The 57,671-nt window shown below is 52.0% G+C and carries 53 protein-coding genes (2 of these 53 only partly in view); 43 read left to right on the forward strand and 10 right to left on the reverse strand.

The genetic code is table 11. The features are described 5' to 3' along the window. The 8 genes in view from GCU45_RS33280 to GCU45_RS33315 are tightly spaced (at most 43 nt apart) and all read left to right on the forward strand, a layout consistent with a single transcriptional unit that may run on beyond the window. Positions 1-853: the 3' portion of a proline racemase family protein gene (locus GCU45_RS33280; protein WP_152404495.1), read on the forward strand. 149 nt of this gene lie to the left of the window's left edge; only the last 853 of its 1,002 coding nucleotides appear in the window; the start codon falls outside the window, past its left edge; its stop codon occupies positions 851-853. 27 nt (positions 854-880) lie between these two features. Beyond that, the gene (locus tag GCU45_RS33285) at positions 881-1,879 is read left to right on the forward strand and encodes a proline racemase family protein (protein WP_152404497.1); all 999 of its coding nucleotides are present in this window, start codon (positions 881-883) and stop codon (positions 1,877-1,879) included. 43 nt (positions 1,880-1,922) lie between these two features. Continuing rightward, the gene (locus tag GCU45_RS33290; RefSeq protein WP_152404498.1) at positions 1,923-2,822 is read left to right on the forward strand and encodes a dihydrodipicolinate synthase family protein; all 900 of its coding nucleotides are present in this window, start codon (positions 1,923-1,925) and stop codon (positions 2,820-2,822) included. Between the two features lie 28 nt (positions 2,823-2,850). Beyond that, on the forward strand, positions 2,851-4,290 hold the full coding sequence (locus GCU45_RS33295) for an aldehyde dehydrogenase family protein (RefSeq protein WP_152404500.1): 1,440 nt from the start codon (positions 2,851-2,853) through the stop codon (positions 4,288-4,290). 10 nt (positions 4,291-4,300) lie between these two features. Continuing rightward, positions 4,301-4,573, forward strand: coding sequence for a (2Fe-2S)-binding protein (locus GCU45_RS33300; RefSeq protein ID WP_152404502.1), 273 nt, complete (start codon positions 4,301-4,303; stop codon positions 4,571-4,573). Next, positions 4,573-4,905, forward strand: a complete 333-nt coding sequence (locus GCU45_RS33305; protein WP_152404504.1) for a (2Fe-2S)-binding protein — start codon at positions 4,573-4,575, stop codon at positions 4,903-4,905. The genes GCU45_RS33300 and GCU45_RS33305 overlap by 1 nt, the downstream gene beginning before the upstream one ends. Continuing rightward, a complete protein-coding gene (locus GCU45_RS33310) occupies positions 4,902-6,149 on the forward strand; it encodes an NAD(P)/FAD-dependent oxidoreductase (protein ID WP_152404506.1) in 1,248 nt (415 codons plus the stop codon). Before GCU45_RS33305 ends, GCU45_RS33310 begins: the two co-directional genes overlap by 4 nt. Before the next feature lies 1 nt (position 6,150). Further along, positions 6,151-8,448 carry a beta-L-arabinofuranosidase domain-containing protein gene (locus GCU45_RS33315; protein WP_152404508.1) on the forward strand — a complete coding sequence of 766 codons (2,298 nt, stop codon included), beginning with the start codon at positions 6,151-6,153 and terminating at the stop codon, positions 8,446-8,448. A gap of 122 nt (positions 8,449-8,570) precedes the next feature. On the opposite strand, the gene GCU45_RS33320 is transcribed toward GCU45_RS33315, so the two are convergent. Then, on the reverse strand, positions 8,571-9,800 hold the full coding sequence (locus GCU45_RS33320) for an MFS transporter (protein WP_152404509.1): 1,230 nt from the start codon (positions 9,798-9,800) through the stop codon (positions 8,571-8,573). A gap of 447 nt (positions 9,801-10,247) precedes the next feature. After that, positions 10,248-11,123 (reverse strand): NAD(P)-dependent oxidoreductase, encoded by an 876-nt coding sequence (locus GCU45_RS33325; protein ID WP_152404511.1) that lies wholly within the window; start codon positions 11,121-11,123, stop codon positions 10,248-10,250. Between the two features lie 154 nt (positions 11,124-11,277). On the opposite strand from GCU45_RS33325, the gene GCU45_RS33330 reads away from it, so the two are divergent. Next, on the forward strand, positions 11,278-12,135 hold the full coding sequence (locus tag GCU45_RS33330; protein WP_152404513.1) for a LysR family transcriptional regulator: 858 nt from the start codon (positions 11,278-11,280) through the stop codon (positions 12,133-12,135). A 102-nt stretch (positions 12,136-12,237) separates the two neighbouring features. On the opposite strand, the gene GCU45_RS33335 is transcribed toward GCU45_RS33330, so the two are convergent. Continuing rightward, positions 12,238-12,792 carry a TetR/AcrR family transcriptional regulator gene (locus GCU45_RS33335; protein ID WP_152404515.1) on the reverse strand — a complete coding sequence of 185 codons (555 nt, stop codon included), beginning with the start codon at positions 12,790-12,792 and terminating at the stop codon, positions 12,238-12,240. A 160-nt stretch (positions 12,793-12,952) separates the two neighbouring features. Here GCU45_RS33335 and GCU45_RS33340 point away from each other — a divergent pair, with 160 nt between their 5' ends. The 6 genes from GCU45_RS33340 (at position 12,953) to GCU45_RS33365 (ending at position 19,229) form a co-directional block, all read left to right on the forward strand. Then, complete coding sequence (locus tag GCU45_RS33340) at positions 12,953-13,891, forward strand: ketopantoate reductase family protein (RefSeq protein WP_152404517.1); 939 nt, start codon at positions 12,953-12,955, stop codon at positions 13,889-13,891. Positions 13,892-14,030: 139 nt separating this feature from the next. Beyond that, positions 14,031-14,612, forward strand: a complete 582-nt coding sequence (locus GCU45_RS33345) for a dihydrofolate reductase family protein (RefSeq protein ID WP_152404518.1) — start codon at positions 14,031-14,033, stop codon at positions 14,610-14,612. Positions 14,613-14,689: 77 nt separating this feature from the next. Then, positions 14,690-15,373, forward strand: coding sequence for a response regulator transcription factor (locus GCU45_RS33350; protein WP_152404520.1), 684 nt, complete (start codon positions 14,690-14,692; stop codon positions 15,371-15,373). Next, positions 15,370-17,229 (forward strand): sensor histidine kinase, encoded by a 1,860-nt coding sequence (locus GCU45_RS33355; RefSeq protein WP_152404523.1) that lies wholly within the window; start codon positions 15,370-15,372, stop codon positions 17,227-17,229. Before GCU45_RS33350 ends, GCU45_RS33355 begins: the two co-directional genes overlap by 4 nt. 192 nt (positions 17,230-17,421) lie before the next feature. Beyond that, complete coding sequence (locus GCU45_RS33360; protein WP_152404524.1) at positions 17,422-18,099, forward strand: GDSL-type esterase/lipase family protein; 678 nt, start codon at positions 17,422-17,424, stop codon at positions 18,097-18,099. Further along, positions 18,096-19,229 (forward strand): acyltransferase family protein, encoded by a 1,134-nt coding sequence (locus GCU45_RS33365; protein WP_152404526.1) that lies wholly within the window; start codon positions 18,096-18,098, stop codon positions 19,227-19,229. Before GCU45_RS33360 ends, GCU45_RS33365 begins: the two co-directional genes overlap by 4 nt. A 77-nt stretch (positions 19,230-19,306) precedes the next feature. On the opposite strand, the gene GCU45_RS33370 is transcribed toward GCU45_RS33365, so the two are convergent. Further along, positions 19,307-20,383: a GntR family transcriptional regulator gene (locus tag GCU45_RS33370; RefSeq protein WP_152404528.1), complete on the reverse strand. Its 1,077-nt coding sequence runs from the start codon at positions 20,381-20,383 to the stop codon at positions 19,307-19,309. A 203-nt stretch (positions 20,384-20,586) separates the two neighbouring features. Here GCU45_RS33370 and GCU45_RS33375 point away from each other — a divergent pair, with 203 nt between their 5' ends. From GCU45_RS33375 to GCU45_RS33465, 19 genes are all read left to right on the forward strand, one after another. Continuing rightward, positions 20,587-21,303 (forward strand): MerR family DNA-binding transcriptional regulator, encoded by a 717-nt coding sequence (locus GCU45_RS33375; RefSeq protein WP_152404530.1) that lies wholly within the window; start codon positions 20,587-20,589, stop codon positions 21,301-21,303. A gap of 118 nt (positions 21,304-21,421) precedes the next feature. Then, the gene (locus tag GCU45_RS33380) at positions 21,422-22,159 is read left to right on the forward strand and encodes an SDR family oxidoreductase (RefSeq protein WP_152404533.1); all 738 of its coding nucleotides are present in this window, start codon (positions 21,422-21,424) and stop codon (positions 22,157-22,159) included. 209 nt (positions 22,160-22,368) lie between these two features. Further along, the gene (locus tag GCU45_RS33385; protein ID WP_152404535.1) at positions 22,369-23,283 is read left to right on the forward strand and encodes a tetratricopeptide repeat protein; all 915 of its coding nucleotides are present in this window, start codon (positions 22,369-22,371) and stop codon (positions 23,281-23,283) included. Positions 23,284-23,342: 59 nt separating this feature from the next. Next, a complete protein-coding gene (locus GCU45_RS33390; RefSeq protein WP_152404537.1) occupies positions 23,343-23,774 on the forward strand; it encodes an SRPBCC family protein in 432 nt (143 codons plus the stop codon). 94 nt (positions 23,775-23,868) lie between these two features. Then, entirely contained in the window at positions 23,869-24,336 is a 468-nt protein-coding gene (locus GCU45_RS33395; protein WP_152404539.1) for a MarR family transcriptional regulator, read from the forward strand. A 156-nt stretch (positions 24,337-24,492) separates the two neighbouring features. Next, positions 24,493-25,905, forward strand: a complete 1,413-nt coding sequence (locus tag GCU45_RS33400) for an MDR family MFS transporter (RefSeq protein WP_152404541.1) — start codon at positions 24,493-24,495, stop codon at positions 25,903-25,905. 304 nt (positions 25,906-26,209) lie between these two features. Then, positions 26,210-28,036 (forward strand): sensor histidine kinase, encoded by a 1,827-nt coding sequence (locus GCU45_RS33405; RefSeq protein WP_152404543.1) that lies wholly within the window; start codon positions 26,210-26,212, stop codon positions 28,034-28,036. After that, a complete protein-coding gene (locus GCU45_RS33410; RefSeq protein WP_167527316.1) occupies positions 28,011-29,525 on the forward strand; it encodes a response regulator transcription factor in 1,515 nt (504 codons plus the stop codon). Before GCU45_RS33405 ends, GCU45_RS33410 begins: the two co-directional genes overlap by 26 nt. 167 nt (positions 29,526-29,692) lie before the next feature. Beyond that, a complete protein-coding gene (locus GCU45_RS33415; RefSeq protein WP_152404547.1) occupies positions 29,693-31,024 on the forward strand; it encodes an ABC transporter substrate-binding protein in 1,332 nt (443 codons plus the stop codon). Positions 31,025-31,045: 21 nt separating this feature from the next. Continuing rightward, a complete protein-coding gene (locus tag GCU45_RS33420) occupies positions 31,046-31,912 on the forward strand; it encodes a carbohydrate ABC transporter permease (protein ID WP_076165466.1) in 867 nt (288 codons plus the stop codon). Between the two features lie 98 nt (positions 31,913-32,010). Next, the gene (locus GCU45_RS33425; RefSeq protein ID WP_152404754.1) at positions 32,011-32,817 is read left to right on the forward strand and encodes a carbohydrate ABC transporter permease; all 807 of its coding nucleotides are present in this window, start codon (positions 32,011-32,013) and stop codon (positions 32,815-32,817) included. Between the two features lie 168 nt (positions 32,818-32,985). Beyond that, positions 32,986-34,092, forward strand: a complete 1,107-nt coding sequence (locus tag GCU45_RS33430; protein WP_152404549.1) for a Gfo/Idh/MocA family protein — start codon at positions 32,986-32,988, stop codon at positions 34,090-34,092. 57 nt (positions 34,093-34,149) lie between these two features. Beyond that, positions 34,150-34,953, forward strand: a complete 804-nt coding sequence (locus GCU45_RS33435; protein ID WP_152404551.1) for a sugar phosphate isomerase/epimerase family protein — start codon at positions 34,150-34,152, stop codon at positions 34,951-34,953. A 33-nt stretch (positions 34,954-34,986) separates the two neighbouring features. Further along, entirely contained in the window at positions 34,987-36,405 is a 1,419-nt protein-coding gene (locus GCU45_RS33440) for a sulfatase family protein (protein WP_152404553.1), read from the forward strand. Continuing rightward, entirely contained in the window at positions 36,402-37,406 is a 1,005-nt protein-coding gene (locus GCU45_RS33445; protein ID WP_152404555.1) for a Gfo/Idh/MocA family protein, read from the forward strand. Before GCU45_RS33440 ends, GCU45_RS33445 begins: the two co-directional genes overlap by 4 nt. A 17-nt stretch (positions 37,407-37,423) precedes the next feature. Next, entirely contained in the window at positions 37,424-37,978 is a 555-nt protein-coding gene (gene cysC, locus GCU45_RS33450; protein WP_152404557.1) for an adenylyl-sulfate kinase, read from the forward strand. Positions 37,979-37,992: 14 nt separating this feature from the next. Then, complete coding sequence (locus GCU45_RS33455) at positions 37,993-39,411, forward strand: sulfatase family protein (RefSeq protein ID WP_152404559.1); 1,419 nt, start codon at positions 37,993-37,995, stop codon at positions 39,409-39,411. Positions 39,412-39,441: 30 nt separating this feature from the next. Continuing rightward, complete coding sequence (locus GCU45_RS33460) at positions 39,442-40,329, forward strand: AraC family transcriptional regulator (protein ID WP_152404561.1); 888 nt, start codon at positions 39,442-39,444, stop codon at positions 40,327-40,329. Further along, positions 40,322-41,761 carry a sulfatase family protein gene (locus GCU45_RS33465; protein WP_167527317.1) on the forward strand — a complete coding sequence of 480 codons (1,440 nt, stop codon included), beginning with the start codon at positions 40,322-40,324 and terminating at the stop codon, positions 41,759-41,761. Before GCU45_RS33460 ends, GCU45_RS33465 begins: the two co-directional genes overlap by 8 nt. A gap of 93 nt (positions 41,762-41,854) precedes the next feature. Here GCU45_RS33465 and GCU45_RS33470 read toward each other — a convergent pair whose 3' ends face one another. Next, entirely contained in the window at positions 41,855-42,793 is a 939-nt protein-coding gene (locus GCU45_RS33470) for a tyrosine-type recombinase/integrase (RefSeq protein ID WP_152404565.1), read from the reverse strand. A 422-nt stretch (positions 42,794-43,215) separates the two neighbouring features. Here GCU45_RS33470 and GCU45_RS33475 point away from each other — a divergent pair, with 422 nt between their 5' ends. Continuing rightward, complete coding sequence (locus GCU45_RS33475) at positions 43,216-44,049, forward strand: discoidin domain-containing protein (RefSeq protein ID WP_244364719.1); 834 nt, start codon at positions 43,216-43,218, stop codon at positions 44,047-44,049. Positions 44,050-44,179: 130 nt separating this feature from the next. Then, the gene (locus tag GCU45_RS33480) at positions 44,180-44,539 is read left to right on the forward strand and encodes a winged helix-turn-helix transcriptional regulator (protein WP_152404567.1); all 360 of its coding nucleotides are present in this window, start codon (positions 44,180-44,182) and stop codon (positions 44,537-44,539) included. Between the two features lie 84 nt (positions 44,540-44,623). On the opposite strand, the gene GCU45_RS33485 is transcribed toward GCU45_RS33480, so the two are convergent. Then, positions 44,624-45,187: an NAD(P)H-dependent oxidoreductase gene (locus tag GCU45_RS33485; protein ID WP_152404569.1), complete on the reverse strand. Its 564-nt coding sequence runs from the start codon at positions 45,185-45,187 to the stop codon at positions 44,624-44,626. Between the two features lie 559 nt (positions 45,188-45,746). On the opposite strand from GCU45_RS33485, the gene GCU45_RS33490 reads away from it, so the two are divergent. Next, on the forward strand, positions 45,747-46,322 hold the full coding sequence (locus GCU45_RS33490; RefSeq protein WP_152404571.1) for a nitroreductase family protein: 576 nt from the start codon (positions 45,747-45,749) through the stop codon (positions 46,320-46,322). Positions 46,323-46,334: 12 nt separating this feature from the next. Then, positions 46,335-46,817 carry a nitroreductase family protein gene (locus GCU45_RS33495; protein WP_152404573.1) on the forward strand — a complete coding sequence of 161 codons (483 nt, stop codon included), beginning with the start codon at positions 46,335-46,337 and terminating at the stop codon, positions 46,815-46,817. Positions 46,818-46,964: 147 nt separating this feature from the next. On the opposite strand, the gene GCU45_RS33500 is transcribed toward GCU45_RS33495, so the two are convergent. Next, entirely contained in the window at positions 46,965-47,393 is a 429-nt protein-coding gene (locus GCU45_RS33500) for an Lrp/AsnC family transcriptional regulator (protein WP_152404575.1), read from the reverse strand. Positions 47,394-47,529: 136 nt separating this feature from the next. Between GCU45_RS33500 and GCU45_RS33505 the strand changes: the two genes are divergently transcribed. Together GCU45_RS33505 and GCU45_RS33510 are read left to right on the forward strand one after the other, a co-directional pair. After that, on the forward strand, positions 47,530-48,282 hold the full coding sequence (locus GCU45_RS33505) for an MBL fold metallo-hydrolase (protein WP_152404577.1): 753 nt from the start codon (positions 47,530-47,532) through the stop codon (positions 48,280-48,282). A gap of 94 nt (positions 48,283-48,376) precedes the next feature. Beyond that, the gene (locus tag GCU45_RS33510; RefSeq protein WP_152404579.1) at positions 48,377-50,050 is read left to right on the forward strand and encodes a DUF4091 domain-containing protein; all 1,674 of its coding nucleotides are present in this window, start codon (positions 48,377-48,379) and stop codon (positions 50,048-50,050) included. Positions 50,051-50,202: 152 nt separating this feature from the next. On the opposite strand, the gene GCU45_RS33515 is transcribed toward GCU45_RS33510, so the two are convergent. The 3 genes from GCU45_RS33515 to GCU45_RS33525 are packed head-to-tail and all read right to left on the reverse strand — an operon-like array spanning position 50,203 to position 52,580. Next, positions 50,203-51,177, reverse strand: coding sequence for an electron transfer flavoprotein subunit alpha/FixB family protein (locus GCU45_RS33515; protein WP_152404581.1), 975 nt, complete (start codon positions 51,175-51,177; stop codon positions 50,203-50,205). A gap of 27 nt (positions 51,178-51,204) precedes the next feature. Beyond that, positions 51,205-51,972, reverse strand: a complete 768-nt coding sequence (locus GCU45_RS33520) for an electron transfer flavoprotein subunit beta/FixA family protein (RefSeq protein WP_152404582.1) — start codon at positions 51,970-51,972, stop codon at positions 51,205-51,207. Between the two features lie 26 nt (positions 51,973-51,998). Next, positions 51,999-52,580 carry a fatty acid metabolism transcriptional regulator FadR gene (locus GCU45_RS33525; RefSeq protein ID WP_152404584.1) on the reverse strand — a complete coding sequence of 194 codons (582 nt, stop codon included), beginning with the start codon at positions 52,578-52,580 and terminating at the stop codon, positions 51,999-52,001. A gap of 190 nt (positions 52,581-52,770) precedes the next feature. Here GCU45_RS33525 and GCU45_RS33530 point away from each other — a divergent pair, with 190 nt between their 5' ends. The 3 genes in view from GCU45_RS33530 to GCU45_RS33540 are tightly spaced (at most 22 nt apart) and all read left to right on the forward strand, a layout consistent with a single transcriptional unit that may run on beyond the window. Further along, on the forward strand, positions 52,771-54,957 hold the full coding sequence (locus GCU45_RS33530) for a (Fe-S)-binding protein (RefSeq protein ID WP_208837174.1): 2,187 nt from the start codon (positions 52,771-52,773) through the stop codon (positions 54,955-54,957). Next, a complete protein-coding gene (locus tag GCU45_RS33535; RefSeq protein WP_152404586.1) occupies positions 54,954-57,356 on the forward strand; it encodes a 3-hydroxyacyl-CoA dehydrogenase/enoyl-CoA hydratase family protein in 2,403 nt (800 codons plus the stop codon). The genes GCU45_RS33530 and GCU45_RS33535 overlap by 4 nt, the downstream gene beginning before the upstream one ends. A gap of 22 nt (positions 57,357-57,378) precedes the next feature. Continuing rightward, a protein-coding gene (locus GCU45_RS33540; protein ID WP_152404588.1) for an acetyl-CoA C-acetyltransferase crosses the window boundary here: on the forward strand, positions 57,379-57,671 show its beginning. Its footprint extends 889 nt past the window's final position; 293 of the gene's 1,182 nt are visible here — the first part of the coding sequence; its start codon is at positions 57,379-57,381; its stop codon lies beyond the right edge, outside the window.

Consider the following 57,671-nt stretch of genomic DNA (forward strand, 5'->3'; position numbering starts at 1 on the left):
AGCGCTGATGTTCGAACCCCGCGGGCACGAGGTCATGTCCGGCTGCATCTTGACTTCGCCATGCGATGAGAAGGCCGACATTGGGGTCGTGTTTATCGAAACCGGCGGGTATTTGCCGATGTGCGGTCACGATACGATTGGGCTGTGCACGGCGCTGATCGAGGCGGGGTATTATCCGGCAAGCAAGGACGTCATCAGGCTCGACACGCCGGCCGGCCTTGTGGAAGCCAGGCTCGAGATCGAGAGAGGAAAGGTCCGTCAGGTCACCTTTACGAATATTCCTTCTTTTCTCTACAAGCATGATGTCCGGGTGCAGGTCGGCGATCTCGGTGAGGTCTCCTTGGATCTTGCTTACGGCGGCAATTTTTACGGGCTCGTCGATGCCCGATCACTGCATTTGCCTCTGGTTCCCCAGCGGGCTTCCGAGATCGTCCGCACCGCCGTCCGGATCCGCGACGCGGTGAATGACAGCTTTGAAATTGTACATCCCGAAATTCCCGTCATTCGCGGACTGACCCATATTGAGTTCTACAGCGATCCGGTATCGCCAGTGGCCCACTGCCGGAATACGGTCGTCGTCCCTCCCGGGGGGATTGACCGCTCCCCCTGCGGAACGGGCACATCCGCCAAAGTAGCCGTGCTGCGTGCCAAGGGCGAACTGGGAATCGGTGAAGAATTCGTCCACGAGAGCATCGTGGGTTCGATGTTCCGCGCCCGTGTCCTGGAAGATACGTCTGTCGGCCATCTGCCGGCCGTGATTCCGCAGATTTCCGGCTCGGCTTGGGTGATGGGCTTTCACCAATTCATTCTTCAGGAACGGGATGAACTGAAGTCTGGTTTCTTTCTGCTCTAAACATCACTACGACGGGGGGCCAGCAGTATGGAAACGAAAAAATGGTATGCGGCGATCGATGTGCATTCCTGCGGACAGCCGCTGCGGATCATTACGGGCGGCCTGCCGCTATTGGCCGGTTCGACGATGCGCGACAAGGCTGTATTTTTCCAGCGGCATGAGGATGACGCAAGAAAGCTGCTGATGTCGGAGCCGCGCGGCCACTATGCAATGACCGGTGCTATCGTTACAGCGCCGGTGACGCCGGAAGGGCGATTCGGTTTGCTGTTCCTGAACCAGCAAGGACTTGCATCCGTCAGCGGGCATGGAATCATCGCTGCGGTCACGGCTTGGATCGAGACGGGGCAAATCGCTCCGTCCGATGCAGCGGCGGGTATACTGATCGATTGCCCGTCGGGAACCGTCCAGGTGGTCGCTGATGTGGAGGGAGACGAGGTTCGGGAGGTGTCGTTCCGAAATGTGCCCAGTTATGTGCACTCGGAGCGACTTCCTGTGACGATCCAAGGAAGGGAAATCAGGGTGGACGTCGCTTTCAGCGGTGAATTTTTTGCCGTGGTGGATATAGGCGAGTTCGGAGCGACTTCCTTGGAGCCCCATCAGCTTAGGGATTGGGCAGGTATGATCCGTAATGAAGCCGAAAGCCGGCTTGAACTTCAGCATCCGCAGCTGGATTGGATATCCGGTATTCACGGCGTGTTCTTTTATCAGCGGGATGAGCGTGATCGTCTGTCCTTCCGCAGCGCTTGCGTCTTTGCCGGGGAGCAGCTTGACCGGTCGCCGGGCGGAGCCGGAGTATGCGCTCATTTGGCGGTCCTTAGCTCCCGCGGACGGCTCGAACCCGGACAGCAGGCTGTGTATCAGGGGATCAGCGGGGTGCAGGTCATAGGAAGCATCGCCGGGGACAGCATTCTGGCTGGCAATAAAACCATCATTCCACAGCTAACGGGAACCGCCCATGTACTTGGTTTCATGAATTTCGTATTGGATCCGGACGATCCGCTACCGGATGGGTTCGTACTGAATTAGCCTTACAAATATCAACTTGAATCATGAGAGGAGACATCTTGATATGCCAAAATTTGAAGGGGTTTATGTGGCGATCGTTACACCGTTTACAGCCACATTTGAAGTGGACTACAAGCGTCTAGCTGAGCTGTGTGACTGGCTCATCTCGCAGGGCGTCAACGGCTTGGTTCCGACAGGATCGCTAGGGGAATATGCCACGTTGACAAATGAGGAGCGGGCTAAGGTTGTAAATACCGTCATTGAAGCCGCAGCGGGACGCGTACCGGTTGTCGTCGGATCAGCCGCTCCATCCACGAGGCAAGCCGCCGAGTGGGTCCGGCATGCCAAGGATTCAGGCGCTGCAGGCGTAATGGCCCTTCCGCCGATCCAGTACCGTCCGCTGGAGCATGAGGTCATTGCCCATTACGAAGCGCTGAATGAAGTCGGGCTGCCGATGATCGCCTACAATAATCCCCATGATTATAAGGTCGATTTGACGCCGCAGCTGCTCGCCAGACTTTCGAGACTGGAGCATCTCGTGGCGGTGAAGGAGTTTTCGGGCGATATCCGCAGAGTGCACGACATCCTGGAATATACCGATTTGGATGTGCTGATTGGCGTCGACGACTTAGCTATGGAAGGTCCGCTGATGGGGGCTGTGGGCTGGATTTCCGGGGTGCCGAACGCGCTGCCTAAGGAAGGCGTGGAGCTTTTCAATCTGGCTAGACAAGGGAAGGTGCAGGAAGCGACCAAGCTATACCGCCGCTTGCTACCATTGTTTCATTATGATGCAAGTCCCCAGTTAGTGCAGTCGATCAAGTACATGATGGAGCTTGCCGGATTCCCGGTTGGTCCAACCAGACCTCCGCGCCTTCCGCTTCCGGAAGTTGAGTATGAAGCGATTCAAAGGGCATTTGAACATGCCGTTAACCGTCATCCTGCCGGTGAAGCGAAGAGCTCTTAAGAAGAGAATGAAAAAGGAGGGTTAGCGTATGGTACACAGCCGAAATTGGATTGGCGGAGAGTGGATCACCCCCGCGTCGGATGAGCTGGCCGTGAAGAACCCGTCCAACATTCATGAGGAGATCGGGGTGCTTCATCTGTCGGATGCATCGCATGTCGCTCAGGCAGAGCAGGCGGCCCGAGCCGCATATCGTTCCTGGTCCCGTTTGACCGGTGCCGCCCGAGGTGAGCATTTGTATCGCATGGCGGCTGCGCTCGAGTCCGCCTTTGCTGATGTCGCCCGCCTCGCCAGCATGGAAATGGGGAAGCCGATCACCGAAATGCAAGGTGAAGTCATCCGGGGAGTCAACCTGCTTCGGTATTACGCGGCGGAAGGCGTCCGCTCTAACGGAGTGGTCATCCCCGCAAGCGAGCCGAACGTGCTTCAGCATACGAAGAAGGTTCCCTTGGGCGTGGTAGGTGTCATTACGCCATGGAATTTCCCGGTGGCGATCCCGTTATGGAAAATCGCACCTGCGCTCATTTGCGGCAATACGGTGGTCTGGAAGCCAGCGGAGAACGCCTCATTGACCGCCACCCTGCTGTGCGAAGTTTTTGCGGCAGCAGCTCTCCCGCCAGGCGTCCTGAACCTGGTGGTCGGCAAAGGTAGCAGGATCGGCGACGCCCTTCTGGAGCAGATTTCCCTTGACGCCGTAAGCTTTACTGGCTCAACGGCGACAGGAACCCGCATCGCCCAAATTTGTGCGAAACGAAACATCAAGTATCAGACCGAAATGGGCGGGAAAAATGCGGCCGTGATCCTGAATGACGTCGACCTGGAGAAGACGGTCCCGATGATTGTGAGCGGCGCATATCGTTCGGCCGGCCAGAAATGTACGGCAACCAGCCGAATCATCATTGAATCCGGAATTTATGACGCTTTTATTAAAGCGATGAAGAAGGCGATCGACGGAATCAAGCTGGCTCCATCGCTGGATCCGTCGGCTTATCTTGGACCTGTCGCTTCCGCAAGCCAGTATGAAACGGTAATGTCCTATGTGAAGCTTGCGCGGGACCAAGCTGAAATCGTAGCCGAAGGCCGCTCTGCCGAGGCGGACGAAGAAGGGTATTATATTCCGCCGATCGCAGCAGCCGGCGTGGATCCAGGCCATCCATTGATTCAGGAAGAAATTTTCGGACCGGTTACCGCGATGTTGAAGGCAGCCGATTTCGACGAAGCGATCGCCTTATGCAATAAATCCCTGTACGGACTCAGCGCTTCATTGTTTACCCGGGATTTGTCTTATGCGCATCGTTTCCTGGATGAAGCTCAGGCCGGGATGGTCCGCGTCAACCAGGAAACTGCGGGCGTGGAATATCAATCCCCGTTCGGCGGCTTGAAGCTGTCGAGCTCACATTCGCGCGAGCAGGGTCAAGCCGCGCTCGATTTTTATACCGAGCTGAAAACCTGCGCCATCCGGTATTGGTAGGAGGCCGGCCATGAATACATCAAACCTGATCGTTTGCCGTTGTGAAGAAGTGACCTTGGAACAATTGGAGGAAGCCTACCAATCGGGCTGCTGTTCAGCCAGGCAGATCAAAATGAAGACGAGAGCGACAATGGGAGCCTGCCAGGGCCGGGTATGCAGACAGATGCTCGACGCCTGGGTTCATTTGAAGAACCCGCAGTTACCCCGGGATGCGGAGCAGCTGGCTTACCGTCCGCCGATCCGTCCCGTCACGTTCGGGCAGCTGGCGAAGGGAGAGGTGTAATGGACAGAATCGAAAATCATCCGATCTTGGGGCCGAGGAAATCAAAGCGGGAACCCGTAGATTTTACGTTTAACGGGGAGAAATGGGCCGGGCTGAAAGGCGAGCCGATTGCGGCAGCGCTGCTCGCCGTGGGCATACGGACACTGCGTCGGCATGAGGAATCCGGCAGCCCCCGCGGTCTGTACTGCTCGATCGGCCACTGTATGGAGTGCCGCCTGAACGTGCAGGGCAAAGGCACGGTGAGAGCCTGCTTGACTCCTTTGGAAGCGGGGATGTGCATCTCGGAAGGGGAGCGGCTCCCCAATGAGATTACAGGGAGGAGGCTTCCATGACGCCGGCGTTTCCTTTTGATCTGTTGATCGTCGGGGCAGGCCCGGCAGGATTGTCGGCGGCTGTGGAAGCTGCTAGCCGCGGTCTCTGCGTTGCCGTGGTGGACGAATTTCCCGAACCAGGAGGCCGCATGTTAGGGCAGTTTCACGAGGAGAAAGGGCATTGGTGGGTCGGAAGACAGGTGGCCGAGCAGCTTCTCGACAAGTGCTCCGCGCTAGGAGTGAAGATTCGGTGCGGAGTATCCGTCCACAGCATCCTGCGAAGCGGCGCCGAATGGGTCCTGAAGACCTCCGAAGGATCCATGCAAGCCAGGAACGTACTGCTCGCCACAGGCAGCGCTGAAATTCCCCACCCCCTGCCGGGGTGGACGCTGCCGGGTGTCATGTCGATCGGCGCCGCACAGGTCATGGCCAATGTTCATTACGTCAAACCGGGACGCCGCGGCTTGATCATAGGCGTCAATGTGCTCGCCATGGCGATCTCCCGCGAGCTGTCGGTGAGCGGCGTTTCGATCGCAGGGATTGTCCTGCCCGGGATTGGGCCGATAACCGGCAAAGAAGCATCGCCAAAAGAGAGCCTGAAGGAACTGATGGGATTGGCCCATTTGGCGCCGTCACCGCTGATGAGGATCGGAGGAAAAGCTGCAAACGCTTTGGGGATGGCGGGTTTCGTATCGAGGTTCATTCCAAGGAGCGGGATCAAGATTTGGGATATCCCCTTACGTTTGCGAACCGTTGCCGTATCCATTAACGGGCGCAGCCAGGTTCAATCGGTCACACTTGCGGATGTCAACGGAGAGGGCGCCGTTATTCCGGGAAGCCAGCGGGAGGAGCTTGTCGATTTTGTGGCGATTGCCGGAGGGCTATACCCTTTGGCCGAATTGGCGTCGGTAGCCGGCTGCCCGTTTGTGTATGCGGAAGAGCTGGGGGGCCACGTACCGGTTCACGATGAGCAAATGCGGACTCCGGTCGAAGGGCTGTACGTAGCCGGAAATATTACCGGAATCGAGAGCGCGCTGGTAGCCATGGCTCAAGGACGCCTTGCGGCCGCCACAATTTCCGGTGACACTGGCCTTCTCGGTCAACATCATGATCAAGAAGTGCAAGAAGCCATGCAGGATGTCCGACGCGTGCGTGCCTCCGCGCTCATTCAATTCCGGCCGGGCATCCAGGAAGCCAGGGATCAATTTTACCGGAAATGTGGCAGGTTTCAGAGGGAGAAGAACGGGATAAAGGAGGAGGGATGACATGAGTTCCATTCACGATGATGAAATGATCGTCTTAAAAGACATGGAAGCCCTGTATCTGGGTAATCTCGGCACCGTCGAATTCGACATCAACCTGCCCAGGGAAGGAAAGTACGGATCGCAGATCTCCTGGCAGTCGGGAGATAGCCGTTTCATCAAGGATGACGGCAAGGTTGCCCGTCCAAAGTACGGTCTCGGCACACGGACCGTTCCGCTGATTGCGACGTTCCGCTATGGAGAAAGCGTAAAGGAACAAGTGTATCACGTGACCATTTTGGAAGAAGAAAATAACATCAAAGTTTCCCGGATTTATCCCATATCCCTGAGAGCTGAACTCGGTAAGAAGGTATATTTGCCTTCCGTCACGGTAGTTGAAACCGAGGAGCATGAGGTCATAACCCATGCTGTGAATTGGGTAGGCGGGGAAGAACGCGTGTTTCAAGAAGCCGGACCTGCAGCCGCACGAGGCTTTCTCAAGGATACGGAAATTCCGGTCACTGCGGAAATTTTGGTTCAAGCCAAAGTGGAGCAGGAAAAGATGGATCCGCTCCCGACTGTAAAAAGCTTTTCTCCAAGCGCAGTCCGGCTTGGCGGCGACACAGCCTTTCAGGCAGCCCAAAACCGAAGCCTGGCATTTCTGAAATCCGTCAATGACGATCAGATGCTGTATAATTTCCGGGCTGCTGCCGGATTGGATACGAAGGGTGCCCCGGAAATGCTCGGCTGGGATTCGCCGGATTGTTTGCTCAGAGGACATACGACAGGGCATTACCTGTCCGCCCTGGCACTCTGCTACGCGGCAACAGGGGATGAAGACATCAAAGAAAAGGCGGACTATATGATCGCCTCGTTAGAGGAATGCCAGCGGGCTTTTTCCACAAAACCCGGTTATCATGAGGGATTCCTGAGCGGTTACTCCGAGGAGCAGTTTGACCGCTTGGAATCATTTACGAGATATCCGGAAATTTGGGCGCCTTATTATACGCTGCATAAAATCCTAGCGGGATTGCTTGACGTTCATCGTCATCTTGACAGCGGTACCGCACTCGGGATCGCCGATCGTCTCGGCGATTGGGTGTATCACCGATTAGGCAGGCTGCCCAACCACGTGCTGAAAACGATGTGGAGCATGTACATCGCCGGCGAGTTCGGCGGCATGAACGATTCGCTTGCGGAGCTGTACCAATTGACGCGTAAACCAAGCCATCTGGCGGCGGCTAAATGGTTTGACAACGACCGGCTGTTCGTTCCGATGCAGGAGCGCATCGATGCGCTCGGCGGGCTTCACGCCAATCAGCATATACCGCAGGTCATCGGTGCCCTGAACATTTTCCGGGCTACCGGCGAGAAAAAATATTATGAGATCGCCCATTTCTTTTGGCAGGCGGTGACGAACGCCCACATTTATTCGATCGGAGGAACGGGTGAAGGCGAAATGTTTCGGCAGGCGGGCAAGATCGGGGAATACCTCAGCGATAAAACCGCTGAAACCTGCGCCTCCTATAATATGTTAAAGCTGACAAAGGAATTGTTCGGTTATGAACCTGCGGCGAAATACATGGATTATTACGAACGGACGATGTTTAATCATATCCTGGCTTCGGGCGACAGCAAACCAACGGGAGGAAGCACGTACTTCATGCCGCTAGAGCCAGGAGGCAGAAAGTCATTCGATTCGACAAGCAACACCTGCTGCCATGGCACCGGCTTGGAAAATCATTTTAAGTATCCTGAAGCGATCTATTTTTACGATGAGCAGTCGCTGTTCGTCAATCTATTTGTGTCCTCCGCCTTGAATTGGGAGGAGAAGGGGATAACCATAGCACTTTCTGTGCAGGAACAAGAACCAGGGGAGGTTACACTGCGATTACAGGGTGAAGGAAGGTTTACTTTGAAAATCCGCCGACCTTACTGGAGCCCGGAAGGCGGCATCATGGAGATCAACGGCCGCCAAGTCGATTACATGCCGGGGCCAGACGGTTATTGGTCCCTGGATCGGGAGTGGAAGGACGGCGATGTAATTCATTTGAGGCTTGACTGCAGGATTCGCCTGGAATCGGCTCCTGACCGGAAAGAATGCGTATCGCTTGCTTACGGGCCTTATATTTTGGCTGCGGTATCGGACTCTAAAGAGTACCTGCGGCTTCCGCTTCAGGAAGGAGATCTGGACGGTCAATTCGTTAAGGAAACCGGACCGCAAGGGCTCCAATTCCGCTATATAAAGGACGACGTAACGTTTATTCCGCTGGCGGATGTCCAGAACGAGAGCTATCACGTTTACTTCTTGGCCGAAGGTTAAACTATGGATCGGTGATGAAACAAAGTACGGCAAGTCACCATGGGAATTATAAATTGATTTATCGAATCAGATTAAAACCTTAACGCCGTCGGTAATATACCGGCGGCGTTAAATTTTCTATCCTATAGGTCGATGTCTGAATCTAAACGGCGAACCTGGCGGGAGGATAGCGTCCACGTCGCCCCTAGTAGCAGCAGAATACCACTTGCGACGAAGATGAACCCAATCCAGGTCCCATGTTCTGAACCGATGATCCAGGTAAGCCAAGGGGACAGCTTCGTCCCAGGGAGGAGCCTTTCGAGCCATTGATCGGCCAGCGGCCCCGTAATAAGGAAGGACATGGGCGCCGTGACGGCACATAACTGGCCGTATGCGGCAAATACTCGTCCTTGAAGGGTAAGGGGCGTTTTGCGCTGCAAAATGGAGTAAAACAAAGCCCCTGTCATCGCGAGTGGAAGCATAAGCAGAAATACGGCGGCTCCCAGCATGATGAGATGAGTGCTCGTTCCGAGCAGAACAAACATCAAAGAGGTGAGGATTGAGCCGGCGAAGATGAACCTGATTTTATACCGGAAATGTCCCCACCATACTGCAGCAGCCGCACCTGCCAATGCACCGGCATTCATTGCTCCCAACAGCAGGGTCAAGGCGTCGCTGCTCCCTGAGCGCTGCAGGAAAAAAGGGATAGCCAGCTCAAGCGGCCCGTTGAGAATAAAATTCCACCATCCAAAATAAAGAAGCAGATAGAGCAGCGGTTTGTTTTTCCACAAAAATCGGAAACCTTGAATGGCATCGTTCCATATGCGAATCTTCTCCAGCGGTCTTTCTTTGTGCTTTATTTCAGGCAGCGGGAGAAAAGCGACCACGCCGGTTCCTACCAGGAAGGTGAGCAGATCCGCCGCCAAGATGATGCTAATTCCATACGGTTCGTAGAGTAAACCAGTCAACGAAGGGGCGATCACCCCTGCAAGCGGAAAGAGCAGCTCTTTCATGGCATTCATGCGATCCAGTTCTTCATCCCTCACCATAAGCGGGATCATGACGGAGGTTGCCGTGCTCTGCAGCGCCACAAACAATCCCTGCACGGCAGCAATGCCATAGATCGGCCACAGCGTGGAATGGATGTTCATGAGGCAGATCACGAGCAGCAGCGTACAGACCGCCTGGCCTGTATCTCCGGCAATAATGGCCGTTTTGCGCTTCCAACGGTCAGCGGCGATGCCGATCCAGCCGCCCAAGAACAAGAGGGGAAGCTCATTGAAAAGTGCCAGCAGCAGCAAGGGAGTCGACTGACCCGTTTCATGGAATAATTTTAGCCCGATCGCAATGGAGGTCATGCTGCTTCCCAACATGGAAAAACCCTGCAAACCGAAAAAAACGTAAGGTAGAGCTTTAGAAGGGTATCATGGCTATTCTCCTTTTACGGCAGCAAAAAAGCTCCCATGGAACTACAGATCCACGGAAGCTTGTATCTTCGGTACTGAGGAGCGCTAAGGGGCGGCTGCCTTCGACCAAAGTGCTGCTTGTTGTGCTGATGTTCTGAAGTGGGAGGCAGGAGAAAGGCGCAGCGAATCAAAGCTCTGCTGATTGATAGAACGTCAAAGATGGCGATTTCCTGCTCTCGTATGCGATTACGCTTGCACTTCAGAACGACCAGTGAGGAGCATATCCTGTCGATTCCCCTTTTTCTTTACCGATTGTAAGTGTACATATTCTATCACGCCGAATTTCTGTAGACAATATGACTTATGTGTTGATTAAAATAAAATTTCATTTGAACTCGAGGGTATCCGTTTGCCTCATTCATTGCCCGTCCGAAGAACTTTAATGACCGCAGCAAGCTCTTCGTTTTCGTATCCGGCTTGTATCGCCTTTTCGTATAATCCCTTGGCGAAATTGGGGAAATCCGGATTGATCCTTGCTTCGCGCGCCTGCTTTGCCCATAACTCTGCCGTTGACATGCAGGTTTTGACCGAGCTTTGAGGCTGATCATAAGTCTCCGACTGAATCACTTCTCCTTCATGCTTGATCATTTGCCCGAAAACAGGGGAGATGTCGGCTATCATAGAACCGAACGTATCGACCCGGTGGCCTTCGGATTCAAGAATGCGCGCGCCGTGAAAGAAGCCGAACATCGAGCCGAACATCGTGGAAAGGGCCGCCAAATCCCATGCAGAGGCGGATCCAACCGATTCGCCCAGATATATCAGGTTTCCGGCTAATACTCTCAGAACTGGCTCACTTCGCTGGTATGCGCTTTCCGAACCTGACAGGAATATAGGTGTATCAGGCATTCCTATCTGAGGAGGTGTTGCCATAATGGCACCATCCAGATAATCGGCACCCTGCTCTTGTGTCCACGCCTCGCTGTTCCTTGCGTCTTGGGGAGTCCCCGTGCTGAGTTCCACCAATAATTTACCGTCCATTCTAGCGGCGACTTCCTCTGATCCCAAAATGCTCCGCGATATCTCATAGGTTGCCACGCATACGATAATGATTGGGCTGGCATTCACAGCAAGTGCGGCATCGGGTTCAAAAACCGCTCCTTCCTGAACGAGAGCCTCTGCCTTCTCGCTTGTCCGGTTCCAGACCGTCACCTTCTTGCCGCTGCGCAGCAAGGTCCGGGCTAACGCTGAACCCATAGGACCCGCCCCAATAACCGTTATATCACTCATGTTTGTTGATTCCTCCCCGTGTATTCTGCCGTAGTTTCGTGTGTAGTAACGTCCCTCGGCTCTTTCATTGTAAGGCAGGATCGATTTGGCGTATAATGATTGAAAATCATGCAAGCATCATTATTATTGATACCGAAATGAGGGTTGGTCGTACATGGAGCTATCGGATCTGAAGGTGTTTCTGGCCATCGCAGAAGAACGGAACATTTCCCGGGCTGCCGAACGATTGGGCTACGTACAATCGAATGTGACGGCAAGGATTCGCAAGTTGGAAGAAGAGCTAGGTCTCCCCTTATTTTACAGACATCCTAAAGGTGTATCGTTGACCGATAAAGGAGTGACCTTCAGTGAATACGCGAAGAACATTCTGAATTTGTCGGAAGAAGCGGTGCAAGTCGTTAAAGAAACGGAATTTCCTAGCGGACCGCTTGCGATCGGTGTGGTTGACAGTGTAACTTGTCTGGATTTCATGGATACCTTGGCTGAATTTCAACGTCGGTATCCCGATGTTTCGCTGTCCATTTGGTCCGGGACGTCATCGGATCTTCTGACTAAAGTGCTGGACCATCAATTGGATGGAGCGTTCGTGATCGGCGAATTTGACTCTCCGCACCTGGTATCTGAACATATCCAGCGCGAAGAGTTAACTTTGGTAACCTCGTCACATATGCGCGGGTTCCCGGATTTGTCACTGACGAGATGGGCCGTGTCGCCGGCAGGCTGTCCATTCAGGCGGGCATTGGAGGCCTGGCTGCGAAGCGAGGGAGTTTCTTTCGATAACATCATCGAATTCAGCTCGCTGGAGACGCTGATCGGATGCGTACGCTCCGGACTTGCTGCCACGCTGCTGCCGGCTTCCGTCTTAGCAGGGGACTATTCAGCATTCGGTTCATTCCCGATTCCGGAACAGTACAGGTATACGCAGACCTGCCTTATCCGCCGCAAAGATCGTTATTCCAGCAAAGCGTTCGTTGCATTCTCCAAATTAATAGTTGATTCCATGGCTGTGTAATGATGGAGTGGAAAAAATCAGACAGCGTCTTTATAGGAGGTACACACGAAGAGCCGCCAATCAGGCGGCTTTTTTGCTGCTTGTATGCGTGTCTGGTTTGCATCAGGAAACCGTCGGCAGATGCTGTTCCAGCAGCATCACCAATTGCTTAACCATCTCTTCTGGCGGATACGGCATCGAATTTACGATCCACCATTCCACCAGACCCGTGATTGCAGCTGCCACGAATTGTACCGTGATCTCCCAATTCGCTCCATGCGGAAGGCCATAAGTTTGAACCTGCTCCTCGACACCCCTAGTGATGAAAGCCATCATTTGGCCTCTGAACGCGTGGGTTCCTTTTCTTGTCAACAACGTTTCGTAGATGTGCGCATGCCGTTCCAAATATTCAAACGTTTCAAGCAGCGGGCCATCGGACGCAAACAAGGTTGTGTCTTTTCCAGGCATACAGGTCTCGTACAATTGCTTCAAGTAGCTGTCGATACACTGATCCAGCAAGTCGTATTTGTCGGCATAGTGCAAATAAATGGTCCCCCGGTTCACATTGGCCCGATCTGCAATTTCGTTGATCGTAATATGCTCGATTTTTTTCTCCTCCAATAATTCGACGAAGGCTTTGAGTATCGCTTCCCGAGTTTTTGCAATCCGTCTATCCATCGTTTCTCCTTTTTTGAACACTCGATAGGTGTTTGTTGATTTATCGACAAAAGCAAGAACATTACCGATTGATGCAGCTTTATCGCCTTGATATGCTAAGTCTAATCAACATTTGTTGATAAATCAATATTTGTTAAAATCGTGGAGCGGAGGAGTATTTATGAACATATTGGTTTACGGGGCAGGCGTCTTAGGCAGCTACTTGGCGCACGTACTGGTGCGCGGAGGCCATGATGTGACTGTATTGGCCAGAGGCAAGCGGGCGGAGGAACTGGAGCAGAGCGGCCTCGTCATCCGCCACTATTTTCAGCGCAAAACGACGTTCGATCGGATCCGGGTTATTCGTAAATTGGACGCTGAGGAAGGCTTCGATCTCATCTTTGTCGTCATGACCTATCCGGATTTTCCATCCGTGCTGCCTATACTGGCTGCGAATCAGAGCCGTCATATCGTTCTGGTAGGAAATAATGCGGAATCCAGCAAGATGCAGCATGAATTACAGCAAATGAGCCGGACCGATAAACAGGTCGCCTTTGGTTTTCAAATTAGCGCAGGCCGGAGGGAAAACGGACGCATCGTCTGCATCCGCGCAGGCGGACAAATGGTACTGGGCGGGATTGACGGGTCGGTTTCTTTTCGGCCATTGCTGGAAAAAGCATTCGAAAGCACCAAATACAAGTTGGTGTTTCACGAGGATATGGACGCTTGGCTAAAGAGCCACATCGTTCCCATTTTGGCGATGAATGCGGCCTTGTTTGCCAAAGGCGGAAGGCTGCAAGAAATAGCCAAGGATAAAGAAATACGTACGCAAATCATTGCGGCGATCGATGAAGGATTCGGTGTGCTTGAAGCCTTGGGATATACGATTACGCCTGCCAGTCAAGCAGCATTTTTCCGCAACCATAAACGGACGGCCAGCCTGGCGCTGAAAATTTACCACAGCGTGCCGGTAGCCCGATTGGTGGACGGATCTTTCGAGGAAATCGCCGCCTTTTTCGAAGCGTTCGGCGATTGGAAGCGTAATGCGGGTATACCTACTCCCCGGTTGGACGATCTCGAAAAACAGTTTTTTAGCAGTAATAAAGCCGAGAGCCGCTAGGTAGCGAGTCTGTTAACCAACATCCGAAGCCCCAGCAATTGGCCGAACGGGAGAATGAGCAATTGGTGAGAAACGTGCTCCTACGATCACTGATATAATGCATTTAAATACAACGCTTTTATAGGAGGTTGTTATTGATATGGGTGAAATCATTCTTACCATGCAGGTCTCGCTGGTTGGCATTGTGTCGGACGAGCATCTATGGATGACGCTGAGCGAGGAAATTCTCAAAGATTATCTGTATTATTATCAGACGATCGACACGATCATCGTCGGCAAAAACTCTTATGCCTCATTGGCCGAATACTGGCAGCAGGCGGAGAACTCATCCGATGCATTGGAGCAGGCCATTGCCAAAAAGATGAACGACATTCCTAAACTGGTGGTATCGCACTCCGATGTGGAATTAACCTGGAGAAACTCGGGATTAATGCTGGTGAAAGACGAGCACTCCCTTGCTGAAGAACTCCAAGCCCGAAAGAAAGCCGTGCAGCGAATTTCAGTGGAAAGCGGCGTGAAGACGTGGCAAACCTTTATCGAGCATGGGCTTTACGACAAATTATGGCTGCTGGTTCATCCGGTCGTTGCCTCACAAGGCGAGCAATTATTCGCTTTGGCTGGACAGCGGCAATCGCTGCAGTTGACGCAAACCAAAACCTACTCCAACGGAGTCGTTGGATTACAGTATCAGGCGGCAAATCAATCAGGACAACCTTTCTAGGAAGGTTGTCTTGTTTTATGGGCTTCGTTTACAATAAGATTTTATGAACTAAGAAATGCGAAGCCGGGAGAGATTCCATGCAAGAAACGATATTAATCGCCGAAGACGAAGCCATTTTGAGGGAAATTGCCAAAGATTATTTTACGAATGAGGGGTATGAAGTGCTGGAGGCTGCTGATGGGGAAGAAGCCCTGCATCTATTCCAAACGAACGATCCTGCGCTAATTATTCTGGATATCATGCTGCCTGAGTTGGATGGATGGTCGGTATGCCGGTGGATCCGCAAAACGTCAAATGTTCCGATCATCATGCTGACGGCCCGGTCGGATGAAGAGGATACACTGCTCGGATTTGAGCTGGGTGCTGATGATTACGTAACCAAGCCCTACAGCCCGCCTATTTTGATGGCTAGAGCGAAACGGCTGCTCGACAGCCGTCGCCGGCTACCGGTCAACGCGGTCCATCAGAGCTTGTCGCTTGGCGGCATTAGCCTGAATCTCACTTCAAGATCCGCCGCCGTTGACGGCAGAACACTTCACTTGACGTTTACGGAATATGAAATTTTAGCCCTGCTGATGAAAAACCCCGGAATGGTCATCACCAGGGAACAATTCATCGCCAAAATATGGGGGTATGAAGATGCAGGGGACGACCGGACCTTGAATACCCATATCCGCAATTTGCGCATCAAGCTCGGCGATAAGTCAAGTTTGATCACAACCATTCTTCGGATCGGCTACAAATTCGAGGATCCGGCATGAGGACGAGGATCGTCTTTAAGTTATTTTTGCTTACGGCCGCGCTGTGCATGCTGATTTTGGGTGCGGTCGTCATAGGACAGACGGTATTTTTTAAACAGTTTTACGCGAACCAGAAGGTAAAGGAAACGGTTAAATCCATCCGGAATTTCGCCAATGAATATGAGCAAACGCCGGGTAGTGAAAAAGCCATACTGCAGCTGGAGCAGAAGTTCTACGACCAGTACCATGTATGGATCACCCCGCTCGATCGATACGGAAACATGCATCAAGCGAACGACTTTGCGATGGAAGTCAAACTGGACTCTTCCCAAGAGCACCCGGAGCTCTCGAACAAAGAAATCAGGGTACCCCTCTACCATCTAGTCAACCAGGAGGAGATACTTGGCGGGGAAACTCCCCAATTAGCACCGGGAATGCGAATTAGCATGTACGGTGTCGTCAAGGATTCCGCGCTGATTCCTTACATCATCGGAAAAACCGGAATTTTCCCTCCCGGCACGCTAGGCGCATTAACCCCTGCACAGCTGGAAGGGGTCAAAGGGCAGCCCTTTTGGGAAAACCGGCAGCTTGAGGAGCAGGTGAACCAGTATCTTCATGAGAAGTCCTCCGGCACTGCGGGAACTTCACCGGTAACGATGATCATCGGGACCGTCCAAGCCGTTCATGTACCGCAGGATAGTTACACATCTCTGTCGTATCTTGCTCCCCAATCTTTCTTTATGGAGCGGGCCCGGGCTTTTCAGGCCGATCTCCTGTTAAACCCTGGCATAGCGGACGAACCATCCTTGCAGATTACCGACGATCACCAGAACGATATTCCCTATAAGCGGGTCGTCCTGCGGGTGAAGGATTCGGTAGGCGGAGAGGGGTATCTGTTCGCTATGGTATCCCTGCAGCCTGTAGACGATGCGCTGAATATGGTCAAGGCTTATTACGGTTATGTCCTCGGTTTTGCCATCGTGCTGATTCTGTTTGCGTCCTACTATTACTCAAGAAAAATTGCAGGTCCCTTACTGCAGATCAACCGGGTTACTGAAAAAATTGCAAACCTGAATTTTTCCGAGAAGGTTCCTGTCTTGTCCAGAGACGAAATCGGCGATTTGGCCAAAAATATCAACACACTGTCAGACGCCTTGCATTCCCGTATTGAACAGCTGAAACAGGACATCGAAAAAGAAAAGAAGCTGGAAAACACACGCAAAGAATTCATCTCGAGCGTGTCCCATGAGCTAAAAAACCCGCTCAGCGTGATGAAAAGCTGCCTCTCCGCCGTGAAGGATGGCATAGCCCGGCACAAGAACGATTACTACATGGCAGCGTTGGAGAAGGAAGTGGACCGCATGAATTTGCTGGTCGTGGATATGCTCGAGCTGGCTAAATTCGAATCCGGCACCTACCAAATGAAGGGGGAGCCGTTTTACATTGATGAAGCCATTCACGATGCGTGCGGGCTGCTGATGCTGGATATAGAGAATAAACATTTGGATTTGATGATTCAAGTCGACCAAGCGAGCGTATGGGGCAACCGTCAACGGATCGAGCAGGTGCTTGCCAATTTTCTGACGAATGCCATTCGGTATTCACCGGAAAACCAGTCGATCCATATTTCGGCCAGAGAAGAAGGAGAGGCTGTTAAAGTCAGCGTAGAGAACAAAGGTGCCAGAATCCCTGAAGACCAGCTGGATAAAATCTGGGATCGCTTTTACCGGGGAGATGCTGCACGGAAGCGGTCGGATGGAGGAACGGGACTCGGACTAGCCATTTGCAAAAATATTCTGGAGCTCCACGGCTCCCGTTATGGCGCCATGAACACGGAGGATGGCGTCCTGTTTTTCTTTTACCTACACAAGGCTTGATGAAATCTTAACCATTTCTCGCAAGAAACCGCCTTGTTCTGCATGATGCAGGACGGGCGTTTTTTTCTGTCCAGATAGGAAAAACCATTCTTTAGCTCTTGTTGATTTCATCTTTACCTGATCTTGATATGGGTCTTTTATGCTGTCTTACGAACACAAATAAAAGAACTGAAATCAAGGAGGTCCTTCATTATGAAGACTAAAATGGGGTTTATTCTGCTGGCCGGGGCGATGGCTTGTTCCATATCGGCTTGCAGCCCGGGAGTAAATGGCAGCGCGGTGTCGACAGATACATCAAGTTCGGTGAATGATCATCAAGCGAGCACCGAAGCAAAAACTGCGCGGTCGGCGTTTGCCTCCAGTATGTTCATCGGGGATTCGTTTGTGGAAAAGGTCGCTAAATGGTTGGACAAAAATCAAACCATCGCCAATGCGGGAGCAACCGCCCAATTTGCCATTGAAGACGTGGATCAAATCGCCGCAAGGCAGCCGATGCATGTGTTCATCATGCTTGGATCCAATGACCTGCTCATGCCGGTAGACGATCCTATCGCCAATTCCATGAACCATTATGCCAAGCTGATCGAGGGGATTCGTAAAGCCGTACCGAATGTGAACATCCACGTCCTATCGGTTACGCCAGTGACGGACCAAGTATTAAAAGAAGAACCGCGTTACAAACAAATCCCGGACTACAATCGTTCGCTGAAACAGATGGCCGCCAATGAAAAAGTTGACTATATCGACTTGTCATCCATTTTCCAGATGGGTGCGGATCTTCATGCCGAAGATGGCGTTCATTTCAAGGATGAGTTTTATACGCTGTTTCTTCAAAAAGCGGAAGCCCATCTTATCATACCCGAGTCATGAGTAATCCGGGACAAGCTCACTATATCCCCGGTCTGGATGGGATCAGAGCGCTGGCTGTATGTGCAGTCATTGCTTACCATCTGAATTTGGGGTGGTTTCCCGGCGGTTTTTTAGGTGTCGGCATCTTCTTCGTGCTCTCCGGATATTTGATTACGGATCTGCTCATCCGGCTGTGGGAAGGAACCGGGCGAATCGACCTGTGGAATTTTTGGGTCCGGCGCGCCCGGAGGCTGCTTCCCGCCATGTGCTCGGTACTGCTCATCGTGATCGTCTGGCTCGTCTTATTTCAAACCTCGCGTTTGGCCGAATTGTGGGGCGATATTGCAGCGTCCTTGCTGTATGTAACCAATTGGTGGTTTATCGTTAACGACACAGCGTACTTCTCGCGGTTCAGTACAGCTTCGCCGCTCATGCATTTCTGGTCTTTAGCCGTTGAAGAACAGTTTTATCTGGTCTGGCCGGTTATGCTCATGCTGGGACTCCGCTTCGTTACCAACCGCAAAATATTGTTCGCGCTGATTCTTATAAGCGCTTTGGCTTCAGCCTTGGCCATGTACTTCCTCTACGTACCGGGGCTGCTGGATACGAGCAGGGTGTATTTTGGAACGGACACGCGTGCGTTCTCGTTGTTGATTGGAGCCGGACTTGCTTTGTGCCGGCCCGCTGGTAATCCGGGCAAGGAGGGAAAGGGAAGAACTGGACTGCCGATAATCGCAATGGATTTTACGGGATTTGTTGGACTAGCTATTTTAATTTGGATGATCTGCGGGACAAGCCAATATGAACCCTTCCTGTACCAAGGCGGGATGGTACTGCAAAGTACAGCCACAGCAGCGGTCATCGCCGCGGCCGTTCAGCCCTCCACATGGATAGGGCGCTGCCTAAGCTGGAAGCCGCTTCGCTGGCTGGGTATTCGTTCCTATGGAATTTATCTGTGGCATTACCCGATACTCTTGCTTACATTTACAGGACAGGAACGGTCTTTCCTTCAAACAGCCGTGCAAATAACTGCTGTTCTGGTCATCGCAGCGATATCATGGACGTACCTGGAAAAACCCATTCGCTATGGGTATAGCATCTGGAGTAGACAACGAGGAAATACAGACAAACGATCTTCCATAGAATCCTAGAGTTTAAAGTCAAAAAACAACAACCCTGCTATAACGCATTCGGGTTGTTGTTTTATTAGGAGTCGGCCGCGGCAAGGCTACAGCTTTTTGACCGATTCGCGTATGACAAGCTGAGTGGACAGCAAGATCTTTTTGTAACTGTTGGGCGTTTCACTACTGCTGTTCTCGAACAGAAGCTTTGCCCCCTCGTAGCCAAGTTCCTCAAAATTCTGCTTCACGGTGCTCAGCGATACTTTGGCGTATTTGGCGCTTTCGATGTCGTCGAAGCCCATGATGGATACTTGCTCGGGAATTTTGATTCCCCGTTTGGTTAGCTGCCCGATCATTTCAAGAGCCCGCCGGTCGTTCACGCAGAAGAGTGCAGTTAGCTCGCCTTGTTGAATTTGTCTGCATAGCTTCGTATAGTCCAAATCCCGCTCCAGGTATAACAGTTCGTCAGCCGGGGCAAGGGAGGCATGTGTCATGGCATTCCGGTACCCGTTGAACCGGTCAACCTCGGTGCTCAAATGAAAATCATAAGCCGCAAATCCGATTTTCCGATGACCTTGGGCAATCAAATACTCCACAGCTTCGTAAGCGCCGTCATGGTTGTTGCACGTAATGCAATTGACGGGATAACCTGCAGGAATACGATCGAGCATGACAAAGGGAATCGACTGTCGACGAATCTCGTTCAGATATCCCTTGGCCAACTCCGGATGCGCTGAATAAATAAGCAGCCCCCGGTTCTCGGATTGGATCAGCTTTTGAATGACCTCACGTTCCTGATCCACGTCGTTTTCCACAAATTCAATGATGAGCCTGCAGTCCTGCTGGTTTACGAACGACTGAATCCCTTTAATGATCTGCATATACGAAGCGTCATACATTTCGTTGCCGGAAATCATAAATGTGACGTAACTGGATGTTTTATGTACAGAAACGGCCGGATCGGCGACAAAGCTCCCTTTTCCCCGAATGCGGTAAATGACTCCTTCATTGACCAGCTCCGCCAGCGCCTTTCGCACCGTGATCGAGCTGACGTCAAGCAGTTTGGAAAACTCGGATTCGCTCGGAATTCGGTCATGGGTGCCAAGCTCTTTATTTTCTATTTGCAAAAGCACATAATCCTTCACTAACTGGTACTTGGGCAATGTTGAGTCGTTCTTGCTCATGTAGGTTCACCTCTTATAGACATATCTCTAATTATATCGTACATCGGGGTAAAATATATGGTTCTGCACTGCAAGGCTTGAAACAAGTTGCGACAGATACCGAATGCATGCTGATATCCCAACTTTCCTTGTAGGTCTGGCTCGTAATTCTTATAATATGGTTACTGTAGTTTAAGGTTTTACATTAAGGAAAGGGACCGTCCATGGACAAAAACTACTCGCCGAAGCAGATGGCCACGAGACTTCATGTCAGCACCACCACCTTGCGGAGATATGAAGAACTTGATTTGGTGCCGGATGTGCCTCGCACAGCCAGTAATCGAAGATATTACACGCCGCTGCATGTACAAGCTTTCATTGCTTTACGCGCCTTAATCAAAGGATTCGAAATACCGGTCAGTTACGATGTCATGAGTTTGCTAAAAAAAGGGCATGTCGAACAGGCACTATGGACAATCAATCTCCATCAATACCATATTCAAGTAGAGAAACAACGCGTGGAAGAAATCATGGGCCTGATCCAGAAAACCGATTTTTCCAAGTACAGAAATATACATGTAACGGAAGAAATGAAAATCGGGGAAGTGGCCGCGATTGCTGGTGTAAACCCCTCCGCCATCCGCCATTGGGAAAAGGAGGGGCTCATTCGCTCCAAACGGAACCCGGAAAACGGGTATCGGGTCTTTACGTCAGGGGAATTAAAGAAGATCATCGTACTGAGCAGTCTAAGGAAAACCGTGTATTTTATTGAAAATATGAAGCAGCTGCTTGCCGCTTTAGAGACATCTGATCTCGCTGCGATTGAACGCTCTTTCAAAGTGGCACTGCAAAAGCTGAATGAGCAGTTGAAAAACCAAATGAACGGCATATCCGAAATGATGAGATACATTGAGCTCCATTCCTTCTTCGAAGAGAAATAGGCAAGAATTGAATAGGTATGTTCTAACGATGCCCAACCACCTTTTCCTATAATGAGTACATAAGGTCGGGCACGGGAGAAACGGCACGGCCAATACATTCTAAAGGAGAGAAACGGATATGAGTTTGAATGGAAAAGTTGCCATCGTTACTGGAGCATCGAGAGGGATCGGGAGACAAATTGCGTTACAATTGGCAGATGCCGGCGCGAAGGTCGTCGTGAATTACTCCTCCAATGAGGCAAAAGCGGTTGAGGTGGTACAGGCGATTGAGCAGGCCGGCGGCGAAGCGGCTGCCATCCGCGCCAATGTTGGCCGTTTGAATGAAGTCGAAGCGCTTTTCACGGAGACGCTGGAGCGGTTTGGACGCCTGGACATTCTGGTCAACAATGCCGGGATCATGGGACTGGCACCAATCGCGGAAGTGACGGAAGAAATGTTTGACCGGCATTTCGATATCAACGTGAAAGGAACGTACTTCGCTTGTCAGCAAGCGAACTTGCATATGGCGCAAGGCGGGACGATCATCAATTTTTCAACTTCGGTTGCAGGAGCCATGCTCCCGGGTTACAGCATATACGCGGCAACCAAGGGTGCCGTAGAGCAGATCACCCGTCAATTGGCCAAAGAATTCGGCCCTAAAGGAATCACGATTAACACCATTGCCCCCGGACAAGTAGCAACTGATCTGTTCTTGAACGGAAAATCCGAGGAACTGATCGATTCCTTTCGCCGCATGAACGCCTTCGGTCGACTTGGAGAAGTGGAGGACATTGCGAATGCGGTCGAGCTGCTGGTCAGTGACAAAGCACGGTGGATTACGGGACAGACAATTCGCGTTAACGGCGGTTTCAACTGAACAATGATGAGTCATCCGCGCTAGAGGATGGACTTGGCGATTAAAGCTTCCGGCTACGGGAGCTTTTTCCTTGTTTGGCTATATTTAGTTCATTCTATCTTTAATCATTTTTTATCTTGTCACAAAGGAATATAGAGCATAACATTTTTGTGTAGCGGCTGATATGCTGCATGATGTCTATTACCTAAGCCCAAAGGAGAAATCACTGTTTGAATACGAATCAAAAGGCCATCGCGTGCCTAGAACAAAACAAATACGATGAAGCGCTATCGCTTTTCAAACAAGCTGTAGAAGAGTCACGGGACGTTCAGTCTTTGACCAATCTTGCGTGGATCTATGTGCATGAAGAGGAAGATCACGAGGCAGCCTTGGCATTGCTCCAAGAGGTCGTCGCTAAGAAACCGGGATCATATTTTCCATATAATTTGTTGGGTGAGGTTTATGTCGTCATGAAAAAGTGGCGGGAAGCATCGGATATGCTGGCCCGATCCTTGGCGATTCAGCCTTCGGAGGAAGCGTACAATAACCTGGCGATCGCGAAATATCATTTGGGAGATATTCAGAGCGCTGCCGACTATTTTCAGCGTAGTGCTCAGCCCTCTGATTATGCGATGCACAGCCACATTAAGTGCTTGATTGAACTGGGAAGAACGGAGGAAGCTAAAGCGAAACTGGATGCCTTTTCCGAAGAAGACGAAGAATTTGTCGGCCAGGTCGAAATGGCGGAATTGTATGTTGAATTGGGCTGTTTTGAGCAGGCTGTTGAATGGTTTGAAAAAGGATGGAAGTTATACTGGAAGATACCCGAGTGGATCAGCCGCTTTGTGTACGCTTTACTGAAAATCAATGATGCAAGGCGCGCACATGAAATCCTTGATGAAGTCATTCAGCAAAAAGCTGAGGAAATCCGCGAGGCGGACAAAGACGTGTTTGACGACGATTGGACGGAGGATGAGAAGGCCGAGTATATTCAGAAACTGGCTGAGGAACAGATGGCGTATGAGGGGCTGCTCCAGCGTATTACAAGAGGCTATATTCCTCCCATGAAATACGATACTTCCTTGCGGTCCAGCTGTTACTTGTTCGGATGCGAGCGCCATCAACATCCCGAGTATCATGAATGAAATGAGAAATCAGGCTATAATGATGTGGACAAACTCCAAAATGAAAGGAAATGGGACGCATGAACAACGTTACCAAAATGAAGATCGGCAAACCGGTCAGTGAAGTGTTTGAAGCTTTCGTTGATCCAGCTAAAATAGGGAATTTCTGGTTTACTTCAAGCTCTGAAAGATGGGAACAAGGCAAAATGATTACATTAAGATACGACGAATACGATGCTCGGGGCGATATCAAGATCATGGAAATCAAAGAAAACCAAAAAATCGTGTTTCAATGGGGCGCCGATGGAGAAGGGCATGAAGTTACCATTACGATTGCTGAATCGGGGATTTCCGAAAGTATCGTCGAGGTGACGGAAGAAGGGTTTAACGAAAACGAGCAGGACTGGATACGTCAATTCGTGGATAATAAAGAAGGATGGGTCTATATGTTGACTTGTTTAAAAGGGTATTTGGAATTTGGCGTTCAATTGAGAGCCTCCCTGATCAAATAGTTAGCCAAATGCTTGCATAGCCGCCGATATTGTTGAAATAGAAACAAAATCTCCATATAATAGGGTCATGCTCCAACGGGCGGGAGGGCAGTCCATGAATAAACAAGAACAGGTCATGATGGATTTCAGGGACTTATTTAACAAGATGGCTTGGCTTAATAAATCCAAGATGGAAGACAGCCTTAAAGGGTATAAGCCTTCTGAAGTCCATTGCATCGAAGCCATCGGAAAAAACGACGATCCCAACGTAACCAAACTTGCGGAATCCCTTTATATGACGAGAGGTGCCCTAAGTAAATTAACGAAGAAGCTTATGGAAAAAGGCCTGATCGAAAGCTACCAGAAGCCGGATAACAAAAAAGAAATCTATTTTAGGCTTACGGAACAGGGGAAGTTCATTTATAACATCCATGAGGAACTGCACCAAGAGTTTCAAGAGCGGGATCAAGCCGTGTTTGAGCAGGTAACCGAGGAGCAATTTGACGCTATGCTTCGCTTCATCCAAGCGTACAGCAGGCATTTGGATGCGGAAATTATGAAACAGGGTATTAGTATTCATTAAGATGGACCCATTCGAATAATGAATAAAGAAATCGCAGGCAGTCGTGCTCTATTGAGCATGGCTGCTTTTTTGTTATGATTATTTTGTTGACAGGGAAACAAAGTTGCGTTATTGTTGACAAGGAAACAAACAACCTTCTATGGTGAGGTGATGAACATGGCAAAAGTTAAAGCCAAGGAATCAGGATTACCCAAAGAAATGCTTATTGCCGCCTGGGCGATTGCCCTCGGAGCCATTGCCCCCATGCTGGACTCGACGATGGTGAACATCGCCATTGACCAACTAACCAAGGACTTCAATACGACATTGGATATCGTTCAATGGTCCATTACCGGGTATGTTTTAGCCCTTGCGATTGCGGTTCCAGTATCCGGATGGCTTATGAATACATGTAACGGAAAGAAAATCTTTATCGGAGCAGTCATCGCTTTTGGTGTCATTTCTGTGTTAGTAGGTGTAAGCTGGGATATTTCCAGTTTCATCTTTTTTCGTCTGCTTCAAGGATTCAGCGCGGGAATCATAACGACGCTCATGTCAACCCTATTGGTTAAAACAGCAGGTCCTGAAAATGTGGGGAAAGTGATGGCCATCGTCAGCACGCCTATGATTTTTGGACCAATCCTAGGGCCAGTCATCGGAGGCTTTATCGTTCAAGGCGCGTCTTGGCATTGGATATTCTTTATCAACGTGTTTATCGTTCTGATTGCTGCGCCCCTGATGGTGAAAAAGATTCCCGACTTTGAACCGTTTGACAAAGACAGTAAACTCGATGTTTTTGGAATTATTGATTTGTCCTTCATGAGTGCGGCCCTGATATACGGCATTACGAAAGCAGCGGACCATGCATCCTTTAACAATCGGGAAACGATCCTGTGGGTGGGCATGGGTCTTGCCTTAGCCGTCATTTACTTCGTATATAATCGGAACCGAAAAAATCAAACCGTGCTTCCGTTGAATCTGTTTGCACACAAGAGCTTCACGGCTGCGAGTATCGGTTTGTTTTTGGCGAATATTGCCGTCATGGGTCCGATGATCATCCTGCCGTTGTTCTTCCAAAACTTCCGGCATTTTACCGCCATTGAGGCAGCGCTTGCGTTAATTCCCCAAGGCGTCGGGATGCTCATTACACGGCCGCTGATCGGAAAAATGATTGATCGGATCGGCGCGAAATACGTAGTTCTGGTCAGCCTTGTCATTTCGCTTATTGGTTCCATTCCGCTGATCTTTATCACCGATCATACAAGCATGATCTGGATTTCCATCGTATTGTTCATCCGGGGTACCAGTTTTGGAGGCATTATGCTTCCGCTTACGAGTGACGCTTATACAGGACTGGACAGCAAACAACTTCCGCAAGCAGGTGTCGGGATCAATATGATTGAAAACCTGGGATCAAGCTTTGGCTCAGCGGTTATTGTAACCGTCGTCGCAGCGGCCCTCCAAGGAATGCAGCCAACGATAGCGAACGGATTACAGGGTTATCATACAGGATTTTTAGTATCCGCTGTTGTCCTTGCGATAATCTGCATCCCGGGTCTATTCCTTACCCATAAAAAAAGCGCATCATAACGATTCTTGCTTCACATTCAAAGGCGGATGTTGTTCATTTTTGCTGCCACTCACACAGCTTCCATAAGGGACGGATGCCACCTGGCATTCGTTTTTTTGCGTGACAAGGGTTCCAGACGGCGGTTAGCGAATACAGGACAATCATCCGGCGCATAGGCATCCAAAGAAAGACAGCCGGAAGTATTTGGAGGAAGGTGGTGATATGATCAGAACGATCTGAAACCGGAGGATTTACACAAGGATTTCCACAAGAACATGGCATGGATAAAGGGAGGAGAGCCCTATCAAACGGTGGAACGACTATTTGCTGAAAACAAAAATGTTTATCGCATTCTCGGCGGTATCCCTGTTTATTGTGACGCTGACCTGCCTGATGTTTGACTACAAAAATGTAAGCGATATCAAAAGCCAAACGTTCGCACTATCGGATACGATTACGAGGCAGTTCAGCAGGACGTTCGAGCTGTATGTACAGGACATTGAAAAATTATCCGTGTCAATCATCGGGGATTCCATCATCCAAAGCAGCCTGATCGATCATTACCACTCCAACGATCCTGTGGAGCAGAACGAAATCGAACTCACAATCAACAATCGGCTGTTCACGCATTTACAGTCGAGATCCCAATTGCAGAGCATTTACCTGTTTACTTTGGACCATAATGCGTATTTTGTATCGAAAGCCAGCGGACCTAAGGTCAGTTTTCATCTGGAAGATGAAATCTGGTATCCCCGGACAGCCGAAATCATGACAAACAAGTTCATTTTACTCCCTGTCTCTGAGGAAAATACCGGGGGAGACCGCAAGGAGAAGGTCATCTCATTCGTGCGAAATATCAACCGCATCCCTTATCGGGACACCCTCGCGTATATGAAGATTAACATCAATGTGAACGTTATTAACGACATGCTCGTCATGTCCGATGCCAACGAATTTGAACGGAGCATGAGGGTTCTCATCGTTACGGACGAGGGTGACATCGTTTACGACGGCAAGGATGAACTTACCGGAAACACCCATTCGGGACTGGACAAGTCCGCATTTCAGAAATCGCCTCACTCGGGGGAACTGACGTGGATGGGGCAGCGATACCTGTACACGATCGAGCATTCGGATTATACCAAATGGAATACGGTCATTCTTACGCCGAAAGATTTTTTACTGTCCAAGCAGAAAAAGTCGCAATATATTCTCGCTCTTGCCGGGCTGCTCGCCACAGTGCTGATCGCCCTCGTGTCTTATCTTTTGTCTCACCAGATCACGATTCCGCTGCGTAACTTGATGAAGAAAATGACGCGGGTCGAGCAGGGCGATTTCAGCCAATACATGTCCGTAACAGGAAATCACGAAATCAGCAGGCTCAGCCGGATTTACAACAACATGCTGGACAGCATTTCCCGCTTGATCAGCGAAGTATACGAATCCAAATTGGCGGAGAAAAATGCCCAGTTATCGGCGCTGCAGGCGCAGATCAATCCTCATTTTTTGTACAACACCCTGAACATCATGAAGTCGATCAGCCGTGTCCGGGGCATCGAGGAGGTTGCCGAAATGTCGGAATCGCTCGCAGAGCTGTTCCAGTACAGCATGAAAAATTTGCAGCACCCGGTCCCCCTTCAGGAGGAACTGAACCATATCGAAAATTACATGAACATCCAGCATCACCGGTTCGGCAGCAGGTTCGAGCTTCACGTGTCCGTCCCTGATCATCTGCTTCATGCATCTGTATTGAAATTAACGATACAGCCTCTAATCGAAAACGCCATCATTCATGGATTGGGCAACATGAAGTCCGGCGGAAGGATTGACCTTCGGGCGATGCAAAACGGCAGCTCGTTCGTCATCGAGGTGTCCGATAACGGTAAAGGCATGGACAAGGAGCAGCTGGAAGGGCTGCGGAGTGCACTCCTGCATACTGCACATTCGAGCCGCATTCAAGACCGGCCGTATGGGATCGGACTCAGCAATATCCGTGAACGGATCCGGCTGTTCTATGGGGCCGAATACGGGATGGAGCTCGAGAGCAGCCAGGGCGGAGGGACGACCGTCCGGATCACCTTACCGTTTATGGATCACGACAACTGGAATAAGGAGGATGCCACGGATGAATATATTTCTGGTGGAGGATGAGCATTGGGCGCTTGCGGAGCTCGTCGAGCTGTTCCGGATCTATGAAACGGAGCACCGCATTTTTGCATTCGGCAGCGGGGATGAAGCGTTGGCCGCAGCCTATGAGAACACGCCCGACCTGGTATTGACCGACATCACGATGCCGGGTATGGACGGGCTGGAATTGATCAAAGCGTTAATCGGCGTCCACCCAGACCTCAAAGCGATCGTGCTGAGCGTGCATGACCAGTTTACCTATGCCCAGCAGGGGATGAAAATGGGAGTCATTGACTATTTGCTGAAGCCTGTCCGCAAGGAGGTTTTATACGCGGCCATTGACCAAACGCTTCTTCAAATTACACACGATACGCAAAGAAAAACCGAACGTATGCATGCAGCCGTCACACAGATGCTTTTGTCTTCAGAGACCCCGGTGAATGAGTATACGGCATCTGTTACCGGGAGTCTGTATTTCGCAGCATTACTGCAAACCAATGGCCTTGCTTCGGAAGAGGGTGGGAAGGATACGGCGCTAGGCAGCGCACGATCGGTATTTCACAAGCGGCTGCGGGAACAAGACTTCTACTGCATTGACGTTGGCGCGAAGCGGAAAGTTCTGCTTGCAGCCTTAGAGGATGAACATCTTATTGCATACTGTACGTCCTGCCTTCAAATGCTCTATCAACAATTGATCCGTTCCGGAATTCAAGTGCACATGGGGTACGTCATCAAGAAGAAAGGGGAGTCCCTGCACTCCAGCTATACGGCATTGAACAAAATGATTGAGGAGCAGAGGAAGTTCGGGATGTCCACATACGTAACGCCAGACACATGCACTGTAGAGGCTGAAATCGGCGAAATATGGGATCGTGCCAGGCTGCTCCAAAATTTTATGAGACAGGGAGAAATCCAAAAGGGGAAAGATACGATTCAGAGTATAGTTCATGAATTAAAGCATCATCAACTGACTTTGAAGCAGCTGACGTTGTTCATTAGTGATCTTTTCTATTCGCTCAAATATAACCTTCATGCTTCTTCTAACCGGGACACCCGAATCGCCGCGCTCCATGACGACATGCATGTACTTCACGAATTCACTACGTATGACGAATTGTCCGGCTGGCTTACCCATAAAGTATTCGGGCTGTTCGGCGGGCAGACACCTTTTGATCAGAAACCCAAGGAACTTGTCCCCATTCTGTTAAATCATATCCATTCGAATTATGAGCATGATCTTTCACTTCAGCAGTTTGCCGCGGAACATCACGTAAGCCTCGGTTATTTGTCACGCCTGTTTAAAACCCAGACGGGGTACACCTTCTCAGACTATTTGATCAGGCACCGGATCGAAGCAGCCAAAACGCTGTTGAGTGAGGGAGCCCGCATCACGGATGTCAGCAGACTTGTCGGCTATGAGGATCCAAAGCATTTCAGCCAAGTATTCAAACGAATTGTCGGCGCCCCCCCTAAAACATACGCTCAAATGCAAAAAAGAAAATTCACCCCCTAAAAATGGGCAAAAGCACAGGTGTTCACCCATCCGTAATCCATCTAATCTTAACTTACGAGGGAACCCGGGCCCTTGATGCTGCATCGTTTCTCCCATCGAAAGCGCATTCAACCTTTGAGCAATCCGCAGGATCCAATGAAGGAATCAGTTAGGGAGGTTGTGTAATCATGAAGATGACGAAGAGCAAACCGCTTGCATTCGTTACCAGTATCGTGTTAATGATGACGCTGCTTGCAGGCTGCGGGGGAGGGGGCAATGCCGCCGAAGGTGATACCGGAACCGCCGGTTCAACTTCGAAAAAGACGACGCTGACATTGATGGTCGGCAACACAGGTACAACCCTGGAGGCACTGAAAGCCGTAGCGGCGGAGGCTGAGAAAAAGCTCAATATCGCTATCGAATTCGATATTAAACCGGACGGCGGGGAAGGCGACAATCTGGTCAAGACGCGCCTGGCCACCGGCGATATGGATGATCTGCTCGTATATAACACCGGATCGCTTTTTCTGGCGCTAAATCCGGAAGAGCACTTTATGGATGTAACGAACGAACCTTTTATGGCCAATGTGCTGGATTCCTTTAAGACGGTCGTCACATCCAACGGTAAAGTTTACGGCGCCCCGGTGGGCTCTACCAATGCAGGGGGCATTCTCTACAACAAAAAGGTTTACGCTGACCTTGGCCTGTCCGTACCGAAAACATGGGATGAGTTCATGGCCAACAACGAAAAGATCAAAGCAGCCGGTAAAACCGCCGTGCTCGCTTCCTACAAGGATACTTGGACTTCACAGTTGTTTGTGCTAGCCGACTTTTATAACGTAAAGGCGCAGGTTCCGAATTTCGCGACGGATTACACGGCCAACAAGGTCAAGTATGCAACCACACCTGCGGCGCTCCGCGGCTTCGAAAAGATCGAAGAAGTGTACAAGAAGGGCTATATGAATAAGGATTTTCTGGCAACGACCTATGATGTGGCACTGAAAATGCTGGCCACCGGCGAAGGCGTGCATTACCCGATGCTGTCCAGCGGACTCGATACGATCATGGCCAATACGCCGGACCAGATCGACGACATCGGATTTTTTGCCCAGCCGAGCGACAGCGCGGACATAAACGGGCTGACCATATGGATGCCGAGCGGCCTGTATATCAACAAAGACACCAAAAACGCCGACGCGGCAAAGAAATGGTTGGACTATTTTGTCTCTTCGGAAGGGCAGGCCGTGTTCGCTTCCAAGGTGAAAGCGGCGGGTCCATACGTGATCAAAGGCGCCACACTGCCGGACGATTCTTACGGTGCCGTAAAAGACATGCAGCATTATTTCGACGAGGGGCACACTGCTCCGGCGCTTGAATTCGTCTCCCCGGTCAAAGGGCCGAACCTCGAAAACATCACGGTCGCCGTCGGCAGCGGCATCAGCACAGGCAAAAAAGGGGCCGAAGACTACGACAAGGACGTGGAGAAACAGGCGCAGCAGTTGAACCTTCCTGGCTGGTAACCGCCGAGAAAGGAGAACTTCATGACCAAAACCAAGATGAGAACGTATTCGTATTTCTTTTTACTGCCAGCCGGCATCATTTACTTCGTCTTTTATTTGCTCCCTACCATCCTGTCGTTTTTCTTCAGCATGACGAGATGGACCTTAACGAAATGGACGTATATCGGCTTTGAGAACTATGCTACGTTTTTCTCCGAAACGTCGCTGAGCATCGGTTTCCGTAACACGCTTGTGTACGCCGTCGTGACCTGCGGGTTAAAAGTCGTGCTTGGTCTTCTGCTCGGTGCCTTCCTTACGTCAAGGATTCTGTTCAAAAACTATTTGCGTTCGGTTATCTTCTTTCCGACCTTGCTAAGTACGATCGCTGTGGGGATCGCATTCTCCACGATGATGCACCCTTCGCACGGGATGTTCAACACCGTCCTGGCCTCTCTGGGCATCACCGGTCCGGATTGGCTGGGCAATACGAAAATCGCGTTATTGTCCGTTGCGATGGTCGATGTCTGGAAGGGCGTCGGCGTCGCGACGGTCATCTACATCGCAGGAATATCGGCGATTCCCCAGGAGTATTACGAGGCTTTAAAGATCGACGGAGGGAACAACTATTCCGCTTTTTGGAATATTACGCTGCCGCTGAGCCGGCCGGCCATGAACTCCGTCATTATCCTTGCGTTCATCGGCGGCCTGCGCTCCTTCGATTTGATTTGGGCGATGACGAAGGGGGGACCCGGTTTTACGACCGACCTGATCGCCTCGATTATTTACAAGCAGTACCAGGCCGGTTTTTATGGGCTCGCTACGGCCGGTAACGTGATCTTGTTCATCGCTGTCTCGGTGCTGGCGTTCCCGCTCTATAAGTTCCTGACGAAAAGCGAGGTGAACTTATGAGCAAAGGTATAAGCAGCAATCACATGATCAAGGGCATCCGCGGAAGCAGGAGCGAGCGCGCTGACGGCAGACTATCCAAACGGGTGAGGAAAATCACGATGGGTATCGTGGCACTTATTCTGAGTACCTTGATCTTTTGGATTCCCTTTTACTTTGTCATCATCAACTCGCTTAAGAATCAGGCGGAATCCGCGGATATGAGCATGGCTTGGCCGAGCAGCTTTCATTTCCTGGACAATTATAAAGCCGTCCTGACTGCTTCGGATTACATGCTGATCCGCGCATTCATCAACAGCACGCTGCTCACCGTCCTGTCCATCAGCATCCTCGTTATTGTGGCGGCGATGGCCGGCTTTGTGCTGCAGCGCAGGGAAGGAGGGAGGACGTCCTCCTTCATTAATTTTCTTGTGCTCGCCGGGCTGATGATCCCGCCGGCTATCGTGCCGACGATCTGGGTGCTTGATTCCATCGGTTTGTTCAAGACGCTGGCGGGAATCATGCTTATCGAAGTCGCTCTGCATTTTCCGTTTGCGGCGATTCTGTACAAAGCGTTTGTGGCGACGCTCCCCCGTGAAGTCGATGAGAGCGCTTTGATCGACGGATGCGGTGGCGGCCGGTTATTTTTGAGCATCATTTTTCCGCTATTGAAGCCGGTGACCTCGACTGTGATCGTACTGACGTCCATCAATGTGTTTAACGATTTTGTCAATCCGCTTTACTTTTTCCCCGGCGCGGACAACGCCACGATCCAGCTGACGCTGTACAATTTCATGAGCCGGTTCACGACATCGTGGAACTTGCTGTTTGCGGACATCGTGCTGATCTCGATCCCGCCGCTCATCCTCTTTATTTTCTTTAACAAGAAAATCGTGGCGGGGATGACGGCAGGGGCGGTCAAAGGCTAGAAGAATGACCCGGATAAATGTGCAACACAAATCGTCCGGATCGGTACAGTTTCTGTCCCGATCGACCATGAATCAGGAAATCACGGGGATTATGATGTTATTAGAAAACGGTTACAGATCTTCTAATTGTGGAGCAACGAATGAATAACGGGTGAAAGGGATGAGGAAATGGCGGTCAAAATCGGAATCGTCGGCATGAATGGAATCGGGAATAACCACGCTAATTGTTATAAGGACGACGAATTGGCGGATGTTGTAGCGGTATGCGACGTCGTTCGGGAACGCGCGGATGCCGCTGCGGAGAGATACGGCGTCAAAGCCTATTACAGCTTGAAGGACATGATCGAGAACGAGCCGGATTTGCAGGTCGTGGACATTACGACCGGAGGGATCGATAACGGAAGCTGGCATTTCGAACCGGCGATGGAAGCGATCGGTTACGGCAAGCATGTGCTCGTCGAAAAGCCGCTGTGCAATGATGTCCGCGAAGGCCGCGAACTGGTGGCCTTCGCTGAGAAGCAGAAGGTGTATCTCGGATGCAACCTGAATCATTATTTCACCGCCCCTGCCGAGAAGGCGAGGGCTTACATGGACGGCGGAGAAATCGGCGAGCTTGTGTACTGCCTCGCCAAAATGGGCTTCAACGGCGGCGAAGCGAATTATGCTCCCGCCGGCTCAGCGAAAATAAGCGGACATCCGTATTTTCACATGCGGGCGTTTCTGACGCATCCGTTTAGTGTAATGCGGCATTTCTGCGGGGATATCACCCACATTCAAACGTTCTCGGACCGGCCGGGGTTCCGCCGCAGCGCCGGTGACGTGATGGTGTCCATCAACAGCATTCATGTCAAGTTTGCGAACGGCGGAGTCGGGTATCTGCTGAGCCAGCGGGGCGATGCGGTGTATGGGATCGGCGGCTGGTGGAGCCTGGAGGTGGCTGGATCCAAGGGGACCTTCTGCATCGAAAATTGCGTCGAGAAGGTTTCATTCTGGAAAGCGGAGAAGGGCATCGCTGCGATCAGCGTTCAACCGGAGCCGGTCGTCACCGATTTCGGCACTAACGATTTTAACCGGACGTTCAACAACCGGCTGCACGCCTTCCTGGAGGATGTAGAGAACAAAGTGTCTCAGGACCAGCTGCGCGCCAGCGGCCGCGATGCACTGGCCGTATTGGAATACGTACATGCGGTTCAGGAGTCCTACGAACTCGGCGGTGAAGTCGTTCGGCCGCATCCGCTGCCGCCGCTGCATGGTGATCCGCTGTACTTGAAGTAAGAAATCTGGATTATATCCATTATTCGAATATTCGAAGACCAAGGAGGAAAACCCGAGATGATCAAGTTAGGGGTCAATTCCGTATTATTCAAGCATTTCAGCTTTGCGGAAGCGGCAAAGCAAATCGCACTCTGCGGTTACGACGGAGTCGAGATTGCCGCCATCCAGGGGATGTGCGAACATCTGGACCTTAGCCGCTGGAAGGAGCAGAAGAACGAGCTGCTCGAAATCGTACAAGAGAACGGCCTGTCCCTCCTTTCGACGGAAGTGGCATCGCTCGATGAGCAGCGGCTGCTTCCTGCATTCGAAGCGGCCGCCGAGATGAAGATCCCGATCGTGAACGTCGGTCCAGGGGGCAAGATGAATGTCGAAGAAGACCTCGCCGCATCGATCGATAAGCTGGCCAGTATGTCTGAGAAGGCAGCGTCATTTGGCGTAACGCTGTGCGTCAAAGCCCATGTAGGCAACGCGATCCACAATACGCCGACAACGCTGCGGGCCATGGAAGAGGTTCCATCTCCGGCGTTCGGCACTGATATGGACCCGAGCCATATTCACCGCGCCGGCGAGCAAGCCGAAGTGGCGCTTCCAGCCGTGTTAAATCGAGTGAAACACATCCATATCCGTGACTGCCTGGGGAAGGAACAAGGCCCTGGTCCAATCGAACTGCAGGCGTGCGGAAGAGGAGACATCGATTTGTACGGGTACTGCAAAGCCATGGTCGACGGCGGATACGATGGCCCGGTCGTGTTAGAGGTCATCGGCGCTTCACCGGAGCATTCACTGGCGCAGGTATCCATCGTTGCGGCTGAGTCGTACGGCTACTTGAACGCGATCCTCAAGAACTTGGGTGCGCGATAAATCCATATTTGGTAAGGAGTGAACTCAATCGACATGAGCAACCGTAAGCGTAAGAATGAGCCTAAGCGTAAGCCAAACGTCATTATTTTCGGCATCGACAGCCTTCGGCGCGATCATATGAGCTCCTATGGTTACGAAAAGCTGACGACCCCATATATCGACCGCGTAGCGAAGGATGGCGTCCTGTTCGAGAAGCATTTCAGTCCCAGCATTCCGACCACTCCGGCCTATGCGTCTATGCTGACAGGGATGGACGTATTCGGAACGGACGTCGTGGCGCTCCGCCATGAAGGCCCATTAGGCGATCATGTGCAGACTTTGGCCGAAACGCTGGGCGATCAAGGTTATAACACGACATGCATCGGTTTCACCGGCAACCCGTCCTCGCGCGGATTCGAGACGTATCTGGATTACGAGGCTTGGCAGCCCGATGAGACGGGAAGAACGCCCAAAGCGCAAAATCTGAACGAAGTGGCCGTACCGGAGCTGGAACGTTTGGCTGCGGACAACAAACCGTTCTTCCTCTTTTTGCGGCACATGGATCCTCATTCTCCTTACTTGCCGCCCGCGCCGTATGAACGAATGTTCTACGGCAGTGACGAAAAGGATCCCGGCAACCGCTCCATGGAACCGGTCTACGCGTTCAAACCGTTTGCCGACTTTTTGAAATCATGGATTCCGGAAGGCGTCACCGACCAGGAATACGTCACCGCGCAGTATGACGGGGCCGTCGCCTATATGGATGCCTGCATTCAAACCATTTTTGCCAAGCTCAGCGCGATGGGCCTGGAGGATGACACGCTTGTGATCATCACCGCCGATCACGGAGAGACGCTGTATGAGCACGACTGTTATTTCGACCATCATGGGATGTACGACTGCACGTTGGTCGTCCCGCTCATCATCAAGTTTCCTGGCCGCGTGCCGGCCGGTAAGCGGGTATCAGACGTCACGGTCATTTCGGACGTGATGCCGACGGTTCTGGATCTCCTTGAGCTTCCCGTGGAGACGAAGTTCGACGGTCGCAGTCTGCGAAAGACGATCGCTGGCGAAGAGCGGGACCGGATCAGCGAATTTTATATCACCGAGTGCACTTGGATGCGCAAGCATGGCTGGCGCACACCGGAATGGAAGCTGATCCGGGCGCTTGAACCGGATTTCCATTTCAAGCCTGAGGTGGAGCTGTATAATCTCATTCTCGATCCCGAAGAAAATCATAATGTCGCGGAGCAGGAGCCGGATGTCGTTGCGCTGCTTACGAAACGGATGGAGGATCACATTGCCAGGAGAGAGCAGGAGACCCAAAGAGTCAACCCGATCTATACCAATTTGAATTGGCATGGAACAGGCAAGAAATTCACCTCGTCCCAGGAAGTATATGATTCCCTTCACATCGGTTCCATCAAAAAGGCGCGTTCGCTGCAGGCGAAGGAAAAGGCGGAATCCCGATGATCAGGGTTGCTGTCGTCGGTGTGAATCATATTGGCAAGATTCACTGCCGGGCATACAAGCAGCACCCGGATACGGAGCTAGTCGCCGTATGCGACCTTATGCCGGACCGCGCTGAAGCGGCGGGACTCGAGCATGGCGTTCCTTTCTATACGGATCTGCGTGAACTTCTCGCCGCAGAATCTGTGGATATGGTGGCCGTGGCGACGGCGGGAGTTGAGAAAGGGAGCCATCATTTCGAGCCTGCCGTTATCGCGATCGAAGCAGGAAAAGACGTGCTCGTCGAGAAACCAATATCGAACCGGATCGAAGAGGCCCGCAGCATGGTCGCCCTCGCCCGGGAAAAAGGCGTAAGGCTAGCCTGCAACCTGAATCACCGCTTTACACCTGCTGCGTACAAAGCTAAGGAACTCATCGAACAAGGGAAGCTTGGTTCCATGCTGTATATGAACATGCGGCTAACCATTTCGAACCGGCAGGAGGATACGGAGTGGCTGCACATGCGTGCGCTGCATCCGCATTCCATCGACGTCATGCGCTACTTCGCTGGCGACGTGAAGCGGGTGCAGGCATTCATGACGAAAGCGCCGGGGCGGAATTCGTGGTCGACCGTTTCGGTCAACATGGAGTTCGATTCAGGAGCAGTCGGTCATCTAACCGGCAGTTACGACGCCTCCATGCGCCACCCGATCGAGTTCTGTGAAGCGGCCGGCACCGCAGGCCGGATCGTCATCGACAACGTCTATGAGAGCATGACGTATTATCCGCATCAATCGGATGAACTTACGGTGCTGCGCAATCCATTGTTCGGCGGGATGCAGGGGTTTGATGACACATTCAAGCACCGGATCAACCGCTTTATCGAACAGATCAAGGGAGGAGCTTCCCCCGAAGACATCGAGGCTTCAGGCTCGGATGCGCTCGCCGCACAGGAAGTCATCGAAGCGGCTATCCGATCGCATCAGTCCGGCGGAATACCCGTAGAGGTGCCGACCAGCCCATAAGCAGGAGGTACTTAAGGATGAATATAAGGCAGGAAGAGAAAGGAACGGTATTATGGTTTACCGGCCTTTCGGGTGCCGGCAAAACGACGACGGCCCGTTATGTGGCGAATGAACTGCTGCAGCGGGGAGTCCGCGCAGAGCTGCTGGACGGCGACGAGCTGCGGGAAACGATTTGCAAAGGCCTCGGGTTCAGCCGTGAGGAGCGGTTTGAGAACATTAAAAGAATCGCCTACGTCTCTAAGCTCCTTGCCCGTAACGGGGTCCATGTGCTCGTATCCGCCATCACGCCATATGCTGAAATGAGAGACTACGCAAGGCAAGAAATTCCGGGTTTCGTCGAAGTGTATGTTAAATGTCCTTTGGAGGAATGCGAGCGGCGTGACGTGAAGGGCCTGTATGCCAAAGCAAGGCGGGGAGAGGTGAAGCATTTCACCGGAATATCCGACCCTTACGACATCCCATCCAATCCCGACATCACGATTTGCACATCATCCCATTCGCTTCAGCACAACAGCGATCAGATTCTATCCTGGCTGAATCGCAGGGCACCGCTAAAAAAGGCAGCTCCTTAGGAGGACTAAGACGGATGAAAATCATTATGATTTCGCTGGATACGCTTCGCGCTTCCCGGTTAAGCGGGTATGGTTACACCAAGCCGACGAGTCCGCATATGGACCGGATTGCCGCCCAGGGCGTTCTTTTCGAACGGGCGTACGCCGCCGATATTCCGACCGAAGTGGCGCATACCGGGATTTTCACGGGCAAAATCGGACTCACAACAGGCGTTGTATCGCATGGTTCCGAGCTGGCTCACCTGCCAAAGTCGGTGCCATGGCTGCCAACAATGCTGCGAAGCGCCGGATTCACGACCTCGGCGGTAGACAATTTGTATCAATTGAAGGAATGGTTCGCCAGAGGTTACCGCTATTATACGAACAGCGTCGGCGGCAACCGCTGGATCGACGGCGTGACGGTCAACGAGCTGGCATTCCCGTGGATTGAGGCGCATCGGGAGGAGAATTTTTTTCTGTTCCTCCATTACTGGGATGCACACACGCCTTATTTGCCGCCGGCAGACTATATTCCCGAATTTTACGACAGCGGCCGTGATCCCTATGATCCGGCCAACCGCAGCATGGAGCGGGCGTATAATCATCCGGCGTATCCTTTTTTTAAACACCACCACTACGATCTGGTCGGTCCGGTAACGGACAGTGCTTATTATGATGCGCTCTATGACGCCGAAATCCGGTATTTGGACGACCGGTTGAAGGAGCTGGACGACCATCTGGCAAAACTGGGAATTGCCGAGGATACCCTGCTGATTCTATTCGGGGATCATGGGGAAAGCCTGACGGAGCACGATATATATTGGGACCACTGCGGACTGTATGAACCGACCGTCCATGTACCACTTATCATGCGTTGGCCGGGCAGAATTTCTGCAGGAAAGAGAGTGCATGGGCTGGTTCAGCAGGTAGACCTGCTGCCGACCATTCTGGAGTCGATCCGCCAAGAGCTCCCTTCACATATTAACCTTGCTCCGCTAGCAGATCCTATTGGGTTGGACGGCAAAAGTTTATGGCCGGCGATTCGAGGAGAAGCCGAGGGGACAGCGGAGAAAGTATTCTTGAGCGAATGTGCTTGGCAGGCGGCCAGAGCCATCCGGACACCGAGGTACAAGTTCATCCGAACGTACGATGCTGGACCGTTTACCCGTCCGCCAAGGGAACTGTATGATCTGATTGCCGACCCCGCGGAGAACGACAATCTGGCGGATCAGCTTCCGGAGCTCGCCGATCAATTCGAACAGGAAATCGGCGAATGGGTCAGCAGCAAGCTCGGCGGCCGCGAGGACCCGATGATGCGGCAGCTTGCTGAGGCGGGGCTGCCTTTCCGGAGACGGATCGAGCAAATTCTGTCCGCTTCCGGCATGAGCTGGGACGAATGGCAGCGGGATCCGCGGCGGGAGCGGTTTGATCAGGCAGCCTCGTCCTGCCATTAACGGTTAACGGTCAGAAGGAGGTGCTGCTGCATGCAGGAAATTCTCAATAGCCGGGGCTTTATGAAGGAAGAATTTCCGTTCTGGATCACACGGACCGAGCAGGGATCGCTTGCCGAGCATGGGCATGAATTCGTCGAGCTCGTCTATGTTGTGAAGGGAAAAGGGAGTCATATCTTTCAAGGAACGCGTTATGACATCCGGGCAGGGGACGTGTTCATTATCAACCCGGGCGAGATACATGCCTATGACGTGGAGCAAGGCGAGAAGATGGAAATCATCAACTGTCTGTTCATGCCGTCCTTCATATCGGACGCGCTGCTCAGGGAGCTGGAGATTACCACTTCGATGGATTACTTCTATGTGCATCCTTTCCTGAAGCATGACGTCCGTTTCAATCATCATTTAAACCTGCTCGGACAGGAAGCGGCTTCCGTCCTTACGCTGCTTGACAGCATGATCCGGGAAATCGGAGCGCGTGTCCTGGGGCATACGACGGTGATCAAGCTTCAGCTGGTGGAGCTGCTGGTGCTCCTCTCTCGATATTACGCGCTAATGCACAGTCGCAAAAGCTATGCTTCGCCGCGCCAGCTGGACCGGGTGATGACAGCCCGTCGGATCTACGGTTATTTGGAGCGCAGCTTCGATAAAAAAATTACGCTCCAATCCCTTTCCGGTTTATTTAACGTCAGTACCCGCCAGCTTAACCGCATCATGAGGGAAGAATTCCACAAGAGCGTATTCGACGTCCTCCATGAAATCCGGATTGAACGGGCCAAGCGGATGCTGGCCGAATCGGACGAGAAGGTGATTGCCGTGGCCGCCAGCGTCGGCTATGACGATCCGTCGTTCTTCAGCAGGCTCTTCGTGCGGCATGCCGGCTGCTCACCGAGCGAGTTCAGGAGCGGTGCACATGCGTAATCAGCGTCCCAATGTACTGCTGATCACCGCGGACCAGCTTCGATACGACTGCGTGGGCTACAGTCGTAAGCATCCGGTCCGCACGCCAAATTTGGACCGGCTGGCTGCAGATGGCGCAGCGTTCTCGCATGCGTACTCCGTCCTGCCGGTCTGCTGCCCGGCGCGGCAGTCCCTGCTTCATGGCAGACGGCCGGAGACGTTTGGCGCCTTGTGGAACTACAGCGGGGCGCTTCCCGTTGCGGCGCTGCCTCCTGACGCCTACACCTGGGCGAGGACGCTTGCAGAGAACGGGTATTCCTGTTCCTACTTGGGGAAATGGGGTGTGAATCCCGATTACGATGCGACAGCCTACGGATATCATTCGTATCTCGGTGAAGCGGAGTACGACGAATATGCCAAGAAGAAGTACCCGGACGTGCATTTTACAAACGGATACTTCGGCGAAAGTAATCCCATTCCGCTGGAAGACGCAAAGACGCATTGGTTTGCAGACCGTGCAGCCGAGGAACTGGCACGCCTTCAATCCAGCGGGAAGCCTTGGCATATGGCACTTCATTTCTCCGAACCGCACCTGCCGTGCCGGCCGTCCGCGCCGTTTGCCGACATGTACGACCCTGCAGGCGTGCCGGAGTGGGAAGGATTCAGGGATTCATTGGCGGGCAAGCCGTACATCCAGCGGCAGCAGCGGCTCAGCTGGGGCGTGGAGCATTTTACATGGGATGACTGGGCGCCCATTGTTGCGCGTTACTACGGGTTGATCAGTCAGCTTGACGATGCCATCGGCAAGGTGCTGGACGTGCTGGAACGCACAGGAGCCGCAGAGAATACGATGGTCATCTTTACCGCCGACCATGGCGACATGTGCGGTTCGCACGGCATGATGGATAAGCATTATATTTTATATGACGACGTCGTCCGTGTGCCGCTCATCATTCGTTGGTCCGGTGTTCGGCATCCCGCGCAAACCTGCGATGATTTCGTGTATAATTTTCTGGATCTGCCTCCGACGTTACTGTCCATCCTGGGACTAGAGTTATGTAACCCCGGCCATCTGCAGGGGAAATCGCTGCTTCCGCTGCTTGCCGGTGAGGGACTGACTGAGCCGTGGCGGGACGCGGTTATATCCACATACAACGGCCAGCAGTTCGGCCTGTATACGCAGCGTATGATCCGGACCAGGCAGTGGAAATACATCTGGAATCCAACGGATATCGACGAATTGTATCAGCTGCAATCTGATCCCGGCGAGCTGAATAATGTCGTCAGCGAAGCGGAGCATGCCGGCATCCTTCAAGAACTTCGCGCTCGGCTGTATCATCAGCTAAAGGCGGACGGGGATGCGCTCGTCTCGAACCAGTGGATGCAGAGGCAGCTGCTGGGCGGCGCCAAGCTGAACGATATCCAGCGGACGACCGGATCGCTTAAAGGGTAGCTTTTTTCCCATCCTCCCAATGAAAAGACCTGTACGGCTCAGGTCGGTCATTCGGGAGCTTTTTGCGTTCCCCAAATAAATTCTGCAGCCCGTTTAAGCTTGTCCATTCAACAACTCCTCTGGAATGGCCAGCCGGATATTATTCATCGCACGTTCTTTGGCCTCATCCAATACGTGGGTGTAGATCTGGGTCGTGGAAATATCCTCATGGCCAAGCAGCTCTTGAACCGTCCGCAGGTCAGCTCCGTTGTGCAGCAAATCCGTAGCGAAGGAGTGTCTCAGCTTATGGGCGGACAGCGTTCTTCCCGATAAATGCGGATACTTTTCGAACAGGGCTTGAAAGGTTTTTTCCGCGATACTCTGTACCATTCGTTTGCTGATGCGGCGCCGGAATTGGGAAATAAAAAAAGCCGTTTCCTTGGCATTCCGGGGAGGGATCCGCTCGTTCAGACATTTCTGCAGCAAGTGGGTCATTTCAGCAGGGAGGGGGATGTAGCGCCATTTCCCGCCTTTTCCGAGCACACCGATGTTATTCCCTACCTGATCGAAGTCCGAAATGTTTAACTTCACGATCTCACTGACACGAAGTCCCGCATAGGCCATCAGAGCAACGATCGCAACGTCTCGAATCATATATCTTCCTTCAACCAGTCCCAGGCATGCATCGAGAAACTGCTTTTGAAGATACACGGGCTGTTTTTTCTTCTCGACCTTTGCTTTTTCAATATTCATGGCCGGATTATGGTCCGTTAGCTTGAATCGAATCATGACTTTATAAAAGAGACGGATGGCCGACTGGCACCGGTTGCGGTACCGGGCGCCTGCGCCGCTTTCACGCACACGGGTCAGGAAATACATCACATCGATCTCCGAAACTTCCGAGACGGCTTTGCCGTCCAGCGACGTCAAAAAATGCTTGAGATCATGAAAATAAGCATTCTGCGTTTCTTGTGAATATTCACGATCCTTCATGTAGGAAACAAACAGCTTCGTTTCGCGTTCATATTGCTCAAAAACTTCCGTATATTTCATCAGCTTGGCACCCACCTGATCGATTTAAAGATAAATTGCATTAAATATAGATTTAATGCAATTTTAGTATAACAAAAAACGCTGTAAGTTAGGGCGCTTTTGGCACAAATAAACGGGGAACCGGATTTTAGGACGATTAAGGGTCTGCCGTTCGGTTTACAACCATCTTCTTGCCCAATGAAGCTGAAGGATCACCAGGTGATGATAAGAAAAACGTCTATCGATGTACCTTCAAAGAAGACAGACCGCGTTTAGCTGAAGTTTTTCTTGCGATTATAGAATGGTTCAGCTTCGCTGAATTTTATAAATTCTATAATCTTAAAAAATCTCTTTAGCGTTCATATGAACCGTTATATAATGTTCTTATTAGTTTATATCAATCCAATAATGTTCATTTGATACTCTGAAATGGGGAGAGAACGATGATGCCGACAATCAAGCTCGAATTATTGAATCGTCAAGATGAAGTGAGGACGGAGGAGTACAGCGATTCGCAAATGACGCATGTCCATTTGATGGAACGGGAAGAAGAAGGGTTTACGCATCTGGCCTGCCAGCGTGTGGAGTACACCGAGGGCGACAAGTTTAGAGTTACGATGGAACAGCCGGATTCGTATATCGTGGTTCAGATGGATGAGACGCTCAATCCGTCTTTCATTTATGTAAAGGGAACCACATGGGAATACGAGATTCCGCTGGCGTACAAACGAGCATATCCCGAGAACGCTTTTGCCGGATCGAAGCATTATGTTACTGCCCGGTATGCGACGGAGAATGAGATTAGCCAGTACCGCAATCTGGCCTTAAACCCTCATGACCAGAAGCAGGAATCGGGCGCTTTCCCGCATGCTCATGCGAATGTCGAAACCCGAAACGACCCGACCTTCTTTGCCCGCAACGCCATCGACGGCGTCTATGCCAATTACAGTCACGGTTCTTACCCGTATCAATCCTGGGGAATTAACCAGCAGCCGGATGCCGAGCTGACACTGGATTTCGGTCGTAAGGTGCAGCTTGACCGGCTGGGCCTTGTATTACGCGGCGATTTTCCGCATGACAGCTGGTGGAAAGAAGTAACGGTCGCTTTTTCCGACGGGTCAGAGGAGCAGCTCCATCCTGCAAAAATCCGCAGCATCCAATACTTTGACATCTCTCCCCGCACGGTCGAATGGCTGGTACTCAAGCGATTGATCAAAGGCGATGAGACGCCGTTTCCGGCCCTGACGCAGATTGAGGCATACGGCAGAAATGTATAGGTAAGCATCTTTTGATGGGTAAGCATCGATTACCGGGCAAGCCGCCTTTATCCCCTGCACATCCTTTTACGCTGAAGAACTTAGCATATATAATGAAAACAGATCGTCTTGGCGAAAGGAAGGTGCTCCTGTGCGGGAAACCTGTGTTCCGGGCGGCGTTAAGCTCAAAGACACCGGATTTGGATATACGCTGTCCTTAATCGGCGGCAAATACAAAATGATCATCATGTACTGGTTGTCCGAACATCAAGTGATGCGTTTTAATGAACTCCAGCGGAGTATCGGAACCATTTCCTTTAAAACGCTTAGCGTCATGTTAAAAGAAATGGAGGCGGATGGCCTGGTCATACGCAAGGAATTTCCTCAGGTTCCCCCGAAGGTCGAATATTCCTTGTCCGAACGGGGTCTTTCCCTCATCCCTGTCCTGAATCTGATGTGCGAGTGGGGGGAGAAAAACGTGGTTCCCGGCGTTGAGGCTGTTCAGCGATAGGCATCCCGTAATACGGCTCATTAGAAGAAGTATTTCCCTTACAGGGAGATACTTCTTTTTTAATGGCCCAATCCATTTGCCGGCTTAGAGGGAGTCGATAAACTTCAAATAGTCCTGCGCGCTTTGTTCCAGTTCGTCTAGGGGCTGATCGGCTTCCGCTCCCGGCACATTTTCACCAGGCTCGCTCTCCGTACCGTAGAATGCAAACACCGAACGATAATCCGCATTGCAGTACCGGAAGGTCGTTTCAAACGGAACCAATATTTGCTCAAGTGTACACCGGTACCTGCCTGTTTCGCTGTAATCCGCTTTTTTGATCCCTGCAGAGACGCCAAGAGCGACTTTGCGGTTCTTTAGCTTGTCGCCACCGTTCGAACCATAAGCCCAGCCGTATGCCAGCACTTCGTCCAGCCATTGTTTCAGGAGAGGCGGACAGTTGAACCACTGGATTGGAAACTGCAGCATTAAATGGTCATGCGTTTCCACTAAACGCTGCTCTTTTTCCACATCGATAGATTGGTCAGGATAAGCTTTGTACAACTCATGGACCGTGTATTTTTCCGGGTATTTATGGAGCTCTTGGACCCATCGTTTATTAATGACAGACGTTTCAATGCTTGGATGCGATACGATCACTAAGGTTTTCATCGGATTGGTCCTCCTTTGTTCGATAATGACTTCGTATTGAGTATAAAAAATACCTCGCCCCGCTGTAAGTACGCACTTTTAGTACAGGTACTAACATCCTGGTAAGTGTGAACCGCGTCGAACAGAGCCTTTTAACGACTTACGTCGGCGTATCCACGCTGGATGGCCGATACAAGCGATGAAACGGAATTGACAGAGGCCGGATAAATCTATACAATAATATTGTTTCGTATGAATAAATAATTGAGAGTATCGGAAGCATTTTAACTGTTACAATCAAATTATTTTTTTATCCAAAGATACATTTATCTCTTTTAAAGGAACGATCGATTCTGAAAAGTACATCTTTCCATGAATAGGCTTAAGGCAGAACGATGAGCATTCCTTTCACGTACATTTATTGTTTCAAATGAAACAAATGGTTTTAACCAACTCAAAATAGCAAGCCAGGATGCAGTACTTGGAACCGACGAGTGATTCGCGAGGCTGTAATGCTTCAGTAGTGGGGAATCACATCATAGGCGGTTTTCAAGTCTGAATGAACAGGAGGGTTCGAATCATGGAATGGGCGAAAATCATCCAAGAGCGCAGAAGCATCCGCAGGTTTAAATCCTCTCCCGAGGTGGATCAGGAACTTGTGCGGGAGTTGCTCCGCGAAGCGCAAGGCTTATATCCTTATCCTTCCGGCGAGGCTTCAAGTTACCGGTACGTATATGCAGGAACGGCGGAATCCAGGGAACGTCTCGCTGCCTGCATGCTTGAGCCCTTGGTGAAGAACAAACTGGTCAAATGGCTGCCGGAAAAAATTCGGGATTTTGTCCGAAAAAGAGTAACGGAAATACCCGGTCATTTGGCTGTTATTGCCAGCACGAATGAGGACAGAAGGACAAATGACATGAATTACGCTGCAGTTTGCGGGATCATGCAAAACTTCCAGCTGCTTGCCTGGCAACGGCAGCTTGGCACCCTATGGGATACGGAGCCGATGATGCAGAGCCGGGAGTTATTCCACCTTTTCCAGATGAAACCAACGGAGAAACTGGTGGGAATTTTACACCTCGGATATTTTGACAAAATACCGAAAGCCAGAGCCAGGACACGTGCAGAAAAGAAATGGACGATCATAACGGGATAAGGAGGCGAACTCATGAACATCACCGGTGTCTCAAATAAAGGACTTACATCAAACTACAGCAATCGGCCCGTTCCTGAAAGTCATGTCCTGGATCTGTTAAATGTGGCCGTATGGGCTCCGAATGACGGACTGCGGGAGCCGTGGCGTTTTATATTTATCGGGTCAGGCAGCACAGATATTATGGCCGGATTACAGGAGGAGGCGCCGACATATTTGATCCTGGTGATTAAAGAAGAGCGAGATCCTCATAAAAGGGAAGAAGATTTCGCGGCCGCATGCTGCCTTATGCAAAATTTCCATCTGCTTGCTCAGGAGAGCAAGCTCCACGTCCGAGTGACGATGAACGATTGGATTTATGATCGAGCATCCGCCCATCGTTATGGTGTTCACCAAGAGGAGCGGATCGTCGCCGTTCTGGAATTGGGTTATCTGGAAACACCAATAGAGCCGGTAACCGCTGCTCATTCACCGGATCTTAACTTTGAGTTACTGTAATTGGTAAATGTTCAAGCTGCATAACCTTTTTCGCTCCTGATGCATCTAAATTGGGGTAACAAGCCAATTAAAAAAGGTTATAGACTCTCCAAAAAAAAGAGCTCTATTCCATCTCGAACAGGGATGGGGAGCTCTTTTTTTGATGGGCTATTTTAGCTGGCCGATGGACAAATTGACCTTATAATTGCCGAACTGAACCATCTCGCCCAGAAGGTCATTGAGGTCCATAGGGGTTGGCACCTGCACCCGAAGGAGGTAGCAGCCTTCACCGCTGATCCGGTGTGCCTCCACGATGGACTGGGTACGCTGGATGTAATGCTGGAACGAAGTATGCGTATCCGCGGATTTCATAAAGACCGTAATAAAAGCACTGACCTGGAGTCCGAGCTTGCCCGGATTGCACCGAAGTGTATAACCCTCGATCACTTCCAGATCCTGGAGCTTCCGGATGCGGGCACCCACCGCCTGACCAGTGAGATGTACCTTTTCTCCGATCTCCTTGTTGGACTGGAGAGAATTTTCCACCAGCAGCTGCAATATTTTAAGGTCGATCTCATCGATATCTTGTTTGCTCATCTTGCCCTTCATTCCTTTCACCGTGAAAATATAGCTACCAATATCGTTTCGCCAGGCTATGTAAAGAACACGTTTTCCTGATTTATACTGGTATCGTGAATAACAGAATCATAAACCAAACCGGGAGTGAATGGAAATGAAAATTCAATTGATCCGCAATGCCACATTGTTTATTGAATATGCCGGTGTAACTCTTCTCGTCGATCCGATGTTTAGCGAGAAGGAGGCCAATCCGCCGGTAATCAATACCGCCAACGAACTGCGCAACCCGCGGGTACCCCTGCCAGTGGAGGTGGAAAAGCTCGTGCAGCCGGATGCGCTGCTGGTCACCCACCGGCATCCGGATCACTGGGATGAGCCTGCCAAGAAGCAAATCAGCAAGGAGACTGCGGTATTCTGCCAGCCGGAGGACGAAGGTGAGATCCGGGCAGCCGGGTTTACCGACACGACACCGGTCGAAAGCAGCGTTACGTTTCAAGGAATCACTGTGACCCGTACCGGAGGCCAGCACGGAACGGGAGAAATCGGGAAACAGATGGGGCCAGTATGCGGTTTTGTCCTTCAAGCCGAAGGCGAGCCGACGGTCTACATTGCAGGCGATACGATATGGTGCCGTGATGTTGAAGAAGCGCTTGATGCTTACCAGCCGGATCTGACAATCGTTAACGCCGGCGGCGCCCGCTTCGTGACGGGGGACCCGATCATTATGGATGAGAATGACGTGCTTGCTCTTCTGCGCCATCAACCAGATACCCGAGTGGCTTCCGTTCACATGGAAGCGATCAATCACTGCTTTGTAACAAGGGATGACCTTAGAGATGCGATAGAGAAGGCAGGATACAGCAGCCGGGTAATCATTCCGGAAGATGGGGAAGTGTTTGCAGATTAAAAAAATATTTATTTTTGGATTTTTTAAAGAGGATGCCGGGGATGGACAGCGAAGGATACAGCATACCGTTTGAAAGCGAGGGATCATTGGCTCAATGAATCAGAATCAAGTATTTCAGACTAGGCTTCTCAGCTCGTTATCCAAAGTATTTCCGGATGGACAGGGAACCGAACATCCCGTGACAGGCGGGTCGATGCTCAGCAACGAAACGTATGCTTTTCAAGCCGCTTACCGGACGGAAGGCCCGGTGAACGATCTCAGAGTCATCGTAGATGCTCCGGCCGCACTGCAGGTTACGGTACGCCGCGTTGGCCTCGTGCCGTCCGGACTTCCTGTATATCCGGATCACGATGAACATGTCCTGCGTGCCGAACCGGGACTATTTCCGGATCCACTGTATCCGCTGGATGAAGAACAAACTATTCCGGCCGTACCGGGAGAGTGGCAAAGTGTGTGGATCACGCTTCAGCCGAATGGTCAGACGCCGGCGGGCAGCTATCCGATCACCGTCCGTTTTGCATCCGGGGATGGGGAAGTTGCCGGAGTGGAGACTTTTCAGCTGGAGCTGATTCCGGAGGAGCTGCCTCCCCAGAAGCTGATACATACCGAATGGTTCCATGCAGACTGCCTGGCGACCTATTACAATCTGGACGTATTCAGTGAAGAACACTGGCAGGTGATCGGTCAATTCATTGATACGGCCGTAAAGCATGGCATGAACATGATTCTGACGCCCGTCTTTACGCCGCCGCTGGACACCGAGGTCGGCGGGGAGCGGCCGACGGTTCAGCTTGTGGATGTGGCCGTCACAGGAGAAAATCAATACGAGTTCGGATTTGACCGGCTCGCAAGATGGGTTGAGCTGTGTGATGAGAAGGGCATCCGCTATTTTGAATTTTCCCATTTGTTCACGCAGTGGGGGGCGAAGCATGCGCCGAAGATCATCGCATCCGTAGACGGAAATCCACAGAAGATTTTCGGATGGGAGACCGATGCCACCGGTGAATCGTATCGTCTGTTCCTGGAGCAGTTTGTTCCGGCGCTAACGGAATGGATTCATGCCAATGACCTGTCGGAACGAAGCTATTTCCACATCTCCGATGAGCCTGGGACGGATCACCTGGAGTCTTATGGCTATGCGAGCAAGCTGCTGGGCGGTCTGCTGCAAGGATTCCCGATCATCGACGCCCTGTCGGACTATGATTTCTTTGAGAATGGTTTGGTTAAATCGCCTATTCCGGCCAGCAACCATATCGAGCCGTTTCTGGAGCATAACGTCCAGCCGCTCTGGACGTACTATTGCTGTTCCCAATATAAAGAGGTGGCTAACCGCTTCATGTGCTTCCCTTCGGCCCGCAATCGGATTCTGGGCTACCAGCTGTACAAGTTTGACGCCGCCGGATTTTTGCATTGGGGTTATAACTTCTATTATTCGCAATACTCCAAAGGCGAGATCGATCCGTATGAAACGACCGATGCAGGCAAAGCTTTTCCGTCAGGCGATCCGTTTATTGTATATCCGGGACCGGGCGGCGTGCCGGTCGAATCGATCCGGCTTGAGGTCATGAACGAAGCGCTGCAGGATTTGCGTGCACTCCAGCTGCTCGAATCGAAAATCGGCAGGGAGAATGTGCTGAAGGCGCTGGAAGAAGATTTGCCCGAGCCGATCACGTTCAGCCGCTACCCGCGCGAAGAAGAATGGCTGATCGCCAAGCGCGAATGGGTGAACCGGAAGATTAAAGAAGCTTTAGCTTCGGCAAACGTCTGAGCTGCCGCGTTGTCCCTTTGAACAGCGATTCATACACGACAAGACAAGGAAAAAGCATTCGTCAGACCGGTGGTGAACCGGCTGACGAATGCTTTTGCTTTTAGATATAGAAACGATGTGGCTTCATCACGTCCAACGAGCCGTTAGAGCTGTTAAACTAGCACCTTGCGGAACTCGCGGGTGAGGAGCGGCACGACCTCGAACAGATCCCCGACAATACCGTAATCCGCCACTTTGAAAATCGGTGCTTCGGGATCCTTATTGATCGCGATGATGACCCGCGACTGGCTCATCCCCGCCAAATGCTGGATCGCGCCGCTGATGCCGCAGGCGATATAGATCTCCGGCGTCACGACCTTGCCGGTCTGGCCAATCTGCATCGAATAGTCGCAGTAGCCTGCATCGCAAGCCGCCCGGGAAGCGCCCACCGCGCCGTGAAGCACATCCGCCAGCTCTTCAAGCGGCTTGAACCCTTCGGCACTCTTGACGCCGCGGCCGCCCGAAACGATAATTTTCGCCTCGGTCAGGTCAACCTTGCCGGACGTCTTGCGCACGATGTCCTTTACGATCGAGCGGAGGGAGCCAGAAGGGGCGTAATCGATCTCGATGATCTCCCCAGGCGGAGATACGCTTGGTGCGGGAGACAGATTGTTCGGGCGGATCGTCACGACCTGCGGGCCGCCAGTGAACGACTTTTGCTCGAACGCTTTGCCTGCGTAAATCGGCCGGGTGTAGACCGCTTCGCCACCGTTCTGCTCGATCGCCGTCACGTCTGAAATTTGTCCGGCACCCAAATGGGCAGCGATTTTCGGCGCAAGATCCCGGCCCAGTGCCGTATGGCCAAGGATGACCACGTCAGGCGTCACCTGCTCAAACACGTTTTGCACGACATCAAAATAAGCTTCAGCGTTGTAGATCTCCAGCTCGGGGTGGTCCACGGCGTAGACCCGGCCATCCACATAGCCCGCCAGATCTGCAGCAAGGGTCGTAATTTGCGACCCGATCAACACGGCAGCGACGGCGTCTCCTTCATTTTTGGCAATGGATGCCGCCTGAAGCGCTTCCAACGAAACCTGACGCAGGCTGCCACCGCGGACCTCAGCTACGACCACAAACGTTTTACTCATTCGGGATTCCTCCTTTTATGAATTACTTCAAATCAGCTTGGCTTCGGTACGCAGCAGCTGGACCAGATCCGCGGCCTGCTGGGCAGGGTCTCCCTTCAGGATCTGCCCGGCCTTGCGCTCAGGCGGCAGGGAGAGGGAGAGGCGGTTCGTCTTGGCGGCTACATTCGCTTCGGTCAGGCCGAGATCGCCAAGCCCGAGACGCTGGAACGGCTTCTTCTTCGCCTTCATAATGCCGGGCAGCGACGGATACCGCGGCTCGTTAAGCCCTTGCTGCGCGGTGAATATCGCAGGAAGGGCGACCTCCAGCGATTCGGTATCGCCTTCGGCGTCCCGCTGCACGGATGCTTTTCCGCCGGCAATGTCCAGCTTCGTGATCGAGGAAGCGTGAGGCAGGCCCAGCAGGTGGGCTACCCTTACTGCGACCTGACCCCCGCCGGAATCTACAGAGAAGTTGCCGCCGAGAATAAGGTCTACGGACTGCTGGCCGAAATAGGCCGCCAGCGCAGTGGCGATGCTGAACTCATCGCCGGGAATGCTGTCGCCGTCAATAAGCACGGCTTCATCGGCGCCCATGGCCAGTGCCGTTCTCAGCGCCTCGGCCGTGCGCTCCGGTCCCACCGAGACGACGGTTACGGTACCGCCGTGCGCATCCCGCTGCAACAACGCTTCTTCTACCGCATATTCGTCGTACGGATTGATGACGTACTTGACCCCGTCGTCGGAAATCTGTCCATTCGAAATGACGATTCGTTCCTCCGTGTCGAAGGTTTGCTTCAGCATAACGTAGATATTCATGCGGACAAGCTCCTCTCTCAAACGCGTTATTTTAAACCTTGTAAGAAAAACTCAACTGTCTTATCCACCTGAGCGGAAAGGGAATACTTTCGGCTGGAGATAAGCCAGGAGGTGACCACTTCATCCATCGCCCCAAAAATCAGCAGGCGTGTCAGCTTGACATCAAGGTCTGCGCGGAACGATTTCTCGGCAATCCCCTGTTCAATGATATGCTCGATCAGCTGAATGTAGGGCTTGACGACAAGCCCGATGGCTTTGCGCAGCTCCAACGAACTCTGGCGCAGCTCGATTTGTGTCACATAAGCCAGATTGATGTTGTTTTCGAGCTCGGTAAAGTGAATTTCGCAAACTTTGCGGAGAGCTTCATCGGCGGTATTCGTTTCCTTCACGCTGCTGTTGAACATGGAGACCAGATTTCCGAGACGGGCTTGAAACAGAGAAATAAGGATATCTTCCTTGTTTTTAAAATATAAATAAATCGTACCGTCCGCGACGCCTGCCTCCTTGGCGATCCTCGAAATCTGGGAGCCGTGATAGCCGTTCTCCGCGATTACTTTTAAGGCTGCATCCAAAATCAACTCATATTTTTCCAATTTTCTACTTGTCATCAGGCCACCCCGGTGTTAGAATTCAAATAACTGAATGAATCCTCATTCATTTTTCTTAATCTTATGGGAAACAGTGCCAGTTGTCAATGTTTTCAAGGTAAGATTTTATTTTTAAACAAGCTTTGTAACCGCTTACTAAATGTAACCCGTCACCAAACTTAGGTGAATACGAAGAAAGGACGGATGACAAATGGTGTGGCCAATCGTCAATTTACTGCTGTTTCTCGCTGTGACCGGGTACGGTATTTATTTGTTCTGCCAAGCGGTGTATCACAGACTGCTGTACGTGAAGCTCGGCAAGCCGGTGGATTTCCGGAAGCAGCGTGAAGGCAGATGGGGCGAGTTCCTGGGACAGGTGTTCGGCCAGAAAAAGCTGCTGAAGGACCGGAAGAGCGGCATTATGCACGTGGTGATCTTTTACGGCTTCATCATCCTTCAGTTCGGCGCGCTGGATCTCATTATCAAAGGACTGACAGACGGCGGGCACCTTCCGCTTCCCGCGTACGACGTATTCGGTCTGCTTCAGGAGATCACGGTGTTTCTGGTCCTTGTAGCGATGGGATATGCCGCTTACCGCCGGTATGGCGAGAAGCTTGCGCGCCTCAAGAAAGGGTGGAAGCCGAGCATTGTCGTGTTCTTTATCTTCTCCCTGATGCTGTCTGTACTCCTGTCGCTTACCTTCGAAAGAATCCGGCTCGATCTCGAGCCATCCGCTTACGCACCTATATCCTCAGCGATTGCGGCCATCTTCTCCGGCATGTCCGGGACGGCGGCATCCCTATTGTTCTACATCTTTTGGTGGGCCCATTTGCTTATTCTGCTATCTTTTCTCGTCTATGTTCCTCAATCGAAGCATTTTCACCTCATTACCGCACCGGTCAATATTTGGCTGGGCCGCTCCGAGCCTGTCGGCAAGCTGAGCAAGCTTGACCTTGATGATGAAGAAGCCGAGTCGTTCGGCGTCGGCAGGATCGAAGATTTTACGCAAAAGCAGATGATCGACTTCTACGCTTGTGTGGAATGCGGCCGCTGCACGAACGTCTGCCCGGCTTCCAATACCGGGAAGGTACTGTCGCCGATGCATCTTATTACGAAGCTGCGCGATCATTTGACGGAAAAGGGTACAGCCGTTACCGGTAAGTCGCCGTATGTTCCCGAATATGCTTTTGCGGGGAGTGGAGCGCATGCATTGGATGCAGCCGTGTCCGAAGCACATCCCGATTGGTCTTCATCGGAAGGCGTGACGGATATTCGCCCGACGCTGGCATGGCAGAAGGCCACTTGGACTCATCAGGACACAAGTCCGCAGGACATGAACTTGATCGGCGACGTCATGACCGAGGAGGAGATCTGGTCCTGTACCACCTGCCGCAACTGCGAGGATCAGTGCCCGGTCGGCAACGAGCATGTCGATAAAATCATCGATTTGCGCCGCCATCTTGTGCTGATGGAGGGAAGCATGCCGGCAGAGGGGCAGCGAGCCCTGCAAAATATCGAACGGCAAAGCAATCCCTGGGGATTGAACCGTAACGACCGGGCCAATTGGACTGGCGAGGTGGAAGGCATCCGGGTGCAGACCGTCAAGGACAATCCGCAGTTTGAATATTTGTTCTTCGTCGGATCGATGGGCTCATACGATCTGCGCAGCCGCAAAATCTCCAAGGCGTTTGCCCGCCTCTTGAACGAATCCGGCGTCAATTTCGCCATTCTCGGCAACGAAGAGAAAAATTCGGGGGATACGCCCCGCCGGATGGGCAACGAGATGCTGTTTCAGCAGCTGTGCATGGAGAACATCGAGATTTTCGAAAAATACGGCGTCCAAAAAATCGTGACCGCCTGCCCGCACACTTTCAACACGTTCAAAAACGAATACCCCGAATTCGGGCTCGAAGGGGTGGAAGTCCTTCATCACTCCGAGCTGCTGGATCAGCTCATCCGCGAAGGGAAGCTGAAACCCCAGTATGAAGTGAAGGAGCGGATCACCTATCACGACTCGTGTTATCTGGGACGCTATAACAACGTGTACGACCAACCGCGCAACGTCCTCCGGGCCATTCCCGGTGTAGAGCTCGTTGAAATGAAGCGCACGCGGGAAAATGCGATGTGCTGCGGCGCCGGGGGCGGCATGATGTGGATGGAGGAGACGTCCGGCAAACGGGTGAACCTTGCCCGCACAGAGCAGGCGCTGGAAGTGAATCCAAGCATCATCAGCAGCGCCTGTCCTTACTGCCTGACCATGATGGAGGATGGGACGAAGATGAAAGAAGTGGAAGAGCGTGTGAAAGCAAAGGATATCGCCGAAATATTGGAGCTGTCCGTGTTCGGGGATTCCGCTGCTCACAATAAAGGATTTGAAATGGAGGCAAGCACACAATGAACAAATCCATTCGCAAGGCAGCCGTCATCGGCTCAGGAATTATGGGTTCCGGCATTGCTGCACATCTGGCCAATGTCGGGATCCCGTGCTTACTGCTGGACGTCGTTCCGACTCAGCTGACAGAGGAAGAGGCGAAGAAGGGGTTGACGCTGGAGCATCCGGCGGTACGCAGTCGTCTTGCAACTTCAGCCATTGAGAAGCTCAGCAAGATCAAGCCGGCTCCGCTGTATGATCCTGCGTTTGCTTCCCGGATTACGCCGGGCAACCTCGAAGATCATCTGCCGCAAATTGCAGGCGTCGACTGGGTCATCGAAGTGGTGGTCGAGAATCTGGAAGTGAAGCAGCAGCTCCTGAAACGCGTAGAGCAGCATTGGAAACCCGGTACGGTGGTCAGCTCGAACACGTCGGGCATCTCGATCAACAAGATGGCGGCCGAATGCGGCGAATCGTTCAGAAAACACTTCCTGGGCACGCATTTCTTTAATCCGCCCCGTTATATGAAGCTGCTTGAAATTATTCCCGGACGGGACACGGAGCCGGAGCTCGTGGCGCGTATGAAGGATTTTTGCGAAAGGGTGCTCGGTAAGGGTGTCGTCATCGCCAAGGATACGCCTAACTTTATTGCGAACCGGATCGGTACTTACGGCCTGCTGGTGACTCTGCAGGAAATGTTGGAGAAGGGCTTCACGGTGGAAGAGGTCGATGCGGTGACCGGACCGGCGATGGGGCGTCCGAAGAGCGCTACCTTCCGCACGCTGGATCTGGTGGGGCTCGACACGTTCGTTCATGTCGCGGATAACGTCCGGATGAACGTCGAGAATGAGCGCGAACAGGCGGTTTTCACTTCGCCGGACGTGCTGACGGGCATGGTGGCACGCGGCTGGCTCGGGGAGAAGAGCGGGCAGGGCTTCTATTTAAAAAAGAAAACGCCGGCCGGGAGCGAGATTTTATCCCTTGACCTGAAAACGCTGGAATATGTGCCGCAGATGAAGCCCAAATCGGCATCGTTGGAGGCCGCGAAAATGGCCAAGGGAGCCGGAGCGAAAACAAAGGCGCTCCTCGGGGCGAAGGACCGCTACTCGGATCTGGCCTGGGACATTCTGAAGCAGGTGCTTGTCTATTCGGCCGAAAAGGTGGGCGAGATCGCCGGTTCGGTCAAGGAAATCGACGATGCGATGAAATGGGGCTTCTCCTGGGAACTCGGACCGTTTGAGACCTGGGACGCCATCGGCCTGGCCCGGTCCGTGGAGCGGATGGAAGCCGAAGGTTTGACCGTTCCTGCCTGGGTTAAAGAGTGGGTCGCTGCGGGACACAAGTCCTTTTACAAGCAGGAGGAGGGCCGACTGTATTCGATTCATGTGGCGTCGGGCGCATACCGTGAGGTAGAACAGCCGGAAGAAGTCATCAATCTGCGCAGTCTGAAAGAGCAAAACAAGGTGGTGAAAGGAAACAGCGGCGCCAGCCTGATCGACCTTGGAGACGGCGTCGCCTGCCTGGAATTTCATTCGCCCAACAATGCGATCGGCGAGGACATTCTCTCCATGATTACGCAGAGCATTGACGAGGTTCGCAGCAATTTCAGAGGACTCGTGATTGCGAACCAGGCACGCAACTACTGTGTGGGAGCCAACATTATGCTGCTCCTCATGGAAGCACAGGACGAAGAATGGGACGAAATCAACGAAATCATCCGGAAATTCCAGTACACAATGTACGCGCTGAAGCGGTTTGAAAAGCCGGTCGTGGCCGCGCCGCACCGCATGTGCCTCGGTGGCGGGGTCGAATCCTGCATGCCGGCCGACCTGGTCATCGCTGCGCCGGAGACGTATTACGGTCTTGTCGAAGTCGGCGTCGGCCTGATCCCCGCCGGTGGAGGGTGCAAGGAACTGGCGCTGCGGGCAAGCCAAACGGCCGGTCTTCCGGATGCGGATCTGCAGCCGTACATCAATCACATTTTCCAAACCGTGGGAACGGCGACGGTATCGACGAGCGGCCACGATGCCAAGCGTCTCGGGTACCTGCGGCCAAGCGACCGTGTTGCGGTGAGTCAGGATGTTCAGATCTATCAGGCGAAGCAGGCTGTTCTCGGTCTGGATCGCAGCGGCTATGAACCGATCCCGCAGGAGAAGATCCGGGTCGTCGGGGCTGAGGGCAAGGCCGTGCTTCAGCTTGGTGCGCTTGGCATGAAGCAAAGCGGTTATATCAGCGACCACGATTACTTGATCGCCAGAAAACTGGCCCATGTTCTCGCCGGCGGTGATGTCCCGGCAGGAACCCTTGTCAGTGAGGAGTATATGCTGGACCTCGAGCGCGAGGCTTTCTTGAGCCTCTGCGGCGAACCGAAGACGCAGCAGCGCATGCACCACATGTTAACCAAAGGTAAGGCGCTCCGCAACTAACATCCACGGGAGGGGATATTCCATGAAAGAAGCAGTCATTGTATCGATGGCGCGTACCGCAGTCGGCCGTGCCAAGAAAGGCAGCCTGGCACAGACACGGGCCGACGATCTCGGGAAAACGGTGCTGGAAGCGGTCGTTGAACGCGCGCCGGGCCTTAAAAAGGAAGACGTGGAGGACATCATCATCGGCTGCGCCATGCCGGAAGGCGAGCAGGGGCTTAATTTCGCCCGGATCATGTCGCTGTACGCCGGATTCCCGGTGACGGTGCCGGCGCTGACGATCAACCGGTTTTGCTCCTCTGGCCTTCAGTCGAT

The sequence above is a fragment of the Paenibacillus cellulositrophicus genome, from assembly GCF_009363095.1.
GTDB lineage: Bacteria > Bacillota > Bacilli > Paenibacillales > Paenibacillaceae > Paenibacillus_AQ > Paenibacillus_AQ favisporus.

Bases quoted from the DNA above. Each gene is read 5' to 3' on its own strand.
- GCU45_RS33440 (WP_152404553.1), top strand. From the start codon at position 34,987: ATGAGCAACCGTAAGCGTAAGAATGAGCCTAAGCGTAAGCCAAACGTC.
- GCU45_RS33460 (WP_152404561.1), top strand. From the start codon at position 39,442: ATGCAGGAAATTCTCAATAGCCGGGGCTTTATGAAGGAAGAATTTCCG.
- GCU45_RS33395 (WP_152404539.1), top strand. From the start codon at position 23,869: ATGAATAAACAAGAACAGGTCATGATGGATTTCAGGGACTTATTTAAC.
- GCU45_RS33435 (WP_152404551.1), top strand. From the start codon at position 34,150: ATGATCAAGTTAGGGGTCAATTCCGTATTATTCAAGCATTTCAGCTTT.
- GCU45_RS33525 (WP_152404584.1), bottom strand. From the start codon at position 52,580: ATGACAAGTAGAAAATTGGAAAAATATGAGTTGATTTTGGATGCAGCC.
- GCU45_RS33445 (WP_152404555.1), top strand. From the start codon at position 36,402: ATGATCAGGGTTGCTGTCGTCGGTGTGAATCATATTGGCAAGATTCAC.
- GCU45_RS33415 (WP_152404547.1), top strand. From the start codon at position 29,693: ATGAAGATGACGAAGAGCAAACCGCTTGCATTCGTTACCAGTATCGTG.
- GCU45_RS33510 (WP_152404579.1), top strand. From the start codon at position 48,377: ATGAATCAGAATCAAGTATTTCAGACTAGGCTTCTCAGCTCGTTATCC.
- GCU45_RS33290 (WP_152404498.1), top strand. From the start codon at position 1,923: ATGCCAAAATTTGAAGGGGTTTATGTGGCGATCGTTACACCGTTTACA.
- GCU45_RS33285 (WP_152404497.1), top strand. From the start codon at position 881: ATGGAAACGAAAAAATGGTATGCGGCGATCGATGTGCATTCCTGCGGA.
- GCU45_RS33355 (WP_152404523.1), top strand. From the start codon at position 15,370: ATGAGGACGAGGATCGTCTTTAAGTTATTTTTGCTTACGGCCGCGCTG.
- GCU45_RS33310 (WP_152404506.1), top strand. From the start codon at position 4,902: ATGACGCCGGCGTTTCCTTTTGATCTGTTGATCGTCGGGGCAGGCCCG.
- GCU45_RS33425 (WP_152404754.1), top strand. From the start codon at position 32,011: ATGGGTATCGTGGCACTTATTCTGAGTACCTTGATCTTTTGGATTCCC.
- GCU45_RS33335 (WP_152404515.1), bottom strand. From the start codon at position 12,792: ATGGATAGACGGATTGCAAAAACTCGGGAAGCGATACTCAAAGCCTTC.
- GCU45_RS33295 (WP_152404500.1), top strand. From the start codon at position 2,851: ATGGTACACAGCCGAAATTGGATTGGCGGAGAGTGGATCACCCCCGCG.
- GCU45_RS33515 (WP_152404581.1), bottom strand. From the start codon at position 51,177: ATGAGTAAAACGTTTGTGGTCGTAGCTGAGGTCCGCGGTGGCAGCCTG.
- GCU45_RS33490 (WP_152404571.1), top strand. From the start codon at position 45,747: ATGGAATGGGCGAAAATCATCCAAGAGCGCAGAAGCATCCGCAGGTTT.
- GCU45_RS33370 (WP_152404528.1), bottom strand. From the start codon at position 20,383: ATGAGCAAGAACGACTCAACATTGCCCAAGTACCAGTTAGTGAAGGAT.
- GCU45_RS33400 (WP_152404541.1), top strand. From the start codon at position 24,493: ATGGCAAAAGTTAAAGCCAAGGAATCAGGATTACCCAAAGAAATGCTT.
- GCU45_RS33375 (WP_152404530.1), top strand. From the start codon at position 20,587: ATGGACAAAAACTACTCGCCGAAGCAGATGGCCACGAGACTTCATGTC.
- GCU45_RS33535 (WP_152404586.1), top strand. From the start codon at position 54,954: ATGAACAAATCCATTCGCAAGGCAGCCGTCATCGGCTCAGGAATTATG.
- GCU45_RS33360 (WP_152404524.1), top strand. From the start codon at position 17,422: ATGAAGACTAAAATGGGGTTTATTCTGCTGGCCGGGGCGATGGCTTGT.
- GCU45_RS33420 (WP_076165466.1), top strand. From the start codon at position 31,046: ATGACCAAAACCAAGATGAGAACGTATTCGTATTTCTTTTTACTGCCA.
- GCU45_RS33530 (WP_208837174.1), top strand. From the start codon at position 52,771: ATGGTGTGGCCAATCGTCAATTTACTGCTGTTTCTCGCTGTGACCGGG.
- GCU45_RS33485 (WP_152404569.1), bottom strand. From the start codon at position 45,187: ATGAAAACCTTAGTGATCGTATCGCATCCAAGCATTGAAACGTCTGTC.
- GCU45_RS33380 (WP_152404533.1), top strand. From the start codon at position 21,422: ATGAGTTTGAATGGAAAAGTTGCCATCGTTACTGGAGCATCGAGAGGG.
- GCU45_RS33305 (WP_152404504.1), top strand. From the start codon at position 4,573: ATGGACAGAATCGAAAATCATCCGATCTTGGGGCCGAGGAAATCAAAG.
- GCU45_RS33330 (WP_152404513.1), top strand. From the start codon at position 11,278: ATGGAGCTATCGGATCTGAAGGTGTTTCTGGCCATCGCAGAAGAACGG.
- GCU45_RS33300 (WP_152404502.1), top strand. From the start codon at position 4,301: ATGAATACATCAAACCTGATCGTTTGCCGTTGTGAAGAAGTGACCTTG.
- GCU45_RS33390 (WP_152404537.1), top strand. From the start codon at position 23,343: ATGAACAACGTTACCAAAATGAAGATCGGCAAACCGGTCAGTGAAGTG.
- GCU45_RS33340 (WP_152404517.1), top strand. From the start codon at position 12,953: ATGAACATATTGGTTTACGGGGCAGGCGTCTTAGGCAGCTACTTGGCG.
- GCU45_RS33315 (WP_152404508.1), top strand. From the start codon at position 6,151: ATGAGTTCCATTCACGATGATGAAATGATCGTCTTAAAAGACATGGAA.
- GCU45_RS33505 (WP_152404577.1), top strand. From the start codon at position 47,530: ATGAAAATTCAATTGATCCGCAATGCCACATTGTTTATTGAATATGCC.
- GCU45_RS33495 (WP_152404573.1), top strand. From the start codon at position 46,335: ATGAACATCACCGGTGTCTCAAATAAAGGACTTACATCAAACTACAGC.
- GCU45_RS33325 (WP_152404511.1), bottom strand. From the start codon at position 11,123: ATGAGTGATATAACGGTTATTGGGGCGGGTCCTATGGGTTCAGCGTTA.
- cysC (WP_152404557.1), top strand. From the start codon at position 37,424: ATGAATATAAGGCAGGAAGAGAAAGGAACGGTATTATGGTTTACCGGC.
- GCU45_RS33475 (WP_244364719.1), top strand. From the start codon at position 43,216: ATGATGCCGACAATCAAGCTCGAATTATTGAATCGTCAAGATGAAGTG.
- GCU45_RS33465 (WP_167527317.1), top strand. From the start codon at position 40,322: ATGCGTAATCAGCGTCCCAATGTACTGCTGATCACCGCGGACCAGCTT.
- GCU45_RS33430 (WP_152404549.1), top strand. From the start codon at position 32,986: ATGGCGGTCAAAATCGGAATCGTCGGCATGAATGGAATCGGGAATAAC.
- GCU45_RS33455 (WP_152404559.1), top strand. From the start codon at position 37,993: ATGAAAATCATTATGATTTCGCTGGATACGCTTCGCGCTTCCCGGTTA.
- GCU45_RS33470 (WP_152404565.1), bottom strand. From the start codon at position 42,793: ATGAAATATACGGAAGTTTTTGAGCAATATGAACGCGAAACGAAGCTG.
- GCU45_RS33320 (WP_152404509.1), bottom strand. From the start codon at position 9,800: ATGTTGGGAAGCAGCATGACCTCCATTGCGATCGGGCTAAAATTATTC.
- GCU45_RS33520 (WP_152404582.1), bottom strand. From the start codon at position 51,972: ATGAATATCTACGTTATGCTGAAGCAAACCTTCGACACGGAGGAACGA.
- GCU45_RS33410 (WP_167527316.1), top strand. From the start codon at position 28,011: ATGAATATATTTCTGGTGGAGGATGAGCATTGGGCGCTTGCGGAGCTC.
- GCU45_RS33345 (WP_152404518.1), top strand. From the start codon at position 14,031: ATGGGTGAAATCATTCTTACCATGCAGGTCTCGCTGGTTGGCATTGTG.
- GCU45_RS33500 (WP_152404575.1), bottom strand. From the start codon at position 47,393: ATGAGCAAACAAGATATCGATGAGATCGACCTTAAAATATTGCAGCTG.
- GCU45_RS33365 (WP_152404526.1), top strand. From the start codon at position 18,096: ATGAGTAATCCGGGACAAGCTCACTATATCCCCGGTCTGGATGGGATC.
- GCU45_RS33350 (WP_152404520.1), top strand. From the start codon at position 14,690: ATGCAAGAAACGATATTAATCGCCGAAGACGAAGCCATTTTGAGGGAA.